Source organism: Chitinophaga sp. 01L420 (assembly GCF_056399985.1).
Genome location: NZ_JBFTSK010000023.1, coordinates 57,672 through 115,342 on the forward strand (window position 1 = coordinate 57,672; position 57,671 = coordinate 115,342).

A 57,671-nucleotide genomic window follows, 5' to 3' on the forward strand; every position below is an offset into this window, starting at 1 on the left:
TCAAAATTGGCAGGCTTGCTCATCCAGCCGTCCATCGTAACGCCATCAACGGTGGTGACACGGAAAAACTCCGGTTTGTTAGGCGCAGCAGCCGATTTGGTAATGGCATTCAGCACAGCATTGCTGCTGCTCTTATGTGCCGGTAGCTGCAAGTTTTCACTTACAGGATAAGTATAAGCGTTGCTGAAGTCATGAATTGCCCAGGCGCCGTAAGGAGAAATCTTATACTCATGGCTGCCCGGCTCATTGGCAGGTGTAATGCGCTCTGCCTYGCCACCGCTTAGCGCTACCTTATAAAGGTATTGCTGGGTAGGGTTTTCGGGAGAGGCTAAAAAATAGATTACGTTATTGGCTTCGTCAATTTTAGCAATGCTGATCACATCATAGTTGCCTGGGGTCAGCAAAGTAGCCTTGCCATCTTCTGTATTAATATTATACAAATGACGCCAGCCGTCCTGCTCACTTACCCAGATAAATGATTTGTTGCCACGGATAAAATCCCAACCGGCAATGTTATCATCATCCCAGCGTGATTTCACGTCTATCCAGGCGCTGTCTGTTTCTTCATACAGCGAGCGTACTTTACCGGTGGCGGCATCACACAGCATCACTTTGCTGTCGTTTTGCTTACGGTTCAGTTGCTGAATGATCAGGGTATTTTTACCCGGCACCCATTCCATGCGTGGAATATAGTGCTGCTGGTTATCGCCGGGTACCTGCATCCAGGTAGTTTTAGCAGTTTGGATGTCTGCCACACCTACGCGGCAGGCAGAAGGACTTTCTCCGGCTTTAGGATACTCTACCGGAACGGTGAAGGAATAAATGGAATCCGTGTTGTCGATCATGAGAAAATCGCGGATTTTGGTGGCGTCAATCTGCCAATAGGCAATGCTTTTGCCATCAGGGCTCCAGCGGAAACCATCGCGGCATCCGAATTCTTCTTCATAAGCCCAGTCGAAAGTTCCGTTGATGAAACGGCGGGTACCATCGGTAGTGATGGGGGTTACCGTGCCGCTCTGCAGGTCTTCCACAAAGATGTTATGCCCGCTTACATAAGCAACTTTGCTCCCATCCGGAGAAAGCTTGGCGAACATCAGGGAGGAAGCGGGCTGGCTTTTGCCCAGTTGTTGCAGTTTTCCGGTGGCTACATCCAACACCCAGTAATCACCGCGGGTTTCGTAGCGCCATACTTTTTTTGAATTGGTGTACAGCAGTAATTTTTTTTCATCTGCCGAAAAATAAAAATCCTTCAACGCAAGTCCCTTGTAAGTGGATGCGGGGATCTTAATGGTAGCTGGCTCACCGGTCAGCGGGTTAGATTCGATGCCTGCGGGTGTAGCCTTGTAGTAAGACTGTCCGTCACGGCTCCATCTCATGCCCTTTCCGGGCTGCGCCTGCATAGGGAGACAGTAGTGCGCAATTAAAACGAGAAGTAATGTAAGTTTCTTCATTATGTAAGAATAATGTGCAATGGTAGCCAAATTATAAAAGAAAAAAAATGAACAATATGGGAATGGTAGTGTTGATGTGCCGGGCGGTTAACTTTTGAAGATATCATATATTTTATTTTTTTTCTGGGTTTGTGGATAAAAATCACCCTTTAGTTGGAAATTATCAATTTCTTTTTTTCTATTTTTATGTCAGAATTAATAATTAAATAATGAAAACCAACCGGTTAGTGAGAGATAACCGGTGTATTTAAATCCTACAGAAAAACCATAAGTTATGATACAGATTACCTTATCTTATAAAAACCGCGAGTACCTGCAATTCGAAGACAGCTCTCTGGCGCAGATTGCAGAAACCACCCGCAAACTCCTTTGTGCATTACTGGAAGATATCTATGATCTTGTTACCAAAGAAACCGGACGTTTTCTCATTTACCTGGATCATCATCCTAAAATAGAAGTGGAAGGATTCAGCCGTGACCTGAGCGACCAGATCGAACGTACCTTACGTGGTGAATCGGCTTATGACTATTAAGTTCTAGCAGATTTTCATCCGGGTAATTTAAAGTATCCTTATCTTAGATTTTAAATCAAGACAAGGAGAATGCAGCTCACCTTTATTCAGGTATTAGAATTACTAGGCACTTTTGCATTTGCTGTTTCGGGCGCAACAGCAGCTATCAATAAATCGTACGATGTCATTGGCTTACTGGCGCTGGCTTTCATTACAGCGATTGGTGGCGGAACTATACGCGATCTGCTGATCGGTGCCACCCCTGTTGCCTGGATGACAGATGAATTAAGCAATACAGCAATTATAGCAGCAGCCATTATTGCTGCATTGTTTTTTTCCTACGTAAAAAAACTCAACCGGCTACTCAGCACTTTCGATGCGATTGGTTTGGGCCTGTTTACAATTACCGGCATCAACAAAGGCGTGGCGTTTGGCTTGCCTATGCCGGTATGTGTGGCGCTGGGCGTTATCACCGGCACATTCGGCGGCCTGCTGCGTGATGTGATCTGTGGTGAACAGCCTATTCTTTTTACCCGGGAAATATATGCAGCAGCTTCCATAGCCGGCGGCATCCTCTACCTGGTAGCTGGGCACTATACCGGGCTATCCGGCGATATTTCACAGAGTATAGCCATTGCCGTTATAGTCTCCATCCGGTTGGTGACGCTCAGAAATAACTGGCAGCTACCCCGCCTGCGGGCGTAAGGAGAGCGCTGTCTTTTATTTTGCCGGTAAATAAAATTTATTATATTGCTGATATGATGGCATTATTTGATAATTACATTGCGTTTGCTACAACGGTATTCATGGGGTTACTGGCAATAGTAAATCCTATTTCTGCCATCCCGGTGTTTATGGAGCTCACCTCCAATATGGATAAGAAAGCCAAACGCAATATTGCCACCAAATCTGTATTTATTGCCTTTTGTATTATTCTTGTTTTCAGCGTTGCCGGTAAACTGATCTTCCACGTATTTGGTATTACATTGGCCGCTTTACGTGTTACCGGTGGTATACTGGTATTTGTGATCGGGTATGAAATGGTGCGGGGAGAAAAAGAAAATAAATCTGAAAATCCCAAGCTGGGGTCTCAACCGGTAAAAGCAGATCAGGGCATCAGCGTAGCCATCACCCCGTTGGCCATGCCGCTACTGGCCGGACCTGGCGCTATTACCACCTCTATGAGTTATTCTGCCGCCAAAGACCTTACACACCTCGCCATTGTAATAGGCATTTATGCTTTTATATGTTATATTACCTATCTTCTCTTCATTGCAGGCGAACGCATTGTAAAGGTAATCGGTACCAATGTCATGATGGTGATCACCAAAATGATGGGGTTAATACTGGCGGTTATTGGCGTTCAGATGCTCGCACTGGGCCTTCGCGAGCTTTTTAATTTTTAGCCTGTTTTTTCAAAACAATTTTAAATCATTCCGTGTTATTATTCTGGAAGTATACCAGGAGAGTATTTACATAGAATAAACAAGTATAGCAATTAGCCATCATCCGCGTAGCGCTAGCCCGCTATGATAGTCGACAGCAACAACAGACAAAATCCAAAAACCATTTCAGCCTGTCAGGAATTGTGCACGTACTACGTGCTGCATTGCCATGCCCGCTTAAAATTTTTTTTAGTTGAACAACAGGTAAATCCGTTATTGATTACTAGGTGGATGTTATTTGTTCTCTTTTTTTAATAAGAACATAAAAAAATCAATATAGACGGAACAGTTAGCAGAAAAGCCGTCCCGATTCTTCGGGACGGCCGTTTTTTTTAACTTTTCTTTTTGCGCTTAGCGTCTGCGATATCTTTCTTATCATATTCATCTTCATCATACCCTTCCAGCACATTATTGCCATCATCATTCCTTTCCTTTTTTGCACCGCCCTTTGCCGGAGCTGTCTCTTCATTTTTACGCTTCGTCATCTTCAGATCGCGCTTTTCGGAGGTGGTTTTCTTTATCGTCATAAGTCATGGTTTAGCAGAAGGGTATCAAAAAAACTGCCGGAACTAAGGAATCCGCACACCGTCTTTTATTTCATCGGTTGCATTTACGATTACCTGGTCATCCGCCTGCAGGTGGCCAAATACTTCGGTAGAGTCGTTATGATGGTTACCTTCCTCTATATCAATCCATTTTGTATGGTGATCTTTCACGGCGACCACATACTTCTTCTCTGTAGACATCACAATAGCGCTGGCTGGTACCAGCATGGCCTGTGCGGAACCATTCAACGGCAGCAACACCTCCGTATACATCCCTGCTTTGAGTAAATGATGCGCGTTCTGTACATCTATTTCCACAGCCTCAGAACGAAACTTATCATTCAGGGTCCCGGCCTGTCTGGCAATTGTTCCCTCGAAATGTTGTCCAGGAATGGCGTTTACATCAAAAGTAACCACTGACTGTTGTGACAGTTGTGCACTATATACTTCCGGTATCTGCAATATCAATCTCAGTTTGTCTTCCTGCTCCAGCATCAGCATAGGCTTATCATCTACCTTGGTATCCGGTCCCACCAACGCACCGGGATGAATATTACGCTCGGTAATGACCCCATCAAAAGGTGCGGTCACCGTCAGGTAGCTGCGGTTCACTTCCTGGGCCCGGAAATTAGCCTGTTCACTGTTCATGAGCGCACTATCTGCCAGCATACGGGATTTGGACAGTTCCAGATCATGCGCAGAAATAGTACCCGGCTCCGCACTCACTGCCAGCGTACGTTCGTAATTGTCTTTGCTGGAGGCAAACATAGCCGCTGCCTGGATATACTTTGACTGTGCCGCATAATATTGCTGCGCCACTTCCGGCGCTTCCAGTACCAGCAACACCTGTCCTTTCTTTATTTTAGTACCTCTGTCTACCAGGATACTTTTTACAAACCCATTGATCCTGGGATAAATACTCACTTTCTGGAAAGCAGCCAGGGCTCCAGGCAAACGGATATTGCCAGCCAACGGGCGCTGCACCACCGGCGCTAATATATAATGATGATCTGTTGTTGCTGCTTTCTTCTCCGGCATGGCGGCAGAATTACAGGCTGCCAGTCCTGTGATCACGCTCAATGCCGATAAATAATATTTATAATGCTTCATAATTTATGTTTTATTTTAAATCATCGGATTCGGATGGCATCAATGAAGGAGACGCGTAGCCAGCTTTACGCTGCATCAACGCATACACCTGTGGTAATATGAGTAAGGCGGCCAATGTAGAGGCGATCAGCCCTCCTATTACGGCACGACCCAGCGGGGCAGTCTGATCTCCGGCTTCCCCCAAACCACTGGCCATCGGGATCATCCCCGCCACCATCGCCAGACTCGTCATCAGGATGGGACGCAAACGGATACCCGCACTTACGATGGCCGCTTTGCGTGCATCCCGGTACTCTCCTCTTAATTTTTCAGCATTCGTCACAATAAGGATGGCATTGGCCACCGACACGCCGGTAGACATGATCATGCCCATGTAAGACTGCAGATTGAGCGTGGCGCCCGTCAGCAATAATGCGATCAATGCACCGGCAATGACGGCTGGTATAGTAGTCAGCACCACCAACGACAATTTAAACGACTGATAGTTAGCTGCCAGCAATAAAAAAATCACCACCACGGCTATCATCAGCCCGTTCTGTAAACTGCCCAATGTTTCTACCAACAGGCTGGAAGCACCTTTTAACTCTGTAATCAATCCTTTTGGTGGTGTACCTGTTTCCCTGATCGCCTTTTGCACTGCCGCGGTAGCGGTACCCAGATCTTTACCGGAAATATTGGCACTAACGGTCACGAACCTACGAGGACCAGCACGGTCAAATTCTCCCGGCATTTCTGTGGTGGAAAAAGTAGCTACGTCTGCCAAAACCGGCCGGGGCTGGCCCTTTACCAGCGGTATTTCTTTCAGGTCGTTGATCGCTGTCATGTTGTATTCAGGCACCTGCACCTGTACCTGGTAAGTGTAGGCAACCTTTTCATCCAGCCACTGATTTTTTTCTGTAAAGCGGCTGGAAGAAGTAGATGCCGTAACAGAGCGTGCCACCTGGTAAATATTCAATCCCATTTGCGCCAGTTTTAGCCGGTCTATCTGAATGCTGATCACCGGGAAATGCAACGGCTGCGCTATCTGTACATCGCGCAGAAAAGGCACTTCTTTCAGGTGATTTACCAACTGTTCAGCATAGGTGGCGATCTGCTTCATATCCTTGCCTGCCACCCGCACTTCAATAGGCGTAGCAGCGCCCTGGCTCATAATTTTTTCCGTGAGATCTATGGGTTCAAAAGACAAGCGCATCTCCGGAATTTTTGCCTTTATATTCTCTCTGAGCTGATCTTTCAGCTTTTCAATATCTACTTTATAGTCTTCTTCCAGGTTTACCTGTAACACCGCTTCATGTGTACCACTGTTAAAAATATACAGGTTACTGGTACCATAGCTGCTCGGAATCAGGCCTACGTAAGCAGAGCTGATAGCCACGTGTCCGTTTACAGTGCTATCGACGATACTTAATACCTGGTGCAGTCCTTCTTCCGTGCGCTCTAAACGGGTACCATCCGGCATGCGCAGACGCAGCTGAAACTGGCCCGCATTCACGTGTGGCATCAGGTCCTTCCCTATCCATACATAGCAACCTCCTGCCAGCAGCAGGGAACCAACAATATAAACGGTAACGGCTAAACGGGATTTGTTCATCCCTTTTTCGAGGATCCCCATGAAGCCCAGTTTAAACCGCTCAAAGCCGGTGGCTTTCTCCGGATGTTGTTGTTCCTCATAAAGGTGATCATTGACTTCTTTCACTTCTTCTGCATCCAGTACCAGTCCTGCATGTGCATGCTGATATTTATCGGCTTTCAGCCACCAGTTGGCAATTACCGGCACCAGCGTTTGTGCTGCAAAGAAGGAGGCAATCATGGCGAAGCCGATAGATAATGACAATGGCAGGAACATCGCCCGGGGAACACCGGTCATAATAAAAGACGGTGCAAATACCGCCAGGATACACAACAGGATCAGCACCAGCGGGAACGCAATTTCCTCACAGGCATCATAAATAGCCTGTCGCTTGGATTTGCCCATTTCCAGGTGCTGGTGAATATTTTCGATGGTTACCGTGGCCTGATCCACGAGGATACCGATGGCCAGCGCCAATCCGCTCAGCGTCATAATATTGATGGTTTGCCCGGACAGCTTCAATCCCATCACCGCACACAACACCGCTACCGGAATGGTTACTACCACTACCAGGCAACTGCGCAGGTCACGCAGGAATAACAATACCATTAAGCCGGTAAGCAGCGCACCCAGCGCGCCTTCCGTAATAAGACTTTTCACGGCATTGATCACAAATACCGACTGATCAAATTCATACGACACCTTTACATCATCCGGCAGCAGGCTTTGCATTTCCGGTATTTTTGACTTCAGTGTTTTTACTACTTCCCAGGTAGAAGCATCGGCAGTTTTCACCACCGGAATATATACAGACCGTTTGCCGTTGACCAGCGCATAGTCTACCGTAACATCCGTGGCATCCGCCACCCTGGCTACATCGCGGATAAACACATTATTGTTGCCATTGGTAACGATGGGAATATCGCCAAAGTCGGCCACCTGTTTTTCCAGCGAATTGATCGTGGTTACAAACATGGTGTTATTGATGCGGATATTGCCCGAAGGCGTCATCACATTGTTTTTAGCAATGGCTTCCACCACTTCATCTGCACTTAAATTAAAGCTGCGCAGTTTCTGTGGATCCACATTCACCACTACAGAGCGGGAGTTGGCGCCGAAAGGTGGTGGCGCCGACAAACCTGGCACCGAAGCAAACATCGGCCTGATACGGGTGGCGGCCAGGTCGTAAATTTCCTTCAGCGATTTTGTAGGACTGCTGAACACCAGCTCCCCTACCGGCAATGAAGATGCATCGAAGCGCATTACCTGTGGCGGCAAAGCACCGGGAGGAAAAAACTTCATGGCCCGGTTCACCTGTAATGCCACCTGGGCCGAGGCTTCCGCCATATCTGTATTTTCATAAAAGCTGAGCTTTAGTAACGTTAACCCTTGTATGTTTTTAGTGGTGATATTCTTTACGCCGTTCACATACAGGAACTGGTCCTGCAACCTGGTGGCAAAAAAACCTTCCATCTGTTGGGGCGACATTCCCCCGTATGGCTCTATCACGTAGATAGTAGGCAGATTGAGTTTGGGAAATATGTCGATGGGAATACTCAATATAGACAGCAATGAAAAGAGCAACAACCCGCCGGTGATCACCACCACGGCGATGGGCTTTTTCAGTGCCGAAGAAACGAATGACATAGTAAATACGTTTAGTTCAGATCAGGTAAAAATTGTGAAATACTGTTGCCTGCATAGGCAGCGCGAAACAGTGCTTTCCACGCAGCATCGCGGGTTTGCACCAGGTCTGTTTCTGCACGGTTCAATACAAATAAGGCGGTGGTTACCTCGATAATATTGGTAAGTCCTCCTTTGTACAATGCCATTTTTTGTCTGGCTGCCGCCTGTGCTGCGGCCAGTTGCAAAGGCAGTTCCTGCAGTTTATCTCTCGATGTCTGAATATCTGATTGCGCCTGTTGTAATAAGCCATTCAGTGTGGTACGTGTGGTTTCCAGCTGTTGCTGCGCCACCTCTGACCGGTATTGCTGCACGGCTACTTTTTCGTGTGTACGTTTCAGGTCTGTAAGATTGTACGTGATACCCAGTCCCAGCAGGTAGTTGTACCTGCTGTATCCCAGGCCACTCCACAAATTTTTATCGTACACATCATTGAATGATCCGCTGGAACCCCGCATCCATCCGGCTGCCATCAGGTTTACCTTAGGCAGGCGTGATTTGCGGATCACCTGTTCTGCAACACGTTGCTGCCGGTAAATGGCATTGTAATATTCCAGCATCGGGTGGCTGCTGATACTGTCCGGAGCGGCCACGCCCAGTAAGGAAAGCAGCCGGGTGTTGTTCACCGTGTCGGGTTGTATCAGCGCAGTGTCGAGTCCCGTGAAAGTGGAGAGCTGAATGCGTACCTGGTTGTATTTATTTTTTATATCCAGCAGGTTTAATCTTGCTTTGGATAATTCTGCCGCAGCAACGGCACTGTCTACCCCGGGTTTAAGACCATGTAAAACAGTAGCTGTTACGGCCCTCAGGACTTCCGCATTGCGCTGGATATTATCAGAGGCAATTTTCTGTAACGCCTGCAGGCGCAAAAATTCCAGGTAGTTTTCTATGACGGCAACTGTTAGCTGGTTAGCCGTATTGCTTAAATCGGTTTGCTGCACTTTGAGTGATTGTGCAGCTTCCTTTTGCTCACTGTTGTACGCGCCAAAGTTGTATACCTCCCATGTCATGGCGGCCATGGCGATGTTGCCGCTCATAATGGCGTTATTGTTTTCTGCACGGATACCACCGGAGGTAGAAGGAATCATTCCCATCGTAAAATAGGATCCGTATATGCTGTTATCTGTGCCCGCGTCTAGTTGCTCATGCAGTTTTATAGCCGGGTACCAATTATGTTTAGTGTCTGTAAGACTTGCCTGGCCGGCGTTTACCTGGGCCTGCTTCGCCTTTAATGCCGGGTAATGCGAAAGTGTGAGCGCAATGGCCCGGTGCAGCGAAAAGCTATCCGCTGCAGATTGTGCGAACAAAGAAGTGAAGGGAAAAATACATAGCAACCACCAACACCACTTCTTCGCGATCATATGTAAGTTCATAAGTCGCTGAAAAAAGAATGAAATAAAAGAAAATGATAAAACGGGTTATCAGGCGGTGGGCGGGCCTCTCCAGCTTCTCAGCGGTATGGGGACGCTGAGGTAAGGGTTAAAATAAAATCCGCGCTGGATTTTATCTACATAAATAAATCGCGCGGTATCAGCTGATAAGAGCGGCGGACAAACTTTTTCATGTCCGTAGCTGTCGTTGATACCAACGGGCCGGCGTTTAAACCGGTTAATAGTGGTCCTGAAACCAGGCGCCTTCATGGCCACTTTAAAAGYGGTGGCCCGGACTTCATGAATACTATTAACGACAGATTTTTGTACAGGCACCCTGTGTCCCTGCACAACCGGCAGGATCATTACAGTGATCAGTACAAAAAATAATTGCCTTAATAATTTCATGTGGTATATCCTTACGAATTCACTAAGATATTGATTACCGGCTGGTATAGCAAGAATGAACCCGGTATTTTAACCAAATTTTAATGTGCTAGAAAAAACAAACGAGGCAAAGCTCTTCCATTTTCAGCAGTGCGTTGGCCAGTCGGAAATCCTGCATATCAAGGCAGGCGAAGGATTGATATTCATCGAGGCCGGGACCTACTGCTACTATTTTCAGGTCGTAGGCAACAATTTGTTCATTTACAAAATCCAGTACTTCTTTTGCAAAATCTTCTCCGGCAATGATCTCTTCATAAGTGGCGGGATCAGGTGCTTCCAGGACAATACCTGCCTGCAGCAGGGGGCCTAGTTCGTTGAGTGCGGGAATACCGGTAGTTGAAAATTCCTGCCATTCAAACTCCACTACATTGCCAGTAGCAGATAATGCGGCATGCAGTTCTTCCCAGATGGCTAATACATTGGGGGATACAATTTCCGGCAAACGGTTGATCAGCTCTTCTGCATCATCTTCTTTAAAAATATCGAGGTACAGCTGTTCCAGYAGTTCACGGACATTGGTCATGCCGTTTAGTTTTTCCAGTAACTTCAGTTCCTGTATCAGTGTGGTCCAGCGAAGCATCAGTTCTTCCTCGTCTTCCTCATTCATCTCGTCTGTAATCAGCACTGCCTTATCCTGCAGTTTGTAATTATCGAGGCGACTTTTCCGGATGTGCAATCCGGGAGCTTCAAAAGAAAGCTCATAGGAGGCGTAATTCAGGAAGGCGGTGCCGATGAGGACCTTATCCTTAAATATTTCATGTACCACACTTTCTTTGGTATCTATGTGCGAGTAACCACTATCTTTCCCATAGGTTTGTGTTAACCAGGTAAATTCTTCACGTGAAATATCAGGCATTTGAACTGGCATAAAATTTAATCCGATGAGCAACAAAAGTAGTTAAATTAGGAACGGGAAGTACCGGCGAAATGCTTCTATGAAAAAATATTATGAGGGCAAACAGGAATGAGGAGAATATGGGGGGCGATTGCGATGCCATTGCAACTTGAAGCGGGTGACAGTAGTGGTCTTCAGTTAAGCAACGGAATAACAGCTGCGGATTTTTCTCACTTCCATCATTGGGAGCAGGAAAAATCCGCAGCTGCACATTTTTATAGCCGGAATTTCAATCCTACATTCAGGCCAAGTCCACCTATATTAATATATGACTTCAGGTCATTGGAGGGCTTGTTATTATCTTTATAAATAACCTTGGTTCCCTGTTGATTGATGGGTGTATTAGAGTTCTTATCTAATGTAGTTTCATACACGGTGTTCTTTTCTGCCGTACTGAGATCATTGAGCGTGCGGGGAGGCCTGGCATCGCCCAGCACAGCACCGGTGGCACCATTGATAAATTGAGTGGTTTCATTATACTTTGTAATTTCCTTTTCCTTGCTCCTCACCGGTACATTCCTGTATTCTGCTTCCACAAAAACATCAAACCGGGAGGCTACCATGAAAGATACGCCCAGTGCGCCCTGGAAGCCGACCGTTACGTTAGGTTTTATTTCTTCTTTACGATTGATGGTAGTCAATATCTGTGTACCGGCAGGTACGGGTGCACCAGGAGGAACTGCCGATACCTGGGTAGCATCTGTTTCAATATACAGGCGGCCCCATAGTGGCACTACCACACCAAAACGCACATATGGATTTACTTTTTCCAGACCAGGACTCACGACCAGGCTGGGTGCAAAATCCACGGCATTGACATAACCATGTGATTCCACGCTGCCAAGTGATTTGCTGGTGCCAACTAAGGTAGTCTGCTGCCGGGTCATCAGATTTTTCTTGCTGTGAAAATAATTAAAGGTTCCTTCTACCGACAGGTATTTGTTGATATTGTAACCAACAGATAAACCGCCTCTGAAACCTTCTCCGTAAGAACCCGTTAGTACTTTACGGCTGATGGTATCCAAAGGATTTGCATTGGTGGGGTTAAACTCTGTGTGCAGATCCTGTGGTGGATAAGGGCCTACATTAGGAAACTGACCTGGGGATACACTGAAAAAATACCCACCGGCAATCTTAAGATACCATTTCGAATGTGAAGAAGTCTTGGTGTTGGAAATGTCCTGGGCCTGGGTAGTAACTGTCACAGCCATCAATAGCGCGGCTGCACCAAACAGGAGTGGTTTTTTCATATGCAATGGTTTTGGTGTGTTGTATTAATCTATTGAAAGTTAATAAATTATTAGCAAATAACCATCACCAAAACCATTTAGCTAGAACGCTTCTGCCAACGAAAGATATAACCCTTTTTGTCTGGATTCCCCATTACGCTTTTCACCAACGGCGTAGTCTATACGAATAGTGAGTTTCGCGTTTTCATCATAGAAATAACGGATCCCCGCACCATAGCTTGGCTTAAATCCATCAAAATGAAAATCACGGTTGGAGAACACAGTACCTGTACCAGCAAAGGCCGCCAATGCAAATTTGGGTTTAATATCTACAAACCAGATATGAATACGCATCTTGGGATCTACGAGATAACGATACTCTGCCTGACCCGCCAGGTAGTTCTGGTTACGATATCTACCGGTATAATATCCCCGCATAATATTGTCATTGCCCATTTCAGGTAATAAGTAAAATGGCAGGTCATTTCCCTGCAGGCTATTAAAAATACCATTAAAGCCCAGGGTACTTTTTCGGGAGAAGGCAATAAAATGAGTTCCCTGCGCTTCCACTTTAAAGAGCGGTTGTTTACTCAGGAAAGAAGGTGCGTAAGCCACATTGAGCTTTAGCCACCAACCATGACGGGTATAGTTTTCATTGTCACGGTTATCATAAATACCGGTCAGGCCGAGAAAGGTAACATAACCACCGTCTTTATCTGTGAGGGGCATAGTCGTATAAATACCTTTGTTGTCACTGCTGCTGTAAGTATCGTGCTGATACAATATAGACGCCCCGGCATAAAAATGACCGGTGATACGCCGCTCCCCTTCCAGTTGCACTTTATAGCGGATATTACTTACCAGCGAACGGGTATCATAATGGGTAGTATCGCCGATACCAAAAAAGTAAAGCGGATAATTATGATAACGGAGATTCCCTTTAAAATGCCAGAGATTCCCTCTTGTCCAGATATTTGTTTTGAGATCTATTTTAAACTGCTTTTCCGTGGTGACCGCGGGAATCAGGTTCAGGGTGGAGTTACGCGTACTTAAATCAGGGTTCCTGTTATCCGTATAAAAGGAATATAACATGGCCGCTCCTATTTCCAGTCCTTTTTCCTGCGAATAACCCAGCACCGGTAACGGAAAGAAACTGCGTTTACGGAAGGCTAAGCTATCGTGTATACCTTCCCGTGAGGGACCAGTATGAGTAACGCTATCCTGTTGAGCCTTTACACCTGTTGCTAATAAAATTAATAAAGCCGTGATATGGAGGTTTTTACACATAGGCTGCAAATGTAAAGAAATTAGCGAAGGGGATCGCCTTCGACGATTGTCTTTTTCGGGATTAAGACAGCCCTTCCCACCATTAAGGCTTATCGGAATGCCCCAGACTTTTTTCCGGGTTCACCTGGTCACGCACCAGCTGCTTCAGGAATTTGATTTCCGGAAAATGCCCGGCTTCTTTACGATCAAATAATACGGCGTCATTGAGCCGTATAATAAAGGTACCCCCTGTTTCACTGGGACGAAGGGTTACACCGCCCAGATCTTCTGTAAAAGTGGTTAATAATTCCTGGGCCATATAGGCTGATCTTAACAACCAACCACATTTAGGGCAGTATTCTATCGTAATAACAGGTTTCATTGGCATTATTATTTTACGCGTCAGACACGATAAATTAAAAAAAATAAAAATTTCCGGAAAGATACGACCCTATTTGGTTTATAGGGATATAACACTAAATACACTGACCATTAAAGCACTTTTTATCCCAACTTACTTTGAATCGTGGCACATTATCTTTAATTTTAACCTATATTAAAGTGGACCGTCCCCGAATCGCTCCACCCTTGTCACAGCCAACAATATACACTATGCTGCCGGCCAGTCCTTTGAATAAATGTATTTTAATCCCACTTTACTTCATGTTGCTGTCCCCTGCGGTAGCAGCGCAACAGGATATGAGTGATTCTTTACTGACATCCCTTCAATCCCATATAAAAAGAGATACTGCAAGAGTCAAGCTGCTGAACCAGATTGCCCGGATCTACTTCACCAAAAATGCTACATTAGCCGCCCGCTACGGAGAAGAAGCCCTGTTGATCAGCGACAGTCTTAAATACACCAACGGAAGAATATGGGCCCTGCGTAACCTCGCCCTCGTGGAAAATACAAAAGGTCACCTGGACCAGCAAATGCAGCTGACCCTCAACGCGCTTAAACTGGCAGAAACCATCGGCGAGCCTTACATGCTCGGCGTACTCAATAATGATGTAGGCAATATTTTCACAGAGCTGAATAGCCCCCGTGATGCCCTCACCTATCTGAAAATATCACTGGCAATCAAATTAAAACGAAACGAAAAAACAGAGATCGGGAAAACCCTCAACAATATCGGGTCTGCCTATATCGCACTGAAAATGCATGATTCTGCCATGTACTTTCTGCAGAAAGCGGAAAAGATTAAACTGGAACTCAACGACCAGCGCGGACTTGCCTATACCTATGAAAACATGGGTATCATTTCCATGGTGCAGCAAAACTATAATGATGCCTTGCGCTATCACCTGCTGTCTGCCGCCTATTATAAAGAAGCCGATAATTTACCGGGGGTAGTAAAATCCAGTCTGAACCTCGCCGAAGTACAAACAATGCTGGGTGACCTTAAGGGCGCAGACAAAAACCTGGACAATGCCAAAGCCCTGAATGATAAACTGGGGAACGTTAAAAACGAAATGATCTATTATAAAATCCGCTATGAACTGGATTCTGCCAGGAAAGATTATGTAGCGGCCTTTAATCATTTCAAGGAATACAGCAACCGGAACATCGACTACTTCAATGCAGAAAAGGGCCGGCAGATTTCCCGCTCCGAGGAAAGGTACGAATCGGAAAAGAAACAGCGCGAAAACATCGTACTGAAGAAAGAACAACATACACACCTGGCCACTATACAGCAACAACGTGTGCTGGTATTGTCCGCAGCCGCCCTGTTTCTCGCCCTGCTGCTCATCACAGTGATGGTATACCGCCTGTATAAAAGACAACAGGAACTATACCTGGAACTCAATAACAAGAACCGGGAAGTATCTATGCAGAACCGCATTATCCTGGAACAGAACGCCACGCTGGAAAACCTGAACCAGGTAAAGGATAAAATATTTTCCGTGATCTCCCACGATCTTCGCTCACCGCTGGCGATCCTGGAAGGACTGCTCTTTCTGCTGAAAGATGAAAAAATTGATGCCAACCAGTTCCGGATGTATACCGATGAACTATGGCGCGATGTAAAAAACACCGCCTACATGATGGATAATATGCTGCAGTGGGCGAGCAATCAAATGAAAGGTATTGGCGTAAAAGCCGATGACTTTGATGTAACGCTGCTGTTGAGCCGTGAATTTGATTTGCTGCAAACCCTTGCCAGGCAAAAGGAAGTGAAGCTGTCGCACGAACTGAATAAAAGCATGATGGTATATGCTGATCCCGACATGATCCGGCTTGTATTGCGCAACCTGATTAACAATGCCATTAAATTTACTCCCGCAGGCGGCGAGGTGATGATCACCGCGCAGTGCAACAAAGAAACAGCTGAAATCACCGTGAAAGACAATGGTACCGGTATTCCGCTGGAGAATCAGCACCGCATCTTCTCCAATATCTACTACTCTACTACCGGCACCCAAAATGAAAAAGGCTGCGGTTTAGGTCTGCACCTGTCCAAAGATTTTGTGGAACGGAACCATGGACAAATCTGGTTTAACAGTATGCCAGGCAGTGGCAGCAGCTTTTCCTTTACCCTTCCGGTATCAGAAGATCATGAAATAAATCCCCGTGCCTATACCGTAGTGGTACAGGACCATCCCCTGAATGGTGTAAGTGTACTAAGACGCTGATCAGCCCAGTCCAAAGGCCGTAGTGTGCTTGATTTCCGTCATCACGAAGGAACTGTGTACCTGTCCGATGTTTTCGATAGCTGCCAGCTTATTGGTTAAAAAGTGCTGATAGCTGCGCATATCATCCACCACTACTTTCAGCAGGTAATCGTAGGTGCCTGCCACATGATAGCATTCCATCACCTCTTCCATTTTTGCGATAGCCGTTTCAAATTTTTTAATCAGTGGCTGCGAATGCAGCTGCAGTGATACATTGCAGAAAGCCATCAGGGTTTTACCTACTTTGTCGCCATGTAGCAGCGTTACGTAACTTTTAATCACCCCGCTCTTTTCTATCTTCTTCAGCCGCTCATAAGTGGGCGTAACGGACAGCCCTATACGATGCGCGATCTCCTTGGTATTTAACCGGGCATCGTTTTGCAATACCTGTAATATCCTGCGGTCTGTTTTATCCAGTGTATCCATGGCAGTTATATTTATCTTTAAAAAGATATCTGGTCTTTTTAAAACAGTTTAATTCAACTATTAATCACACAATAATAGTATATATTTTCTATTCTAACCACAGGAATAGTTTAATTCAATGGGTATCTACTACATTCGCAGGATTATACACCTGTAATAAACGATTATGAAAGAGTACCGGTTAGCGGCGGCTGATAAAGCGGCGCTGGATGAACTGTTAGCGCAGGTACAATCCCGTACCAAAGATTTCCTGGGGTATCCTGTATCTAAAGATTTTGATTATAGTCCTTTACTGGCTTTTCTGCAATACCCGCTTAACAACCTGGGCGATCCCTTTGTACCTGCTACCTATGCAGTAGGTTCCAGGGAGATGGAAAAGCAGGTGGTATCATTTTTTGCGGACCTGTTCCGGGCTCCCGAAGATGACTGGTGGGGATATGTGACCAATGGCGGTTCTGAGGGCAATTTATACGGATTATATCTTGCGCGGGAGCTTTATCCAAAAGGGATGGTGTATTATTCCGAGGCAACTCATTACAGTGTGCAAAAGAACCTGCACCTGCTGAATATGCCCGGTATTATTATCCGCACGTTGCCTAACGGGGAAATTGATTACGATGACCTGGAAAATACGATGCGGATGAACAGGCATCTGCCGGTAATTATGCTGGCCAATGTTGGTACCACTATGACCGAAGCCAGGGATGATGTGAGGCGCATTAAAGGTATCCTTAAAAACCTGGCTATACGGCATCATTATATTCATGCTGATGGCGCTTTATCCGGCAGTTATAGTGCCTTCCTGGAACCCCGGCCTGCATTTGATTTTGCAGATGGGGCAGATAGCATTGCCATCAGCGGACATAAATTTATCGGCGCCCCCATTCCCTGCGGAGTGGTGATTGCCAGAAAATCCAATCGCGACAGAATAGCCCGGTCTGTAGCGTATATCGGTAGTATGGATACCACCATCACCGGTTCAAGAAACGGCCATAGTCCATTGTTCTTATGGTACGCAATCAAGAGCCTGGGACCTGCCGGATTAAAGGAAAGGGCCAGGCATAGCTTAGCTGTAGCCGCCTATGCGGTGGAACGTTTGAACGAAAACGGTATCCCTGCATGGCGTAACCCCAATGCTATTACGGTGGTGTTTCCGGATCCTCCCGGAAGCATTCGCCGTAAGTGGCAACTGGCTTCAGAAAATGGCTGCTCGCACATTATCTGTATGCCCAATGTAAGTAAGGAACAGGTAGATGAATTCATTGACACGCTCATAGCAGTCATGGTAGTTGCTTAAACAACTCCTTCTGCAATGGCCATGATTTCTGTGTTGAGGGCACGCCTGATCTGGCGCTCCGTTTCCTTGTTGGCCAGGGGCATCAGCAACTGCACTTTAAATTGTACAAAGTCTTTCTTGATTTCTATTGTTTTCAACGAAAAACTTTCAGGGGTAAAGCTGCGGGAATACTCTTCCACACAGTTTCTCAGCCGTTCTTCCAGCCCACGGATAGTAAAAGGATGTTTATGATCCAGTTCAAACTCTAATGTCAGTTTCCTGATATTTTGTTTGGACTGGTTTAATACAATAGATGTAAAGACCACCGAATTGGGAATAATCACGATATCATCATCCTCGTTCTGTAATACCACATTAATGAGCGTAATATCCATTACTCTTCCTTTGTAATCTCCTATCCGCACGTGATCTCCGAGTGACAACTGATCTGAAAACATGATGATCAGGCCATTGATCATATTGGTGATATAATCTTTTGTAAGCAGGGCAATCGCCGCCGCCACGATGGTGATGCTGGTAATGAACTGCAGTGGATTTACACCAAAGAAAAAGGTGATGGCCAGCAGCAGAAACAGGGTATTTAATACGGAAGATATCCTGTTGATGCCCAGGATAAAGTTGTCTTTTTCAATAGGCTTGCTGCGATTGCGGCGGGTGTACCATGATAAGATCAGCAGCCAGGCGAGAGAAATAACCAGGTTAGCGCCCAGGAAAAAAGAGAGCGCGTTGGTTAACTTAAACAACCAGACAAATTTGTTATAAACAGCAGGATGTTCAATATTGAAATATACAATGCCAAGGTATACCAGCAGTTTCACCAGGAATATGATCCGCTCCCTGCGATTGGTATTTTTATACGTTTTATCGGTTACCATCATAGCTATTCACGCTCGCTTTGATTGCGAAGGTACAACCGTGATTTGATTTGTGAAGCAACCGGGGGTTATTTCATTTTATCCAGGATATCTTCCCAGATGATACGGGCGATCTGTTCTGATTCCACGGTACGGAGGCTTCCTTCCAGGGTGTCTTTGTGATCGGTGGTAAAATGTTGGTTATGGGGTTCAAATTCTTCCAGTACATGTTCCCTTACATCAGGAATGACTTGAAATGCAGTTGCCAAAGCTCCCCCATCGATCGTGATGATCAATCCATAGGGTTTACCTTTTATGATCACCGTAATGCTGTGCTTTTCCATATATAAAAATGCCGCAAGTGATATACCACAAATAAAGACCGGTGCTGTGTGGTGACCGGTCTTTATGTATATATTGGAAAGGTGAAAACGACCCAAAAAACACGCTACTCAAGCCATAGCAGCTGACTTTTTACGGGCAGCTGACTTTCTCTTTGGTGCTGCTTTTTTAGCAGTGGCCTTTTTGGCAGTTGTCTTCTTAGCCGTTGTTTTCCTTCCTGCAGCTTTTTTGGCAGTAGCTCTTTTAGTCGTTGCTTTTTTGGCGGTTGCCTTCTTAGCAGTAGCTCTTTTTGTTGTTGCTTTCTTCGCTGTTGTTTTTTTTGCTGCCGCCTTTATAGCAGGTGCTTTTTTGGTGGTTGTTTTTTTAGCTGCCGCTTTCTTAGGTACTTTGGCGCCTTCTTCTCTCGCTTCAGACAAGCCTATTGCAATGGCTTGTTTAGGATTCGTAACTTTCTTATTGCTTCTTCCACTTTTTAATTTGCCTTCGTGCATTTCATGCATAGTCTTTTTGACTTTACGCTGCGATTCTTCTGAATACTTTGCCATGACAAAAAAATTTAGATGGGTTGAGAAAAAAGAAATAACGATGATATAAAAACAAAATATAAGCCACGGAAAATGAGGTATTTCGTGCGAATAAAATGGGGAAGAGGGTCGGAAAGTGTGTTAAAAATTCTATGGATTGTGGAATGTATTGCCCTATTTCCTTTTTAGCAATCGGCGAATACGGCCTCTAGTGGTGAAAACAGGTGGTGGCACATATCTTGATCCCCGGTAAAGGGAACATTTTAACTACTATCACTATTGTTAAACTACTATCACTATAAAAAACTTCAGGATTATGGAAGACATCAGATTTCAACATGCCACGCCAGTAACCCATTTACAGGAGAAAAATCCGGAACAAAAAAATAAGCATAGTAAACGCGGATTTGCTTCTATGGACCCTGAACAGCAACGTGCCATATCAAGAGAAGGTGGAAAAGCAGCACATCAGCAAGGTGTAGCCCATAAATTCACTTCCGAAGAAGCACGTGCAGCAGGTAAAAAAGGCGGTGAAGCCGTGAGCAAGAATCGTGAACACATGGCCGCTATTGGCCGTAAAGGTGGTACTAACCGCGGAAAAAAGAAAAATAACGTCGAAACCGATAACCAGCAATAACCCAATGGGGTTATTGCTTTTTTATCCCGGATGGCTGGTTCTTCTGCCATTCTTCCTTCCGGTGGCCCTACATATAGGAATATCTTTCTTATATTTATCGCTTTTTACATTCTATGGTAGCAAAAAGGCGCTGGATCTATCTCCTCCTCATTTTATTGAATATCCCTTTAGGACTTGCCACCAGGTGGGCTCCCCAATATTTTCCTGACATCATACGTATATATGGAGGCGATGTATTTTCCGCCACCTGTATCTTCTTTGGTATACGATTCCTCTACCCCGTTACCCCGCTGTGGAAAATCAGCATCAGCAATTTTATAATATGTATGCTTATTGAGATACAACAGCTGTACCAGGCCGAATGGGCGGTAAAATTCCGTAATACCCCTGCAGGCATTCTCCTCGGACATGGTTTCCTGTGGAGTGACTGTGTATGTTACGCAGTAGGTACACTACTCGCTTTCGCTTTTGCATGGCTACTTGAAAAGATAATTTGATTATATTTAGCTGGTATCATTTAACAATTCCATTATGCAGATAATCATTAAGATCGGGATCGCAGTGGTGATGCTGGAACACCTCTACATTTTGTGGTTCGAAATGTTTGCGTGGACAACAAGAGGCCCTAAAGTATTCAGACAGTTTCCGAAGGATCTCTTTCCGCCCACCAAATCACTAGCCGCTAACCAGGGATTGTACAATGGCTTCCTGGCTGCCGGACTGGCCTGGACTTTTTTTATTTCAGACCCGCTGTGGGCAGGAAGAGTAGCCATTTTCTTTTTAAGCTGCGTAATAGTAGCCGGTTTGTATGGAGCACTGACAGCAGACAAAAAGATTTTTTTCGTACAGGCATTACCTGCACTGATCACGCTATTACTGGTATTATTTTCTTAAGACCCTTTACATGATACAGGAGTCAGACATCAGGATAGGAAACTACGTATCCTACTTTGATTATAACATGGAAGAAACAGCCTTTGTGGTAGAAGGCATTTTGCAGGGATATGTCTATAATTCCGGGCTGCCGCTCAGTAAACTACGCTGTGAAAAGGTCAACCCGGTGATACTCGACATTTACCTGTTATCCAGGTTTGGCTTTATTAAAGGAGATCCTGACTATGGAGAAGATGAAAACGTATACTCCCTGAAATATAACCGGCTCCATAGTGTACATGTGCGGAGTGAAAATGATGTATTTCAGCCGCTTACTGATGCAGCAGAAGGTCTGGTAGCTTACGGCCGGCCGATAGTACATGTTCACCAGCTGCAAAATCTTTTTCAGGCCATCACCCGTGATGACCTGACATTATTTGAATAACTTATTTCCATTTTTCCGGTTTAAATACTACTGTTCCATCGCCCTTTAAAACCCAGGCGGTGACGGGATTTACGTGGTACCCTCCCATATCAGTACCCCTGGCTTGTATGAGCTGCTTCATAGTAGGCTGACGATAACCGGTATCATCTACGGCCAGGCTCATAATTTCTGTGGGCTTTCCATCCCAGTACCAGAGATAACGAAAATAAGTATGCGCTTTATCCAGCACAGGCTCCTGTAACGTGGCTTTCACCCAGTGTTTCCCCGCATCTGTACTGACTTCCACCCTATCAATTTTCCCCCGGCCACTCCAGGCAATGCCTCTTATTTCTATCCAGCCCTTCTCTACCTGCTGTGGAAAGGAGGGATAAGTGATGATAGACCTCGCATCCATATCAAAGCTAAATTGCCGGATCTTATGATCACGGATGGTTTCCGTGTATTTGGATGTCTCTTCCCGGGTCATAAAAGGCTGGTCAGATAACTCGATGCGCCGGATCCATTTTACATTGGTGTTCCCCTCCCATCCCGGCAAAAACAGGCGCGCAGGATAACCCTGCTCCGGACGGATAGCCTCTCCATTCTGACCATAAGCAATCATCGCATCTTTCCTCCCTTTCTGTACAGGAATACTGCGGCTCATCACCGCCGCATCGGAGCCTTCGGCCAGAAACCAGGTAGCTTTGGGGCTCACACCTACCTCGCGGAATAAGGTAGACAGCATCACACCTGTCCACTCACTCTGACTGGTCAACCCACATATTTCCTGCGCTGTCATGCTTTCTTTGCCTGATCTAAAGTTGCCCGAGCATTCTATAAAGGCAATACGGGAAACGGCCGGAAAACGCTTTAAATCGCGCAGGGTAAATATCATCGGGCGTTCCACCATACCATGAATGAGTAATTCATATTTATCCGGATGAATCAGTGGCACGCCGGCATGACTTCTTTCAAAATGGAGATCTGATGGCGTAATGATACCATACAAGTCCTGCAACGGTGTCCGGGATGAAATATCAGATGGCTTTTTTACGGGTTGCTCAAAAGGAGAACGGGTACCAAGTTTTCCGGGTAATGTGCCGGTAATTTTAGTAGGATCCACATAAGCACTATCCGCAGGATCTGGAATTTCTGTCTTGCTGGTAGTTGCTTGCGGGCCTGGTGCACGCTGTATGCCGGAGGCACCCATTAAAGCCGCAGCAGCGGAAACTGCGGCGGCTCTCAAGATCGTTCGTCTGGGTATCTTGTTGCCGTTGTTGTCTTCTTCCAATGTCATAGCTATTCATTTTACTTCATTACCTCCGCGGCGGTCATCATCCACGTAATATTTTTTCGCGGGCATCACTATTTGCGGCAGATTCCGGGCATTTAACTGCAGCGTGCTATCGATGACCTCATTGCGGTATAAGAGGAACGCCGTGAGGCTGTATACCTCTTCACTGGCGAGAGAGCCGGGCGCATTGAAAGGCATGGCACGGCGGATATAATCGAATACCGTTGTGGCATAAGGCCAGTAATTACCAATGGTTTTCACGCGGGTGGTATCACCCATGGGCGCCACGAGGCGATTGGGCGTTGGTTCTGCACCGGTTTCCCCATGACAGGCTGCACATTTTGCGATATAAATACGTTGCCCCGTCACCGCATCACCGCTGCCCGCAGGCAATCCTTTGCCATCCGGTGCGATGGAAATATTCAGGGAGTCTATCTGCGCGGCAGTGGCAGTATGACCAAATCCGAAATGCGATGGCCAGCCGGTATCCGGTGGCCGGGTGTTGGTATGGCAAGCGAGCATACCCAACACCACTACGGCTGCCACCCGGTAACAACAGGAGCGTTTAATGATCATATYTCTCCCTAATATTTTCCTGCATTCAATGTGCTGGGTGTTAACGCATATTTTTTATCTACGCGATCCAGCACTACATAAATATTGTTTTTGTTTTCATCTACACCCGTCAGTACCACATGCGCCCCGTTATCTGTTGCATACTTTACAATGAAACGTTTACGGTTTTCAGTGGCAGGAGCAGTTGCATAATCTTTTGCCCTCCGGGCAGATAATGCCAGCGGATCTATTTTCAACGCTTCATCACCAATATTTTTCAAGGCCTCTGCGGGTATCCAGCTATCTTTTACTTTAGCGCCCTGTTTACGGGCGGCCTTTTCTGCGGCTTCATCTACAGGTGCCCCACCATCTCCGCCAACACCGGCCGTGCGGTTACGCCTGTCGGGAATGGGTTTGTATTTGTCTTCCAGGTAAAGTACTTTATTGACTTCATCTGCATAATAGTGGAAAGCACGCTGCCCTCCTGCCAATCCGGTTATTTCAAAAGTCCGGTTCACATCCCGTTGCGGATCGCCCCCACCATTGGAAAGATCCAGTGGATGTGGTGTATTTACCCGGTACGTAAACGTGGACCAGTTCTCAAAAGTAGCTTCCTGCCAGCGGGTAGAATCCAGTGGTGAATAAGGAATCACCTGGTCATTTAACCGAAACTCCGTTACCTGGTAGCTGCCCCGCAATTGTTGTACACCCGCTACTGCCGGCTGTTTATAAGGATCATACAGGAAGTTGATAAGCTGCAGGTAAAACAATACGCCCAGGAAAAGGAAGATGGTAGCAGACTTCAGACTAACACGCGTATAGCGTAGCCACCTCTGTGAAAAGGAAGGGTAATAATTTACGGGTACAGTAAAACGTTCCTGTACCAGCAAACGATAAATTTTAGGTACATCATTAACCAGCAACAAAGCGGCCAGCAGTACAAAGTAACTGCTGTATACATGTACCCCGCCATCATAGGCAAAGTTGACATATACAATATCTCCCAAAGCGCCTAACAACAAAACAGCACCCAGCGTAGTTGTTTTCCGGAAGAATAATAAAGTACCTGCCGTTATTTCCACTACGCCGGCAAACACCTGGTACCAGGGGACTATTCCTACCGATAACCAGTATATTTTTTGTGCGGTAAGGTCACCGAAGTTGGTATTTAAAATACCGAGAGAAGGATAAGGCATCTGTACTGGTAATAGCTTGGTAAATCCAAAACCAATGATACCGATACCGGCTCTATACCTAACGACTACACGCAGCCAGTACCAGGCAGTGTAATATTCTTTCCGGGGCAACTTACGTGCCTTTACAATGCCGGTCCATATCAGCCCGCCGGCGGTGGCTATCAGTGCAGTGGTAATCCAGTTGGCATATCCTAACAACTGACTACCGAAAATAGTGCTGCCCAAAAAGTTAATACCAGAGCCAAACCGCGCAATATCATACAGATCGCGGTAATTCAGGTGAAGCCAATCAAGCTGCACCAGTTGTTTGTACCACTCTATGCTGTTCGGAATAGAGATAGCAATAAAAAATATAAATGCGATACGGAATAAAACCAATTGATATTCCTTCCAGGCCGGTAGTTGCGCCAAAGGCGCTTCAATGGCAGGCGGCACCTGGGAATCGCTTTCCCTGATCACGGTTTCATCTGCTAATGTTGGAGTGATATGAGACATGATCATCAGTTTAAAGTTTTAATTTTCTGTTTCTTCCACTTCCTTTCGCGGCTTCTTCCAGCAGGTAAGTCTTCTTCACTTTTTCCAGTACCACATAGATGGAATCCCTGCTGTAGGTGATTCCGCTGAGTATCACCCGGTCTTTATCCGGACGGCTGTAATGCAGCGACCATGTTTCCGCCGATAATTGTGGATGCCTGTTTTGTAACGTAAGCAGCTGCTGTACCGTATCTGCAATATAGCTGTAGTAATGCCGGCCACTGGTGCCTTCAATTTCGTATAACCGTTCCGCGTTATTACGTAATACCAGGTGCTGATTATTGGAATCTATTGGCGCCGGCTTGTTGGAGCGGATGCTGATGGTATTCCATTTTTCAAACACTACATTATTCCAGCGCAGGGAATCCGTTAAAGAGTAAGCCAGTGTATCACCATTCACTACAAAAGTAGCTACATTGTATAGACCACTGATAGCCGGTAACCCTTTACTGCCGGGATATTGATAAGGATCATTTTTGGCACCGGCGCCGGTTTTGATACCATATACCACAATGAAATACAAGAGGAATACGGTTTTCAACACCAGCCTGCCATATCTTTTTGCGCCATCAAATACCGGCCTGAAAGTAGCTGCGGCAGTAGGCTGTTGTAAAATAAGCAGCTTTATAATTCTTTGCAGATCGAAGCTCAGGATCGCCAGCGCATAGGTGATGAGCAACAGGCTGTATACCTGCTCCCCGCCATCATAGGCCAGGTTGGATACGAAAATGTTGCCGCAGAAAATGAGGAAAATGAAAGCACCGATAGATGCTGTCTTCCTGGAAAGTAATAACACGCCAATAATAACTTCTACCAGTCCGAGAAATAACTCATACGAAGGAACAATGCCCAGACTAAGCGAAAATAATTTCCAGCGGGTAAACGCTCCGTAAGGTGTATTCAGACTGCTGATAGACGGATAAGGTGCTTGCAGCGTAAAGATTTTAAGAAAGCCATACGCGATTACCGCCAATGCCAGCCGGTAACGCAATACTACCCGCAACCAATAAAAGGCCGCATCGTATGCGCGGGTGCGGTTACGATCTATATAGGTCCAGATACCTGCACCCACAATAGCAATGGCCAGTAAAACTATCCAGTCCTTATAGCTCGCAGGAGCCGCGCTAAACCGTGTTGTATAATTGGCCAGGTTAAAAATATCTTCATAATGAAGATGAAAAAGACGGGTAGAAAAAAGGTAGCTGTAAAATTTCCAGTCGAGCGGCAATGCCTGCAGCAGGAAATAAATAAAAAATATCCTGAACCCAATCTTCTCGTAGTCTTTCCAGGCGGGTGTTTCGCCAATAGTGACATTACTCATTTGTTGATTGTTATAAGGTGATAAGATCAGTAACCATCATTTTGTTTCAGATTGCCTTTCGATAATGCGATTTCATTAGCCGGTATCGGGAACAGATACAATTGTGTATTGGTAATATTCAACACGGTAGCAGCGCGACCGGTACGAGCCAGGTCGAACCAGCGGTGCGGTTCGAGGGCAAATTCTACTCTCCTTTCATTTTCAATGGCCAGCAGCAATCCTTCTTTACCTGCTGCGGTAGTGGGCAACAACCCCGCCCTGTCACGGATCAGATCCAGATCTGTTTTGGCAAGTGGTAGTTTTTCCTGCTGTGCCGCTGCTTCTGCGCGGATCAGGTATAACTCTGCAATCCGGATAATATAGGCCGGATCGGTAGCCGGGCTCCGGTAGTAAAGATTTCCATACCATAACCCGGCAGAAGTTTTTGCGATCAGTGCATTGCGGTTGCCACCAATAGCAGGATCATTCAACAGTGTCACCAAAGCATCTGATGGCGCCCACTGCCGGGTACCGCCGTTTGCCGGTGGCTGCCAGTTGGCGCGATGCCCGCTCAGATAAGTAGCGCTGTACGATAATTCAAATACAGACTCCCGTGTAGCAATAGCGCTGGCAGGGAAAAAGAAGGCGCTGTAAGGTTTTTGCAACGCGTAATTTTTTGTATTGCTGATTACTTTTGAAGCGTAAAATTCTGCCTGCGCCCAATTAGATTGGTACAGGTAATAACGTGCCTTCAACGCCCATACCGTTTCGCGGTTAGCGCGTACGGGATTGGGTTGTGCATTGTCCGGCGGCGGCAGCAACAGCGAGTCTGCCGCATTCAGATCACTCAGCACCTGCTGATATACCTGGGCAGTGGTGCTGCCTTTAAGACCAGCTTTATCGTCAGCACCCAGTGTAGGCGTTAACGTTATCTGCACATTTCCCCAGGTACGGGCCAGATCAAAATAATTCAGTGCACGGATAAAATATGCTTCGCCGATCACCTGGTTCCTGTCCGCTGTAGTAAAGGCGGCATCAGCCACCACCGGCACTTTCGCGATTACATTATTAGCACCGTTGATCGTGGCATAAATAGCAGACCATACACTTTGCAGGTTGCCGTTATCTGCGGATATTTTATGGGTAATGAATTGCTGAATAACAGACTGGGAGCCGGTCCACTGCACATTATCACCGGGCAGGTATCCAAAAGTCTGGAACAGTGAACCATAATAATTATCGGCGGCCAGCTTGCGGTATACACCACGCAATGCTGTACTGGCCGATGTTTTATCAATGATGGTCTGTTCATCAGACACGGAATCTCTTGGTTGTACGTCCAGGAATTTTTTGCAGGACATCGTCGCCAGCGAGAAAAAGAATACCGATATATAGTTCCGATATGTTTTCATAAAGGATGATTAAGAAAATTAAAGAGTTACGTTTAAGCCAAACTGTACGCTACGTGGTTGCGGTGGAGTGCCAAGATCCAGTCCCTGCACGGTTTGTATACCGGTTACATTCGATTCGGGATCCAGTCCGGTATATTTGGTAAGCAACCAGAGGTTACTACCGATGAAGTATACACGTAGTTGCTGAATACGCAATCTTTCGCTGATAGACTTTGGTACAGTGTAACCAAATGTGAGTGATTTAAGACGGAGGAAAGATCCATCTTCCAGGAAGCGGCTGTTCTGATCCACGGTGTAGTTCAAACCGTAAGCGGTGAGGCGGGGTACATCTGTTTTGTCACCCGGCTTTTGCCAGCGGTTCAGTTGATCTGCAAACAATACGCGGTTTGCATCTCTCGTACCACCACCCTCTCCGAAAAAGCGGTTCAGGTTATATACATCGTTGCCATATTGAAATGATAGCAGGATGCTCAGGTCAAAACCTTTATAGGTGAAGGTATTGCTGAAGCCACCGTAAAACTTAGGCATGGCGTTACCCATTACCTGCCGGGCAGATACTGGGAGTTTACCGTCTTTGGCACCTTCGAAAATAACGTTACCGGTTTGCGGATCTACGCCCAGCTGTTTATATAACCAGAAAGAATACATCGGTGATCCTTCTTTCATGATAATCCAGTCGCGGTTATACTGGTATACCGGTGTAGGCAGCTTTTCGATACGGTTGGTATTACCGGCAATATTAAAACTGCTGCTCCAGGTAAAGGAACGGGTGGTAATGTTGGTGGTATTCAATCCAATTTCATAGCCTTTATTACTGATTTCTCCTGCGTTACTATACACAGAGGAGAAGCCCGTTGCACCGGCTGATGGCAGCAACAGCAATACATCGCTGGTGTACTTGGAATACACATCTGCGGTCAGGTTAATGCGGCCGTTGAATAGTCCCAGGTCCACGCCAATGTTGGCCTGACTGGTTTTTTCCCAGCGCAGATCTTTGTTGGGCAACTGCAATGGCGCCGTGCCCGGCTGATCACCGCTGCTGTTATCCGGATATCCTGCACCACCGGACCATAGGCCTTTGGCAGCGAAATCGCTGATGCCGGATTGATTACCCGTAATACCGTAGCTGGCCCGAAGTTTCAGATCGCTGATGCTATTGACTGTTTTCAGGAAATTTTCTTCTTTCAACCGCCAGGAGGCGCTCACAGAAGGGAAATAGCCCCATTTATAGTTATCACCAAATTTAGAAGAACCATCAGCGCGGATGCTGGCTTCTACGTAATATTTGCCGGCATAGTTATAATCTATCCTGGAAAAGAAAGAGGTCAGGGTACTCCTGGTCCATGTTTGCGCGGCCGTGCGGGTAGCAGCAGCAGAAATATATTTATAGGAATTGTTCGGGAAACCGGAGCCCTGCGCAGAGGTCAGCGTTTCCGTATTGCTTTGCAGCGTGTTTCCTACGAGTACACCGAAGAAATGTTTTTCACCGGCATGCTTACGCCACGACAATGTTTGTTCATTGATCCAGGAAGTATTCTGCGTGATGGCGGAAGTAGCCAGGCCGTTAGTGGGGCTGGCGCCGAGTTGTGTGAGGTTGTTCCAGTATTCGGATTCGTTATAGTTGTTATAATCGATACTGAAATTACTGTGAAACTTCAGATCCGGCAGTAAAGTCGCATCCAGGTACAGGTTACCGATGTAGCGCAAACTTGTCGTATGTACGTCATAGTTATTAATCAGTACCTGTACGTTGTCGAAGCCGGCCCAGCGGGCGGGTGAACCATCGGGATTTGTTTCCGGAAGATAGGTAGGCGTATGTAATGCTGCCTGTAACAATCCTCCCTGCGGGCCATCACCTGCGCGGCCCTGGCTGCGGAAGCTACGGGAGAAGCTGTTGCTGGACCCGATGGTTACATGATCATTAATACGCTGATCTATGTTCAGTTTAAAACTGGCGCGTTCAAATGAAATAGGCTTCAGGATCGCTTCCTGTTTCGTATAGCCGCCACCGAAGTAATACTTCGTTTCCCGGTTGCCACCTGAAAGGGACAGGTTATAGTTCTGCAGCGGCGCTGTCTGAAAAATTTCGTCCAGGCGGTCGTATGTATGCTGATCCTGCGGCAAGCCTCTCGGAGCAGGTGTTTGAGTGGGATTGTCTGTTAATGCGCGGAAAGGCAGATAGCTGTACTTTTTGATGCCCGCCTGATCATTGGCGGCGGTGGCATCTGCCAGTGAATTTTTATAGAATTCGTTCACCAGTTCTGCATGTTGCGGGCCGGTGGTGAGGTCCCATAGTTTAGGGGCCCAGGCCGCACCGGTAGAAACGTCTGCTATTACTTTCGCCTTGCTATTATAGTTACCGCGGCGGGTGGTAACAATTACCACGCCGTTGGCGCCCCTGGAGCCATAAATGGCCGTGGCGCTGGCGTCTTTCAACACTTCTATATTTTCAATATCAGCAGGATTAATATCTGCCAGCGGAGAAGAAAGGCGGCCACCGGAATTCACCGTTTGCAGACTGGAGTTATTCATAAATACGCCGTCTATGATATAGAGCGGGTTATTATCTGCATTGATGGAAGTGGTACCGCGTACCCGGATAAATATCCCATCGCCGGGCACGCCGGTATTGGAATTGATTTGTACGCCGGATGCCCTGCCCTGCAACTGTGCATCAAAGCTTGCTACCGGCACCGTTACCACATCGCTGCCTTTTACGGAGGAAATGGCGCTGGTCAGATCCCTCCTTTTCTGGGTACCATAACCTACTATAACCACGTCATTCAGCTGGGTGCTGAGCTCTTCCAGCAGGATATTGCCGGCATTGGATTTCTCTGCGTATACCTCCTTTAGTTTATAGCCCAGGGAAGAAATCTGGTAGATGACCGGCACTTTCTGGCCGGTTAAAAACGAGAACTCTCCATTGGCGCTGCTCTGCACTTCGTGCGTGGTGCCTTTAATGTGCACCAGTGCCCCTCCTATGGGCAATTGCGATTTGGCATCAATAATTCTTCCGGAAAGAGAAATGTTGTTCTGAACAACGGCTTTGTGCACAGATTTTGTAGTGTCGGCACTATGAGAAGTCCGCTCCTGTGACCATGCGGTAGCCGCCAGCAGCAGCCCGCAGCTGCATGCAATAGCAATTTTCATTATCTTTACTTTGGTATGAAAAAATGAGGCCGGTGATAGTATGTAAATACAATCACTGAAAAATGTCTCCAACAGCCTTGATTACCAGCCGGAACTGCGCCAACAGTTCCGGCCTTTTTATTTTTATTGGTTGCACCCTAACATCGGGTGTCGATAAATTCCACGCAGCAAAATTTCCTCATTAAGTGTAATGATGTGTCCATGGTGAATATATTTTGAAAGATATACAGGGTATGTCAACAGGTGGATGAATGTCCCCTAAAGCGGACCCGGAAAGCCGTCAGAGTACAATAATACAATATTTTTCCAAAAGTCTATAATTTCAGTAGACTAATTAAAAAATATTATGGCAACCTTATGAGCATGATGTTTGTTGACCTATGTGTGATCTTTTTCACACCTAAAAAGGAGTCTCCATGAGTACCAACACTTCTCTCGTTCCAAATCCTGCCACACTGGATGAATTATGTATCAATACTATTCGTTTTCTTTCTGTGGATGCCGTACAGAAAGCAGATAGTGGTCACCCCGGGCTGCCCTTAGGAGCTGCGGCCATGGCTTATGTGCTGTGGACAAGATTTCTGCGTCACAATCCATCCGACCCCGAGTGGTTTAACCGGGATAGATTTGTATTATCTGCCGGTCATGGTTCCATGTTGTTGTACAGTTTGCTGCATCTGACCGGTTACGACTTATCCATGGAAGAGATTAAACAGTTTCGTCAGTGGGGAAGTAAAACACCAGGGCATCCGGAACGCGGCGTAGTACCGGGTGTAGAAGTAACCACTGGTCCACTGGGCCAGGGATTTGCCAACGGCGTTGGGATCGCCATGGCCGAAGCCTATCTTGCTGCGCGGTATAACCGTCCCGGCGATGCCGTGATAGATCATTATACCTATGCCCTTGTCAGTGATGGTGACCTGATGGAAGGTGTAGCTTCAGAAGCCGCTTCGCTGGCAGGACACCTCCGGTTAGGTAAACTGATTTATTTATACGATGACAACCGTATCACGCTAGCCTCAGCCACGCCCGTCACCTTCACAGAGGATCATGCGATGCGGTTCCAGTCGTACGGCTGGCATACCCAAAAAGTAGCTGACGGCAACGACCTCGAAGCCATAGATCAGGCCATACGGGCGGCGCAGGAAGTAACTGACCGTCCTTCTATCATACTCGTACGCACGCATATTGGTTATGGTTCTCCTAAACAGGACAGCACATCAGCACATGGTTCTCCGCTGGGCCCTGAGGATGTAAAGCTGACCAAAGAAAAGCTCGGCTGGCCGTTAACACCGGATTTTCTGGTGCCTTCAGAAGCCAGTGATCATTTCCGTAGAGCCGTTGACGTGGGCAAACAAGAGGCTGCCAAATGGGAAGAGCAAATGGTCATCTATGCACAAAAATATCCCGATCTGGCAAAGGAACTACGGTCATTGATACACGATATTTTGCCGGCAGACTGGGATAAAGATATCAAGCCGTTTCCTGCCGATGCCAAAGGGCTGGCTACCCGGGCAGCTTCCGGCAAAATCATACAGGCGTTCTTTCCGCACCTGCCAGGATTTATCGGCGGATCCGCCGATCTGAATACCTCTACCAACACCGAATTAAAAGATGCCGGGAACTTTGAAAGTCCGCTGATGAAAGAAGGAGATCTACAGGGCGCTGCCGGCGGTGTATGGGGATATGAAGGCAGGAATATACAATACGGCGTCCGCGAACATGCTATGGGCGCTATTTGCAACGGCATGGCGGCACACGGAGGCATCATCCCCTACTGTGCTACTTTCCTCACCTTTTCAGATTACATGCGTCCATCAATACGACTGGCAGCATTGTCTGAGCTGAAAGTGATTTATGTGTTTACGCACGACAGCATTGCCATGGGAGAAGATGGTCCTACGCATCAACCGGTAGAATTGCTGGCCGCCTTACGGGCCATCCCGGAACTGGTGGTGATCCGTCCGGGTGATGCCAACGAAACCATTACTGCATGGCAAATGGCGATACTGTTACCAGATAAACCCATAGCGCTGATTCTCTCCAGGCAAAACATGCCTACGCTGGATCGCAGTAAATACGCGTCAGCAGACGGCTTACGTTTTGGTGGGTACATTCTATCAGATGCTGCAAATGCAGCGCCGGAGCTGATCCTCATCGCTACCGGATCAGAAGTAGATCTCGCAATAGCGGCACAGGAAAAACTGAAATCCCGTATAGCCGTTCGCGTTGTATCCATGCCCAGCTGGGAATTATTCGAAGCGCAAACACCGGAGTACCGCGAACAGGTATTGCCTCCTGCCGTAAGCGCCAGAATATCTGTTGAAGCAGGAATTTCGCAGGGATGGCATCGTTATACCGGTGATAAAGGCATCAACATTGCGATAGACCGTTTCGGCGCATCTGCACCTGGTCCGGTGATGCTGCGTGAATTTGGTTTCACCGTTGACAACATCTGTGAGCAGGCATTGACATTGCTGAAAAAATAATTCCGCTTCATGAAAAAACTCGTGGTCTTTGACCTGGATGGTACCCTGGCCGAAAGTAAATCTGCCATAGATGATGAAATGAGTGCCTTACTTTCTGCGCTCCTGCAGGTGGCCAGGGTCGCCATTATTTCCGGCGGCGCCTGGCCCCAGTTTGAGAAACAGGTACTGGCCCATCTGCCCGCAGATGAACGCCTGCAACACTTATCTATTCTACCTACCTGCGGCACACAATTCTACAAATACACCAGTGAATGGAAGCAGTTGTATGCAGAGAATTTCACACCCGAAGAGAAAAAGAAAATTATTGACGCATTGAGTAGTGTAGTAGATAAACTAGGCTATACGCCACCGCAGGTTTGGGGTTCACAGATAGAAGACCGTGGCAGCCAGATTACTTTTTCCGCTTTGGGACAGGAAGCTCCTTTGGAAGAAAAGAAAAAGTGGGATCCTGATTTTGCCAAAAGACAACAGATGAAAGCCTTACTGGTTAACATCATTCCGGAGTTTGCAATCAACCTGGGCGGCACCACTTCTGTGGATATTACCAAACCCGGCATAGACAAGGCTTACGGCATCCATAAGCTGAGAGACATTTTGCATATTTCTATTGCAGAAATGCTTTTTGCCGGAGATGCTATTTTTCCCGGTGGCAACGACTATCCTGCTAAAACCGCCGGGGTAGATTGTATCAAGGTACGCGACCCGGATGAAACCAAGCGGGTAATAGAAACCATTGTTGCCTGTTATGCTGTTTTATGAGCCAGTAATTCGTTGAGTAACTCGGTTAAACTAACGCTGCCAGCCGCGATCACCTCGTCGCCGGCGCCATAGTAAATATACAGGGTATCGTCAAATACGGCGGTGCCTGTAGGAAAACAAACATTATCTACATCTCCCCTGATTTCCCATGCCCGCTCAGGTACCAGTATCGGATGCGGTAATCTGGCAATTTCTTTCATGGGATTATCCAGGTCCAGCAAAGCCGCACAACCTACGTACACATAACCATGCTTTGTTTCGTGCACACCATGATAGATCAGTAACCAACCATGCTCCGTTTCTATCGGCGGAGCCCCCGCTCCTACATAACTCACTTCATGTTCATACTTTGATGTGAGCAGGATATGATCTTTAAAATGCAGAAAATAATCTTCCCAGAAAGCAGGCGTTAGTTCCGACAGTTCATTGATCGCCACCAGCTGTACATCGGGTTTTATACGATGCAGGAAATACAGTTTGCCGTTAATTCTCCTGGGAAAGAAAAGCACATCCTTATCCCATAGTTTGGGATTGAAGTCGTTATAGAGCGTGTATTTATCACTGAGTGTGGTATTGGTAGACGCCAGTTTCTTAAACTCGGGGAAATCCATTTGGGCCACAATCAGTCCTTCTTTTTTAAAGTTGATACCGTCTGTAGAGGTGGCCAGTGCGCCACAGGCATTTGCCCCGTCAAAGGCGGTATAGGTAAGATAATACAGATCGTCTATTTTCACTACCCGTGGATCTTCCAGTCCTTTGGCCTCATAGTCATGTTCCGGAAAGAGAATAGGTTTATCCATGCGTTCTGACACGGTTAACGGGTCGCTGAGTTTACAAAAACCAATGCTGGAATGATTCCCCTGCTGGACTGCCCGGTAGTAGAAAAGCACCTGATCTCCGTCTCTGATGGTAGCTGGGTTTAACACACCTTCGTTTTCAAATTCCAGCGCTGTTTGTTTTAACAACACGCCGTCTTTTTTGATCCGTATCATAATTCCTGGTTTCCGGTTGGGTAAAATAATTATCGCCGGCTGAGTATGGATACTTTGCTCTGAGGATAATCTACTAACAACTTGTAAAAGATAGTATTTTTTGCTGAACCGGAAACCAATACGTGATAAACGCCTTTTTTGCGGGTGGCGGACCAGGTATAGTGGAGACTGTCGCCGGATGCCCTTAAATTCCGCTCCTCCTGCCGGATATAATCCTGGGAGGTGACCAAATCTGCGGCTCTTTCCGGTGTAGCAAATAAGGCATCTATCTCCCGGTTAAATTTTTCACGCCAGTCCTTCCCGTACTTCCCGATTATTTTCTTTTCGGCTACCTCATTTACCCGTTTGGCACTATCCATAAGCTGTTGTTCGATAACACAACCGCCTATATCATACAATTCAATGCCCCATTTAGCAGCCACCTGCTCCTCAAAGGGTATTCTCTCAAAATAAGGTAGCCCATAGGTTAGCAGACGGATCTTTTCTTTTTGTTTAGACTGCGCCAAAGCATTACTTGAAACCGCGCTCAACAGAATAATGACTAACAGTGTTTTCATATAAGAAATTCAATTTTGTTCATACTAGCCAGTAATTCAATATCTCTTTCCGCAGCTACAGCCTGGTACTGAAGCAGCATTGCTATGGCCAATTCTGACCTCCATCCTACTTCTTATTCGGTTGTACATCCGGAGGTCCCCCCGCATCAAGTCCACATCAAGTCCACCTCTGCTGCGGTGCTTCTATAGGTACATTGCCTGTCTCAAGCATAGGATCGACAAAGTCACCATAGTGAAGAGGTAATGTTGACTATAATGATGGGGGTTCTTAATGCAATAAAAAATTCCTTCTAAAATATCCGTGGTACCCGCTTTCGGGCAGCTGCCAGGCTTAGATCTGTAGGGTTCTTCCTTTATAGATTGACTACATTTTATGCTTAAAATTTACACTGTCCCCCAGGTTTTCAACCTGATCCTTAATTTCCATCTGCAAAGTATATTATAACTATAACACATACAAATTAATCAACCTGCTAGAAAAGGCCAGGAAGAGAGGAAACATGCGGGCATAAAAAAAGGACGAACCGATGTAACTCGCGTTCGTCCTTTAGTTGGTGACCTCATCTGGATTCAAACCAGAAACCTTTTGATTCGTAGTCAAATGCTCTATTCAGTTGAGCTATGAAGCCGTATTTCCCTTTCGGGATTGCAAATGTAGAACATTTTTTTATTCTAACAAATTATTTTTCAACTTTTTATACCTGATAGCTTTTCTTCAGATTTTTTATTTTTACAGAAAATGCTGCAAGTGTTGCAGCATTTTCTGTTTTTTTGTGACCTCATCTGGATTCAAACCAGAAACCTTTTGATTCGTAGTCAAATGCTCTATTCAGTTGAGCTATGAAGCCATTTCCCCGTTTGGGATTGCAAATGTAGGAATTGTTTTAAATTAAACAAAAAAAACTTAAAATATTTTTTGAAAGACTACCGTCAATGGATATACGCAACAGGCTAATGGGGCGTTGGTTGGGGAAAAGCGGGATATTTCGTGCAGCCGCTTCCGTTAGTACACCCCTATCGGATTAATGATAACAGGTACCCACGTCGCTTAAATTTTGATGATGATATTTCTCCGGTACATAATAGCCACCGGCACCAGGATTACCAGTACCAGCAGTATGGCAGCGCCTAAGGAAGCATGGTAAGGCGACAACCAGCTAACGAAAACGGTCTGATAGAACCATTCATGCAGATTGGTATCCTTTACGGGGATATAACCCAGGAGCTTGGGAACAAGGCCCGATAATACAAAAGCCGTGATCGCGTTACGGCCAAAAGCCACAAACGGTGTCAGATAGCGCTGATGTCCCTGTACATCAATCAGCCAATAACTCGCCGCCAGCGCCATGGTAGCCAATCCGCCGGTATACAGCACAAAAGAACCCGTCCACAGCGATTTATTAATAGGAAAAAAYGGATCCCATATCAGCGCCAGCACTACACTTCCAAAACCGTACACAAACATCCAGGACACCTTCACTGCATCGTCTTTGTCTTTCCTCCGCAACCAGGCCCCCACGAGCATACCGAATATACCGGTACCAATGGCAGGAATGGTACTTAAAATACCTTCCGGATCCCAGGTTTTAGAGCCTGACCACAGATGCGCCGGTGTAAAGACTAACCTGTCCAGCCAGGCGCCCAGATTGGTTTCCGGCTCCAGGTTCGGCGCTCCTATTCCCGGTACGGGGATACCCGTCATCATCACCCAATAGGCCAGCAATAATATGGCTGCGGTCCAGATCTGCGTACGCCGGCTTGTTTTAATAAACAAGATAGCGCAGATACTAAACACAACCCCTATACGTGGCAATACCCCCGGAAATCGCAGGTGTGCAAAGTTGAATTTGGGGAAGAGGTTCAGAAACCAGCCCAATGCAATGATGGTGGCCCCCCGTCGCAAGGCCTGCCATATGAGTGCCCGGTGTTGCCCGGGGTCCTCTTTGCGGCTCCCCAAAGCATAGGGAATGGCCACCCCTGCAATAAACAGGAAAAAAGGAAAAATCAGATCTGTAGGCGTACAGCCGTTCCATTTAGAATGTTCTAAAGGAGCATATACATAACTCCAGTTACCAGGATTATTCACCAGTATCATGGCGGCTACCGTGAGACCACGAAAAAAATCAAGTGATAATAATCTTTGTTTTACGGCTATCGTCTGCATCATTTATTTTTTACTTGCTGATTATTCAGCACAGCATATCTGCTCCTATAAATATAAAAAAAACGGGGGGCTTACAAAAGGAACTTATTCAGCACCGATACAACATGGAAAATATCTTCTTCCGTATGAATAAAAGAACAGGGAAGGCTTAAAGTATCCTGATGAATTTTTGCAGAAATGGGATAATCATATCCGGTTAAATGGCCTTTTAATGCCAGTTGATCTTGTGGGGCTACCGGGTAATGGATTTCTGTGATAATATCATTGTCTGATAAATACTGTTTTAATTTATCTCTTTCCGGATGCAGGATATTGTAAATATGATACACGTTGTAAAAAGCCGCATCCTCCCTGGGCTTTATGAAGGCATTATTTAAATGAGCTGTATAAATAGCGGCCAGCTTTCTTTTATGCTCATTAATTTCGTTAAGATGGGGAAGTTTCACTCTTAAAAAAGCTGCCTGCAGTTCATCCATTCTCGAATTATATCCGATCAGACTATTATAATATTTTTTTCCTGAACCGTAATTTCTCAATTGCCGGAGCCTCAGATAATCATTTTCTGATTTACAGAGGATGGCGCCCGCATCACCGAGCGCACCCAGATTTTTTGTGGGATAGAAGCTAAATGCGGCGAAGTCACCGAATGTTCCTGCCAGCTTATTCTTATATCTTGCACCGTGCGCCTGGGCACAATCTTCTATTACTTTAAGCTGATGATCACGGGCAATTGCCATGACAGGGCCCATTTCACAACATTGCCCGTATAGATGGACCACCATGATGGCCACCGTTTTTCTGGTAAGCGAATGCAGGATAGCCTGAGGATCTATATTATAGGTGCTGCTATCTGGTTCCACCAAAACCGGTACTAAACCACAATGTATGATCGAAAGAATTGTTGCGATATAGGTATTAGAAGGCACGATCACTTCGTCCCCGCTTTTAAAACCACAGCACTTCAGTGAAAGAATAAGTGCATCAAGGCCGTTAGCTACCCCTACTGCATATTTCTCCTGATGATAGTCTGCAAACTCCTGTTCAAATAAAGCCACCTCTTCTCCCAGAATATACCAGCCTTTATCGAGAAAAAGCGCAAATTTCTTTTTCAATTCTTCTTCAAAAGGTTGATTGAGTTTTTTCAGATTTTCATAAAGTATCATACGGCTCATATATATAATCGGTAGGATCAAATACGGTAGATGCAAGTACTAACAGAATCGCATCGGATGAGAAATTATGTATGACATGCCAATCCTCAGGCATTAACAATAAACATTTTTCAGGGCTGTCCAGATCAAACAGCTCTGTTATTTTATTGTTGTTGGTAGTTATTTTGCAGGAGCCTTTGATGCAGATGGCTGCCTGGTAGGTTTTATGGTGCCGGTGTCCTCCCCGATCTGAATTATCCACCGAATAGATATAAAACAATCTTTTGATTTCAAATGGGATGACATTATCCAACACAGTTAGAATACCTCTACTGTCTTTAAACGTTTTTATCTTAATCAGATTAGCCATTCGTTAACTGTTCGTCAATCATATCAAGAACCTTAGGACTATTCACCATGTCGAATTTTCTCGCAAAAAGCATATCGGATTTCATCATATTCCCGGCATCGCTTTCGTCTAATATTTTGGGTCGTGCCCCGCCAGCCGACCAATCTATATAGCGGTAATTATTATTAACGACTTTATCTTTATACGCTGAATTCAGTAGAATCGTCTGAAAAACAAACTCGTCACTTCCCCAGCAAAAAGAAAAAAACTGCAGTAGTGTAGGGTCATTACTGACTTTATTAACTACATATAAGGCAGCTTCCGGACTTAACATCCAATACATTGATTTACCATATGGATGCAGTCCGTAAGGCAACCGTCTTTTCGGGAGTATTTTATTGATCAGATATTCCAGTCTGTGTTTTCCGATGAAGTTGTATTCGCTGAGATAGTATTTCTCCATTCTGATAAGCCCCTCTTTCCAGTCTTTTTCTATATCACGATAGCTCAAAAATTCTTTCCCGATATTGTGAGTAAAGAAATCATTGATAAAGGTAGTTGATTTGATCGGATAATCTTGCCCACTTAAAAAGTTGATAAAATCATATTGAACTCCGCTGGCGACAATTTCTTTAATGCACTCAAAAGTTGCCAGTACAGTGCTGAATCCAGCCCATTGAACCTTCCTCCTGTTTTCGATGAAATAAACATTGGATAATGTTTTCAGGAATAAATACGGCTTGATGTCAAATTTCTTATCCACGCAAATATAAAAGTCGAAATTTTCGTGGGACAATCTTTTGATCATCCTTTCTGTTTGTCCGGGATCAGTGTATGTTAAGATGAGATGGGCAGTACGCATTTTTCTTACAGGGTTAAATAGTAAACTGATTACTTCGATTAACTAACATCTGTAAAATCCAACATACGATTGAATGGATGCTGAAAGGTAATGGGTAGCAGCTAATCTTAAACGAAAAGGAAAGAAATTAAAACTAGCATTTTCAACTGCTATTTAATTGCAACACGCCAGATCGTATTTGATGCATCATCTGCGACCAGCAGTGCCCCATCTTTAGCAACAGCCACACCAACCGGGCGACCATGTACCTTACTTTTGGGTTCATCGGCAATGAAACCTGTCAGAAAATCCTCCGCCTTCCCTGCGGGACGACCATCACGGAAAGGCACAAAGATCACCTTATAACCTGATAGATAAGTACGGTTCCAGGAGCCATGCTGACCTATAAACGCCCCATTTCTGTACTTTTCAGGAAATACGCTGCTCCTGTAAAAAACCAGGCCAAGAGAAGCTGTATGGGCCATTAACGCGAAATCAGGAACCACCGCCGTTTTCACCAGTTCTTTTGCCTGCCCCCTGAAGCCTGGATCTTCATGCTGACCAAAATAAGCGTACGGCCAACCATAAAAAGCGCCTTCTTTTACACTGGTAAAATAGTCCGGCACCAGGTCATCACCCAGCTGATCACGTTCATTTACTACCGTCCAGAGTGTATGCGTACCCGGAGCCCAGTCCATCCCCACCGGATTGCGTAATCCACTGGCATACACCTTTACATTTGTACCATCCGGATTTACCTCCAGAATATTGGCCCGGCCTTTCTCATTAGCCATACCGTGTTCAGCAGCATTAGTCCCGGAACCAACGGAAACATACAGCTTAGTCCCTTCTTCATTCCTGATCACATTCCTGGTCCAATGATTATTATAACCACCTGCAGGCAAAGGCAGGATTTTCTTTCCTTCAGATGTACAGCTTGTCATTCCTGCCTTATAAGGGTATAGCATCAGTCCATCTGTGTTGGCTACATAAAAGGCATCATTCAACACCAGCATGCCTAACGGCTGATTAAGTCTTTTCAGGAAGGTGTATCGTTCATCAGGATGTCCATCGTTGTTGGTATCGCGGAACATCGTAATCCGGTTAGCAGTGATGTTGTTATTTTCTGATTTAGCTTTACCGCTCACCGCATTGATCACTTCCTGCGTAAATCTTTTGATAGCATGCGCCTCGGCAACAAAAACATCGCCATTGGGCGCCACATAAATCCACCTGGGGTTCTCCAGGCCGTCTGCAAACTTGGTCACCTCAAAACCCTCCGGTGCAATAGGTTTGCTATCGTTTGGCCAGCCGATTACATTACTGAAATTAGTTACCGATTTGGTGGCACCTGGTGCAGGAAGCGTACCCGGAGGAGTATTGTTTTCCATGGCCACAGAATCCTCCGCCGGATGAGAAGATGTTGTTTGGGCGCCATGACACCCACCCGAAATAACCGTTACCAAGGCAAGTCTTGCGAACAGAAAGGACCTTTCCATAAATTATCAATTATACAGGGCAAATAATTACCATAGCACTAATGCTACTCAGTCATAAGAACAATTCCTACATTAAATAATTCCCCTCTGAATTTAAACCAATTATCCATCAATACCAAGTATCATCCGCTATTTCAACAAAGCCCGGGATCAATTTCCCCCACGCCATGACCAATTAAAATAACCTTTCTCCGATTTGGCGTTTGCCTTCATTTAAGTGCATAAAAAAAGGTCTCAGCAAATGCTGAAACCCTGGTGTGGTGACTCCGTCTGGATTCAAACCAGAAACCTTTTGATTCGTAGTCAAATGCTCTATTCAGTTGAGCTACGGAGCCATTTCCCTGTTTGGGAGTGCAAATATGAAGTAACTTTTTATTTAAACCAAAAAAAATTTACGCCCTACCATCCCCTACGTATATACGCAACATCAATTTTACTGTGGCATCGGGGTTGCGGCGTAAACCCGTCAAGCATCATTTGGATCCCACGGAGGTGAGTTTAATGGTATTATTAACAAGACGCTCCAATAAACTGGTATTCCTGGTAATCACAATCGCCTGTGCCCTTAGTCCCGTCTTGTAAATTACAGGCTTGTTGTTGTTAGTTACAAGTCCCCTGTCTAATCTCAGCGTAGCCGTAAAACCGCTATCAGATACTACTTTTGAGACATAATTGATGGTTCCCTGTACAAAGCCCATTTCCTGGTATGGATAAGCTTCGAACCTCAGCTGCACCTGCAGCCCTGTATCTACTTTTCCCAGATTAGCCTGAGGCAGGTTCAACTCTGCAAAGTAGTGGCTGTCGCCCGGATCAATATATCCTATTGCTTTCCCTTGCAGGAAATACTGATTTTCCTGCAAAGGAACGTTCAATACAACTTCTCCTTCAACAGGTGCTATGATGACATATTTTCTTTTCCACTCGTCCACAGCAAACTTCAAAGCATGCAGCGATTGCTGGAACAAGGTTTCCTGTTGTGCAAGATCATGCTCCAACTGAGATATATCATTTAATCTGTCTCTTTTTTGAGTGGTGTTGGCAAGCAATGAAGCTTCCAGTTGTGGGATTGTCATTTTCTTACTGAAAAACTTGCTTTTCTCATTCCTGAACTCTTCTTTAGCGATCACTTTTCCTTCAAGCAATTCCCGGCTCATGTTATAACTTTCCTCAGCAAGTTTCAAATCCTGTTCTGTCAGTTGCAATTGCTGTTGAATTGTTCCCCTGGTCATATCCAGCGTGACAAGATCTTCTTTTAACCTTCCGGCTTTTCTGGTATAAAAGCCATTCACTATATAATCATCGAACTGCTGCATAGCAATGATGAACTCCTTGTAAGAAGGCTGAAGTTCTCCCAGGTTATCATAGTGCCCCGAAAAACAGCGAACTACCTTTTTATATTGCCCCTTATTGAGCAACGCAATACTACTATCCACCTGCGATGACAACAACAAAATATCCTTAGGATTAGCATTGCTTTCGATGAATCCAAGCACCTCATTTTGGGCTACCTTTTTCCAGTTACTGGTCGTCAGCTTTATCAACCGTCCTTCCTGTTTAACAATTATTTCCTTAGGCGTGTTTGTAGCAGTTAATATCGCATGGGCTTCAATAATATCCGGATATTTTATAAACCAGGCAAGAGAGAATAAAATAACCAGGATGATCAAAAATACATATAAGGCGCCCCTTTCCAGGAACCCCTGTTTCTGGCTGATAACCTCCTGCGCCATTTCAGAACGCTGGTATACCATTTCAGTTTCGGGGAGAAATGATACTTCCTGATGGTTGTTCACGATTTCGTTTGCCATAGTTAATCTTTTAATTACATCCCAAATTCCAATTGATTCTTGACCAGTTCATAATATTTACCTTTCTTTTCGCTTAAAGAAGCATGGGTCCCCTCTTCTACTATCCTGCCATTATCCAGCACTACAATTTTATGCGCATTTTTAACAGTGCTCAGGCGATGCGCTACTACAATCACTGTCCTTTTGTAGAAAAAATGCTGTAAATTTTCGACGATACACTTTTCATTGCTGGCATCCAGCGCGTTGGTAGCTTCGTCAAAGAAGAGGTATTGAGGGTTTTTATATACTGCGCGTGCAATCTGCAAACGCTGGCGCTGCCCCTGGCTGATACCGATTCCCTCTGCCCCCAGAATTGTATTGAACCCATTGGGAAGTGTTTCTATAAACGAAAGGATATTTGCAGTCTTACAACTGGTTATTAATTTTTGGTGATCAACATACTCATCGCCCACAGCGATATTACCTGCAATGGTGTCATTAAAAATATAGCCATCCTGTAAAACTGCACCACATTGCTTCCGCCAGAAGGAAGGACTGATATATTTGAAATTATTTTCCCCAACCTTTATTTCTCCCTGATATTGCTCATATATCTTCAACAGCAACTTGATCAGTGTTGTTTTGCCACTACCGCTGGCACCCACAACTGCGGTCACTTTGCCTTCCGGAATTGTCAGATTTATTTCCTTCAGCACCGGGTCGCTTCCAGCAGAGGGATAGGTAAAAGATAAATTACTGATGGTTATATCATGATTTTCCGGCAGGCCCGAGATAAACGTTTTAGTAACCGGTTCTTCATCTTCCATGTTATGTACTTCATTAAGTCTTTCCATACTTATTTTGGYATCCTGAATGCTCTGAGATAGTCCGATAAATTGCAGCACGGGCCCACTTAACTGGCCTATGATATACTGAATAGCGATCATGGCACCGAAGGTCAGCTGCCCCTGTACCACCAACTGGGCCACCATAAAGCTTATTATTATATCCTTCCCCTGATTGATAAATAGTGCACCGGTAGATTGCCATTGTCCGTAGTTAAGATTTCTGAAATTAAGCTTAAAAATTCTCGCCTGTATATCTTCCCATTCCCATCTTTTACGTTGTTCCGCATTATTCAATCTTATTTCCTGCATTCCCTGAACGAGCTGCAGCGTAGCATTATTCTCTTTGGCAGAAATATGAAAAGACTCATAGTTTATTTTTCTGCGAATTCTCATAAACAAACGGATCCAAAAAAAATACAAGATGTTACCTACAGAAAAAATCAGGAAAAGAGGTAGGCTGTAAAGCATGAGGATAACTGCGTAGATAAAAAAATTAACAATGGAAAAAATGGTTCCCAGGGCCTGTCCTGTTAAAAAAGACTGAATTTGCTTATTGTCGCCGATACGCTGAATTGTATCACCGGTGTGGTGAGCATCAAAATAAGCTAATGGTAGCCGGGTTAACTTTATCCAGAAATCGGAGAGAATAGAAATATTAACGGTATTGGAGATTCTTAACTGTAACCTGCTTCTGATAAATTCCACTACCGTACTGCTGAAAGTCAGCGTAAGTTGCGCGATAAGCACTATAGTGATATACTGCATATTACGGGCGCTTATCCCCGTATCTACCATGCTTTGCGTGAGGAAAGGAAGGATTAATTGCAATAATGACCCAACAAGCAGAGATATAAATACCTGTACAATTGACCCCTTACTATGCCGCAGGTAACGGGTTATCATACTCCAGTCCAGCTTACTTTCCTTTTCACCGGATTCTTCATAAAATGAAGCAGATGGCTCCAATAACAAAACGGTACCGGCATTTTCTGTCGCATTCTTTTTATTAGACACCCAATGGGATATAAATTCTTTAGATGAATAAATAATAATGCCCTTTGCCGGATCTGCAATTTTCACTCTTTTTTTATTCATCGACACCAACACTACGAAATGGTTCTGGTCCCAATGCAGTATAGAAGGCTGTGCAGTGGTAAGCAGTTTGTCGTGAGTAATTTGAACCCCTCTTGTTCTAAATCCCATTTTCTCTGCTGTTTCACTAATTCCCAACAAAGAAACACCCTGCCTGCTAAAGCCTGTCTTTTGGCGAATCGTGTCGACATTGTAATGCCGGCCATAATGTCTCGCTACCATTCTCAAACACGTAGGCCCACAGTCCATCGCATTTAGCTGTTTATAAAAGAGGAAACTCATTCTTCTGTTGAATTATAGATAAAAAATTACAGCAAACACGCTTTTAGCACATCTTTGTCATTAACGGCCATCCAGATCATGTTTAAGGGGTTTAGATCGGTCAGCAACCTTTTCTTTTGTTGTCGTATAAACCTGATCCTTCTAGCATATTCGTTATTCTGGATCATTTCTATGAGTAAACTGGCCGCCTCCATAGGCTCTTTCACATTCACCCTCACAAATGCCCTTTCATCTATGAATCGCTCCAGATCTTTACATCCATCATAGAAGCACAACGTCTCGGCCACTAAAGGGTCCACAATTTTCTCGGTGAAATATCCATTTTCAAAAGAGTTTTCGCTAATGAAATGATACTTATAATCCAAAAGTCCATCATACTTCTGTACTATCTCCCCTCTGTATTTTGCCAGTCTATCAAAGAAATGACTGCCATATCGCCTTCCCCATATATCCAGGCCGTCATCAATGAGTTGGTCAAGGATATCTACCATCCTGAGTCTGTAAAAATGGCCTTCCATAAAATTCAGATCGCTGGTTATACATGAAAGCAGTTTTGTTTTCCTGACAGGAGTTCCATCTCCCCCATTCTTAACAGCACCCGGTATCTTCGCAGGCCAGAAAGGCAGCGGAAGATACATGGCTTCTGTTCGTACATATGGGTTATCCTGCCTGTTTGATGAAGCCGGTGGCTCCGTCAGGAATATGATTGCTTTGCTATTTTCATATGCTGGATGGTCCTTATAAGGCCTGGTCAGAATAATCAGTTTGTCATAGCTTTCGTCCGCAACAAATTCTATATTCTTCCACTGTAGCCTTCCCCTTCCATACAATTTTATGGTATCCAGGTACTTTTCATCGCTCTCCCAAAAGCAGGTAACCCGAACTTTTATTTTCATATATCGAATTCAGTTTTGTGCCTATGAATTACATCGGGACGTCATGCTGATCAAATACCTTTCCTACAAATTCGTCACGCAGGCGCGAACCAGGAAAATCAATCCCATCTCCAAAAAGATTATAGCTGTCATGTATCATTGCAAACTTGCTGACCTGAGGGTAAATCACCCTGGCCAAAAAAAGCTGATCAGTACCCTTCGTGTTTTTATGAGGAAACAGGTCTATCAACGCTCTCATGCCAGCCATATTTCTGCATCCCCACATTCCCCCCATAATTAGCGCATGGTGTTGGGGATGATCCCTCATGATGTGAAAATTATGATCAGTATCCAACCAGCGGTTAACCGCTTCTACTTCCCGTTCAGACAGTCTTGAATCGGTATCGCGGCAAATCATCACATCCGCATCGTCTGCTGCATAAAACCGCCAGAACAAACCGGCAAAGGTTTCAACAGGATCCACCAGGATCATTTCACAATCAGCATCGCTGATAGTCCTGATCAACTCAGGTGGAGAAGAACGATCAACATAAAAACGGCAGGTCCATCCGGGGTAAAGCACTTTTGCCAGATCAATATTTCTTATTGCACCCACCCAATACATGGGTTTGTTGCCCCATAAAGAGAATGAAATAATCTTTTTCATACCAGTTTCTTTAACTAAAAGAAAATACTTATTTGCCCAGATAACGATGATATATCTCTTTATACTTTCCCAATCGCTCAGATGTATCCCTGAAATATTCATTAATCAACCCTCTTTCATTATTATTTCTTATGGTGACATCTGAGTATCCAAAATCTATCTGAACGGAAACAAACGGATACATTACCATCTTATGACTTGTTATCTCAGAAAGCATACTGTCTGCGGTATCAGTACTTTGAAATACCGTCCCCAGTATTTTTGAGAATATTGGCTTATAGAGAACCAGAAATTGATTGCACCAATAGGAGTCCACCCAATACCTGTTCTCACTAAGAGGTACTGCATGATTAAATCCCCCGATTCCGCCACTCAGCAATTCCGCTCCCTGCAGGCTGGCCTCCAGTATATTCCTGAATAAGAAATCCCAGTTGTAAAAGGATGTGAAAGTATGATCATCCTCACATAAGAGAACCACGTCATCTTCCTCCTGTACGGCCCGTTCGATCACACCGCGTATACTATTCCAAAGGCCCACATTGCCGCATTCCCCCTTACAGGCTTCGATAATACGTAGGTCAAACTCGTTTCTTCCCGAAAACTGTTCCTGAATATGCCGATACCTTTCTGTCCTTTCCTTCAGATTGATAACATAAGCCGGCAGTACAACATCGTTAAACTCCATACTTTACAGGATCTTTTCGCGATGAATAATAAGTTTTTACACGCCGCAGCAATTCAAGCTGATCAGCGGGATCTGCGTAGAAAATATTTTCTTCCGACAAGGCACATGGTCTGGCTACTTTTGCTGTTACCCCCGAAATAAAAGGATACATCAGGAATTTATTGGCTGTGGCTGAAGACAACAAGTACTCAGGCTCTAACCCTATTCCTTCATTATCTATCCCCACCAGCGTATCGTAAAATTTCCTGAATAAAATTATAAACTGAATACCGCTGAATTTATCCAACCAAAAAATATGATGATCTATTTGTATAGCTGACTCAAACCAGTTAACGGCGCCCAATAGCACATCTGCTCCTTTCTTTTCTGCCTCAGCAATACACATCCTTAGATAATCTGCTGTATAGTTATTGGAAAAACGGTGATCAGTACTACATAAAATCATCAGGTCATTATTTTCCTTCTTTGCCTTTAAGGTCAGCATGCGCAATACCGGCCAGCTAAGATGGCATACGTCCGGGTAGCTATTATTTAATAGAAACTCGTTCTTTCTATCAAATTGCGTATTCACCTCAATTTCATCTCCGCTCAAAAGAGTGGAAGAAGAAATCAATGTTACACGCCACCTTTTATCCATTAAATGTTTATCAGGGTATTTAGCTGCTGACTCCATAGCGTTTCAATTTTTATTTTTCGTGTCACATTATGTCTGCGCATCTTATCTGAAATACCTTTCAGGTCTGCCGACCGGATCTGCTCTTCCAGTTCGGAAAATGATTTGAAATAAGTTATATGTGGCATCCATTCACTGTCGTACCAGTCACTATAGTTTATCCACTGCTCCATAACGCTCATATTCCCATAATCATTGGGATCGTTTTGACCTGCATACAATACTGACCCTCCGTTGACACCATGCACCTGTAGCCAGGAAAGTTCTGAAAGCACCCCCTCACCGGAAAAGTTGCTATACAGCTCCATACAGAATTCTTTCGATGGAAAAAACAAGGGTATAGCCGCCTGGTAATACTCAAATACCGACATCACCGAAACATTATAAGGGATCACGATAATCCCCGCATATTTAATCAGATCAGACCAGCTAAAGCGGCCTAGGGATTTTTTAAAAACGAGATTAACACTCTTCAAGCGTGCAGGGAAAACTTTACTGTCAACCAAAAAACGATCAGTGACCGGATTCCATTTCTCGCCAAAGTAGTAACAGAGGCTGGGTATATGCCCCCAGGAGAGTCCTGTAAACAACTCACAATATTGTTGATCATATTTATTATTGGCAACCCTGCAAATAAGCTTACGCTCACTTAACTCCCGCAGACTGCTGTTCAGCCACTCCCAATTCCGCTTACTCAAAGAAAACGGAGCTTCATATCTCGTGGAAGCCACCACTATCACAGGCTTGTTAAACCTTAGATACAGCAATGCAAAGGCAGGTGTATGTGTTACAATAAATCCGTCATATTCGGAGAGCAGCTCCCTGTAACGCTGATAAAATCGCTCGCACATATGCTCATTCAGATGCCTCCATGTATATTGATTTACAACTTCCACGTCCCTGGTCTTTTCACCATGCACCCATGCATGAGAAGATATAGACCAATGACTAACGTTATGACCAATTCTTTCAAAGATATCCGTCAGGTCTTTTATTACCGATGCATGTAAATCCAGGTTAAAAAATCTCATATAAAATCTTATCCTCCATTATATGTTTAAAACAAGGACACGTAATTCCCACAGGGACCTGACAAACGCGGCACAGTCTTCCGGATCATATTCTTCACCTATATTGATGGCTATTTCCCGCACACAGCTACAGCCATTGCATTGAAAAATTATTTTCATCTCATCATCACCAACTACGGCCAATACTTTATTGGTGTTGACATTTCGTAGCCAATAAAACAGACCAGAAGATTCCTCTCTTTTATCAACGTAAATTGACCGGGATACTACTGGTTTAAGTTGCAGGAATAACACTTCATCATCTATATATCCCCCCAACAAATCCTTTTCAGCAAGCAGTTGCCGAATTAAAGTAAAAACAGTATCCCTGCAATAATTTTCCAGTCTTCTTCTGTTATCTGCAGAAATGTTCAGGAGATATTTCATTTCAGCGGTATCCATTATTTCAAGTGCATAAATGATTTCCTGGACAAGGCAAGCCGTCGAAATTCTGTCACCTGGATTTCCTCCCGGTCTACCAAGAAAATGAGACGAAATAAATGAAGGCAGATTATCTTCTGTAATCAACCCGCCAAAGCCATAGTTACCAGCTGCAATCACAGGTATACCAGATAACAATGCCTTTACAGCAGTTCTTCCGGAAGCAATCCATAACCGGCATTCGGATAAATGCGGCAAATAGTTGTCGGTATGCCTGACGAAAGCAATATGCTCATTCGCAACAGATTTAAGTTTAGCTATTGCAGCCTCCGGAACAACAAAACAAAATCTGAGATGCAACAGGCAATTAAATGCCTTTAGCACCGATAAAGTAATTTTGAGATGAGGATCATCCGTAACATTCTCCAGGACATAAAATATCTTTTGGGCCTGCTGCGTCTCCGGTTTAATATTCATCCCATCACATTCTTCTGAAAAAGGATAGCCTGTGATCATTTCCGTAGGAACTCCCCAATCAGTTAATCTAATGTTATTGCCCAAAACAATGAAATGCATTGGATAATTAAGATCAATATTACATGTCAGTAAATCCACATCATAAATCAAACAAACACATGTACCACGGCGACTGCTGTCCCGATAAACCAATAAATATCCATCCTGACAAACGACGTTGCAACTAAGTTGCTGGATGTCGGCAGTCAGCCGGAGGATCCCGGTATTCGTTACTCCGCTGTTCATAACGTTAGTTAATTATCTGTTGCTGCTCATACCGGTCTCTGATAACCGACAATCTCTGCTCAGCCTCCTGGTTACCTCTCGAAACAAAGGGGTAGAGTATCATTTTACTACTGCACATCGACAATATGTTATCTCCGGCATCAATAATAATATCATCTTCAACTTCTAAGATTTTCAAACAAGCCGATCTGAACATAATCATAAAATGAGGCGTTTTAACGGTGCCCACCCAGCACCTGTTTTGGGAAACCGGTACTACCAGTCCAACATCCTGTGCGCCACCGAAAAGTATCTCAGCACGTTGCTCAAATGCCTCCATGATATTCCGGATCAGGTAATGAGTGGAAAAAGAAGGAGCAAACTGATGAAATTCATTGCAAACAATTACTACGTCTTCATCATTTGCGATTGCCTTTGCCGCTACTTCCTTTAACAGCGTGACAGATAGCAGATCGTTCCCCTGTTGTCTGTTATCAGTATACAGCATAACGGGAATTAGTTCCGGCTTGTTAGCAAAATTTGTTTTGATATATTCTTCCATACTGCTGCTATCTGTTCCAATAATGTAGGTGCTGATGCAGACCGTGGCTATAACATCCTCCGATACCGGTTGCTTTTCTATCCTTGAGTAGAATGCAGCAACAGCGCTTAGATTGGAGATATTTGCCTCGCTTTTCTTAAACAATTCGTCTACCTTTCCCCAGCCATTATTTTTAAAAGTAACATCCGAATAGCCAAACTCTTTTTGATTAGAAATAAATGGGTAGATAAAATATTTATTCGTGGTCACAGCGCATATTCTGAAATCGGCTACATCTGTTTCTGAAAAGTGGGCATTTAGTATTTTGGAATAAGCCTTTTTAAAGATAACGGTAAACTGCAGGCCGGAAAATTTGTCTGTCCAGTAAATATTTGGACTTACCCGTACTGCGCTGTTAAGCCAGCTAACTCCGCCACTTAGCACATCTGCGCCATTCTGTATTGCCTCCGCGATAATTTCGGGAAACAACTCCCCATCATAGTGACTTGTGAACCGGTGGTCATCTTCGCAAACGATAATATACTCCTCCTCTGCAGTATATTCTTTGATGATATATTGTAAAGTTTGCCAAAGTCCCTTTGCCCCGCGGGTATCAGTAATAGCATTTACTATTATCGTTTCAAATTCTGTACGTCCTTCAAATTCTTTGATAATATRCTCCCTGCGGTCTGTCCGGTGTTTTAAATTGACGATGATGGTTTTAACAGGTTTAAAGTTGGTCATAAAACAGGGATATATTATTAATGGGACTGTACCTTGCTATTTCGTAAGATGTTCTCTATTTCTGTTATAGAAATGTCTTTCGCGACAATATTCCTGGTACTATCCAGTAAGATATTACTCGGGATTGCCGTAATCAGGTAGTTTTTCTCCGCCCAATCTTCATGGGGTGTTACCAGGTTTGTCCACTGCATTTGTTCCTGTTGCAATGCTGATTTCCAGTCGCTGATATTCCTGTCGATCGAAATACTGACAACCGTTAATCCATCCGTTTTGCGATTTGTGTATAGCTGTTTCAATGCGGGGATTTGTTTTCTGCAAGGGCCACACCAACTTGCCCAGAAATCTATCAGCAACCATTTACCTGGAAAGGAAGACAGCGAATAAGCGCGACCCAGAGAGTCCGATAGGGTAAAATCCCGGAAAGCATGACCAATAGACACATCAGGTTTCAGATCAATAATTGCTATCAGCTTTTTATAAGAAGGACCCGACTTTAGGTTACTAAACAAAGGACTGAGCGTTTTCAGTTCATCTGTTGCAAATATGGAAACATTTTGCAGGATAGTATGCAGCGCGGCATAGCTGCCGGCATTCTCCTTTACAGCTCTCCGAATGTTTTCGTTGTGTGCATTTTCCAGCATTTTTAATGTAAGCTGCCAGCTATCTACTGAATCCATGGGTATCGGTTGATTGTGTACCTCTGCCCTGTAAAACAGGTTCCTGAGTTCAATATAGCGTGCCGGATAGCCTGTTGCGGCATCTATTTTTTTCCGTATTTCGTTTTCCAAAGCTCCGGTAAGCCGGATATTTGCACGTTGCCTGATATCTCCGCTGAGTGTAATTCTCCTGTTTTCCAAATAGAAAGAATTGCATAAGGGCTCATTCTTCCCCGCAAGATTCGTGAAAAACAGGTTGATACTGCAGGGTTCGTCAATACTGCCGGTTAGTTCAAAGCTTTCGTTTTCTATTAACGAAGAGTCTATCCAGCTCATACCACTGTCTGTGCGTGTCTGAATATAAATTTTCGAGCCTTTCAATCCGGTAATCCGGCCTGACACATTGTACTGATTTACATGCGCCCCGGGGCCACAGGACGAACAGATAAACAAGTACAGGAAGCATAGCAATTGCGGGTATCTCATTTCGAAGCTTGTATATTTACAATTCATATTTTAAGGGGGAAGGACCTTGAAATATCAAGGCCCCTCCCATAAATTGATGTGAAGGACTAGAGATTACAAACGCTCCAACTGCTTGGATTAGTCTGATACTGTCCGTTAACACAGGAGCAACGTATTGTACCACCTTCGTGGAAATCCTTGCAGGATCCGTCAACTTCTATTCCCAAATCCGGCACATAAAGTCTGCAGGTTCCTGTTTTACAATGTCCATCGTTGAAAGTACTTCCATCTCCACCCAGGACATTCTTTAACTGATCTCTGGTAAGCACTTCAGTGGCACCCAGTTCCAATACTTTTAATTTTAATTTTTTCATTTAATACCTTTTTTGTTTGAAAAATGGATACGCTTTGCTTTTCAAATGATAGCCTGAAAAGCCGGGCTTTCCCCAGGCGGTTGCATTGTACACTGTAACCGGCATGAGCAATAACAGGGTCTGTAACCGCTTTATCGCAGCAACAGCAGGCGTCCCTGGATCTTCCCACAGTTGCCTACACTGCAAGAAAATATCTTAAATCAGCTACCGTATAGATATCCGGCATCTGATAGCCATTGATAAAAAAGGTGGGCGTAAAACCAATACCTGCTCCTTCGCACCATTGTGACATGGCATCAATCTTCCCGTCCTGATATTTAAGTGCTCCATTCATTGGATACTTTGCCGCAAACCGCCCGTAATCCTTCTCCTTTGCGAGGTACCAATCATCCAATGCCTGCTTTATAATAAGGTCGTTATCCTTATGCTGATCTGCTATGGCCAGCAGATGCTTTGCAGGAGCAGCAGCCCTATCTTCTTCGCTATTGCTGGCAGTAAAAATTATTTGTACCTGGATATCTGGATTATTTTCAAGCAGCGCTTCCATTGGTGCATGTGCCTTAGCACAGGGCCCACAGTACGGGCTGCACACCTTAATAATTTTATGAATTGCAGCAGGATTACCAAGCGTGATACCCATGCCTGGTTCGGGAACGGAAACTCTTTTTTGTTTGGCAAGCAATGCCTCAAATATTTGAGGAYTATGCTTTATCTGCTGCAGGCGAATCATATTTTCACGGCCTTCCTTAGCCTTTTTAAAGACAGGCAACAGCACTGCCGACAGCGTAATTGGCAGCAGATAGGCTGTTATGATTGACGGCAGCCACGCTGCATCAACAGCAGCAGAAGCCAGCAGGTTTATTCGCCCTGTGATCAAAAGCGTTGCAAACTGCAACACCAGTATTGCCTGCACAAAAAGACAAAGAACACACCACTGACGGGCTACACGCATTTGGTAATAGATGGAGAAAATAGTGTATGGAAGCGCCAGCAAACTAAGTAAGCTCAGCGTAAATAATACCAGCGGACTGTTAAACCCGGCAAACTGCATCAGCAACAGGCTCCCCGTAAAATAGGTAAAGCCGATAGCGCTCCAACTGACGCCAACTACCTTTGCTGCACCGGATTGAAGAATAGCACCACAGTTCGTTTTTTCACCGGCACTACATATTTGCTGCAACGCAGGATTGTGTTGGTCAATTTCGTACCAAAGCAATAGCAAACCAACCACAGCGCCGGAAAGACATAATAAGGCATACAACAGCGAAGGAAGTATAGCAGTTCCATATTGTTTCCAACCTGTAATAGCGGTCAACAATAATAGCATGGGAAAAATCATTATCCCCAACAGTGTCAGCGTTCTTTTCTTTTTTTCTTTTCCTGATTTTATATTGAAGTCCTTCTCCCCTGCATGATCTCCGACTTCTGCCAAAAGGGCTACTCCTTTATGCCGCTTCAAAAAATCATCTTTACTGCTGTATGTCCATTTAAGGCTTATCGGATCATAATAATGTATCCGCTCTTCTTCAATTCCCTTCACGATTGAAAAATAGTCGAATGGCTTGTTCAGCCCTCTCAGTTGAGTGATAAACGGTGTAGGTAAAGCAAACAACTTATCACCTTCAAACCGGGCGGTCAGATTATCAACACCGAACTGGTTCAGCACATCACTGATGCTTAACAAACTGTTATAATTCGGATGTGTTTCAAGCTCCCGGGTAAGCGTTCCAAGGGTTACCGGGACTTCTAATTCATCGAGCAATAGCTTTGTGATCTGCGGACCATTACTTTTAGATTCAAACAGTTCCCTGAAAAATGAGGTCATCTTAAATGCATTTTTTTCCTTAAAAAGTGACTATATAACAATAGGCAGGGGCGCCACTACAAAACATGCTGTTCCCATCTTCCGCTGGAAAAATACAACCATGAAAATACCGTTGTCAGTAACAGAAATGATTGTTATCTGAATTAAATATTTTTCTCATCAACTTACATGTGCTAATCAGTCAGTACCCAGCTCAATGCAATGAACTGTTATCCTGTACAACATCAATAGTGGTATTCATAACGCTAAGAAAAAAGGGTTGTTACCTGGGTTTATTAATAGTATTTTGATAAAAGCTGCATCAATACTAATTCACGGGGTGTCTGGGTGACAATATTGTCTTAAACAAGTTGTGCTAACAATATATTGGTGCAGCTCTTGTGTAAAAATAGATCATGGATTGGCAGAATGCTACCAATAAGTTTGCACATTTCGATGTTTTCTTGCTTCTCACGGGCATACGTGCGAAGCCAACAGGATACAAGAAAAGAATAACGGCATGGTCTATACGAATACATACCGGAAAGTCAGTTTTAAGCGGGAATCGGGAGCTTCTTCACACAAACCTGGCGGCTTGCTTTATTTCACTTCGGGATGGACAAAAAAAGGACAAGGAGAAAAAATCTGCCTTGTCCTTTTGTGACCCCGTCAGGATTCAAACCTGAAACCTTCTGATCCGTAGTCAGATGCTCTATTCAATTGAGCTACGGAGCCAATAAAATATCATTGTATTCCAAAGTTATACGTTTTTTCGAAAATGCCAAATACTTACTAAAAAAAACGCTGCAATCTTCTGATTTACACTTACTTTTACAACAATTGATTAATTATTACAAGAAGTGAAAATTCAACTCTGGAGCATAGGAAAGGAACATGATCCCTACATCAGGGATGGCATTGCGGTTTTTCAAAAAAGACTGCAGCATTACGTGGATTTTGAGGTAAAACTGATTCCTACTGTGAAACAGGCCGCCAGTTTATCTGTACCTGAACTGAAAAAGCAGGAGGCCAAAATCATCATGGATATGTTGCAGCCCACCGACTTTTTGCTGGCGCTGGATGAAAAAGGAAAGATGATGACCACGGTGCAATTCGCCGATTTTTTACAGCAGCGCAACAATGCGGGCACGAGGCAGCTGATTATATTGATAGGTGGTGCTTTTGGCATTGATGCCACCTTGCTGCAAAGGGCGCAGTTACAAATGTCTTTGTCTCCCCTTACCTTTCCCCATCAGCTGGTACGGCTTATTTTCACGGAACAATTGTATCGTGCCTATACCGTTTTAAACAGGGAGAAATATCACCATCAATAACTACATTTATTATTCAAATAACAACCCGCTTATATGACATTCTCTATTAGCCTAGTTATCATCATTATTACCTGCCTTATTTCCTACACGGCCCTACAGAACTACGATCAGTTGAATAAACTAAGTCTGCAACCATATATGGTAAAGCGGTACAAACAGTATTACCGCTTTGTCACTTCTGGCTTCGTGCATGCCGATTTTCAGCACCTGCTGTTCAACATGCTGACCCTATGGTTTTTTGGCAGATTTATAGAAGATGTTTTTACGAGTTTATTTCATAACAAACTCGTGTATGTATTGTATTATATCCTGGGAATTGTAGTCGCCAATATACCTTCTTATATCAAGAATCGCAACAATTCGGATTACTCTTCGCTGGGGGCTTCCGGGGCTATTTCTGCGATCGTATTTACTGCGATTATTGTTAATCCGTGGGCTTCTATTTATTTATTCTTCGCGCTTAAAATGCCTGCAGTTGTTTATGGTATTTTATTTCTGGGTATATCCGCTTATATGTCCCGGAAAGGAGGAGGAAATATCAACCACGATGCGCATCTGTGGGGCGCCTTGTTCGGTGTTGTATTCCCACTGTTGTTTCATCCTGAATTAGGTACTGATTTTATTTATATGCTGATGCATCGTTCCCAGTTTGTAAGATAATATGTTGATGGATTTAGTTACGGAAGAAGTAACTAAATCCATCTTCCTTATTTAACAAATTCTACGCTCAATACTTCTTTTGTTTTAGGGGTTATTTTCACCCGGTCGTCTACCCTCATTCCTACTACCCACACAATACGTTTGTTAGATTCCAGCACCCATACATTTTCTTTCTGTG

Annotated in this window: 53 protein-coding genes and 4 tRNA genes (2 of these 57 cut by a window edge); 13 read left to right on the forward strand and 44 right to left on the reverse strand. The window is 44.7% G+C overall.

Translation table 11 applies throughout. The annotated features are described in order from the left end of the window. Positions 1–1,451, reverse strand: the 5' portion of a protein-coding gene (locus AC1DP6_RS21090; RefSeq protein WP_477056578.1) for a S9 family peptidase. The gene continues 712 nt to the left of window position 1, outside the view; 1,451 of the gene's 2,163 nt are visible here — the first part of the coding sequence; it begins with the start codon at positions 1,449–1,451; its stop codon lies off the left edge, out of view. Positions 1,452–1,725: 274 nt separating this feature from the next. On the opposite strand from AC1DP6_RS21090, the gene AC1DP6_RS21095 reads away from it, so the two are divergent. The 3 genes from AC1DP6_RS21095 (at position 1,726) to AC1DP6_RS21105 (ending at position 3,368) form a co-directional block, all read left to right on the forward strand. Further along, the gene (locus tag AC1DP6_RS21095; protein ID WP_477024505.1) at positions 1,726–1,983 is read left to right on the forward strand and encodes a hypothetical protein; all 258 of its coding nucleotides are present in this window, start codon (positions 1,726–1,728) and stop codon (positions 1,981–1,983) included. Between the two features lie 69 nt (positions 1,984–2,052). Further along, positions 2,053–2,667 (forward strand): trimeric intracellular cation channel family protein, encoded by a 615-nt coding sequence (locus AC1DP6_RS21100; RefSeq protein ID WP_441578455.1) that lies wholly within the window; start codon positions 2,053–2,055, stop codon positions 2,665–2,667. Positions 2,668–2,720: 53 nt separating this feature from the next. Continuing rightward, on the forward strand, positions 2,721–3,368 hold the full coding sequence (locus AC1DP6_RS21105) for a MarC family protein (RefSeq protein ID WP_441578454.1): 648 nt from the start codon (positions 2,721–2,723) through the stop codon (positions 3,366–3,368). A 371-nt stretch (positions 3,369–3,739) separates the two neighbouring features. Here the strand turns inward: AC1DP6_RS21105 and AC1DP6_RS21110 are convergent, their stop codons facing one another. The 9 genes from AC1DP6_RS21110 to AC1DP6_RS21150 all read right to left on the reverse strand — a co-directional run bounded on the left by AC1DP6_RS21110 (position 3,740) and on the right by AC1DP6_RS21150 (position 13,904). After that, positions 3,740–3,934 (reverse strand): hypothetical protein, encoded by a 195-nt coding sequence (locus AC1DP6_RS21110; RefSeq protein WP_477056579.1) that lies wholly within the window; start codon positions 3,932–3,934, stop codon positions 3,740–3,742. A 42-nt stretch (positions 3,935–3,976) separates the two neighbouring features. Next, positions 3,977–5,062 (reverse strand): efflux RND transporter periplasmic adaptor subunit, encoded by a 1,086-nt coding sequence (locus AC1DP6_RS21115; protein ID WP_477056580.1) that lies wholly within the window; start codon positions 5,060–5,062, stop codon positions 3,977–3,979. A 10-nt stretch (positions 5,063–5,072) separates the two neighbouring features. Continuing rightward, positions 5,073–8,279, reverse strand: a complete 3,207-nt coding sequence (locus AC1DP6_RS21120) for an efflux RND transporter permease subunit (RefSeq protein ID WP_477056581.1) — start codon at positions 8,277–8,279, stop codon at positions 5,073–5,075. A gap of 11 nt (positions 8,280–8,290) precedes the next feature. Continuing rightward, complete coding sequence (locus AC1DP6_RS21125; protein WP_477056582.1) at positions 8,291–9,688, reverse strand: TolC family protein; 1,398 nt, start codon at positions 9,686–9,688, stop codon at positions 8,291–8,293. Positions 9,689–9,736: 48 nt separating this feature from the next. Further along, a complete protein-coding gene (locus tag AC1DP6_RS21130; RefSeq protein WP_477056583.1) occupies positions 9,737–10,093 on the reverse strand; it encodes a hypothetical protein in 357 nt (118 codons plus the stop codon). Positions 10,094–10,181: 88 nt separating this feature from the next. Then, a complete protein-coding gene (locus tag AC1DP6_RS21135) occupies positions 10,182–10,988 on the reverse strand; it encodes a DUF6630 family protein (RefSeq protein WP_477056584.1) in 807 nt (268 codons plus the stop codon). Between the two features lie 254 nt (positions 10,989–11,242). After that, the gene (locus AC1DP6_RS21140; RefSeq protein WP_477056585.1) at positions 11,243–12,277 is read right to left on the reverse strand and encodes an outer membrane beta-barrel protein; all 1,035 of its coding nucleotides are present in this window, start codon (positions 12,275–12,277) and stop codon (positions 11,243–11,245) included. 81 nt (positions 12,278–12,358) lie between these two features. Next, complete coding sequence (locus AC1DP6_RS21145) at positions 12,359–13,543, reverse strand: BamA/TamA family outer membrane protein (protein WP_477056586.1); 1,185 nt, start codon at positions 13,541–13,543, stop codon at positions 12,359–12,361. Between the two features lie 82 nt (positions 13,544–13,625). Continuing rightward, the gene (locus AC1DP6_RS21150; protein ID WP_477056587.1) at positions 13,626–13,904 is read right to left on the reverse strand and encodes an Rdx family protein; all 279 of its coding nucleotides are present in this window, start codon (positions 13,902–13,904) and stop codon (positions 13,626–13,628) included. 281 nt (positions 13,905–14,185) lie between these two features. On the opposite strand from AC1DP6_RS21150, the gene AC1DP6_RS21155 reads away from it, so the two are divergent. Further along, on the forward strand, positions 14,186–16,156 hold the full coding sequence (locus AC1DP6_RS21155) for a tetratricopeptide repeat-containing sensor histidine kinase (protein ID WP_477056588.1): 1,971 nt from the start codon (positions 14,186–14,188) through the stop codon (positions 16,154–16,156). On the opposite strand, the gene AC1DP6_RS21160 is transcribed toward AC1DP6_RS21155, so the two are convergent. Next, positions 16,157–16,621 carry an Lrp/AsnC family transcriptional regulator gene (locus AC1DP6_RS21160; RefSeq protein ID WP_133809790.1) on the reverse strand — a complete coding sequence of 155 codons (465 nt, stop codon included), beginning with the start codon at positions 16,619–16,621 and terminating at the stop codon, positions 16,157–16,159. Positions 16,622–16,787: 166 nt separating this feature from the next. Here AC1DP6_RS21160 and AC1DP6_RS21165 point away from each other — a divergent pair, with 166 nt between their 5' ends. Next, on the forward strand, positions 16,788–17,918 hold the full coding sequence (locus tag AC1DP6_RS21165; protein WP_477056589.1) for a histidine decarboxylase: 1,131 nt from the start codon (positions 16,788–16,790) through the stop codon (positions 17,916–17,918). Here AC1DP6_RS21165 and AC1DP6_RS21170 read toward each other — a convergent pair. From AC1DP6_RS21170 to AC1DP6_RS21180, 3 genes are all read right to left on the reverse strand, one after another. Beyond that, positions 17,915–18,796, reverse strand: a complete 882-nt coding sequence (locus AC1DP6_RS21170; RefSeq protein ID WP_477056590.1) for a mechanosensitive ion channel family protein — start codon at positions 18,794–18,796, stop codon at positions 17,915–17,917. The genes AC1DP6_RS21165 and AC1DP6_RS21170 overlap by 4 nt on opposite strands. A gap of 65 nt (positions 18,797–18,861) precedes the next feature. After that, entirely contained in the window at positions 18,862–19,116 is a 255-nt protein-coding gene (locus AC1DP6_RS21175; protein ID WP_477056591.1) for a hypothetical protein, read from the reverse strand. Positions 19,117–19,224: 108 nt separating this feature from the next. Next, on the reverse strand, positions 19,225–19,659 hold the full coding sequence (locus AC1DP6_RS21180) for a DUF6496 domain-containing protein (protein ID WP_477056592.1): 435 nt from the start codon (positions 19,657–19,659) through the stop codon (positions 19,225–19,227). A gap of 295 nt (positions 19,660–19,954) precedes the next feature. Here AC1DP6_RS21180 and AC1DP6_RS21185 point away from each other — a divergent pair, with 295 nt between their 5' ends. From AC1DP6_RS21185 to AC1DP6_RS21200, 4 genes are all read left to right on the forward strand, one after another. Beyond that, positions 19,955–20,275 (forward strand): KGG domain-containing protein, encoded by a 321-nt coding sequence (locus tag AC1DP6_RS21185; protein ID WP_477056593.1) that lies wholly within the window; start codon positions 19,955–19,957, stop codon positions 20,273–20,275. Between the two features lie 113 nt (positions 20,276–20,388). After that, on the forward strand, positions 20,389–20,772 hold the full coding sequence (locus AC1DP6_RS21190; protein WP_477056594.1) for a ribosomal maturation YjgA family protein: 384 nt from the start codon (positions 20,389–20,391) through the stop codon (positions 20,770–20,772). Positions 20,773–20,806: 34 nt separating this feature from the next. After that, positions 20,807–21,169, forward strand: coding sequence for a DUF1304 domain-containing protein (locus tag AC1DP6_RS21195; protein WP_477056595.1), 363 nt, complete (start codon positions 20,807–20,809; stop codon positions 21,167–21,169). Between the two features lie 10 nt (positions 21,170–21,179). Beyond that, entirely contained in the window at positions 21,180–21,593 is a 414-nt protein-coding gene (locus tag AC1DP6_RS21200; RefSeq protein ID WP_441578436.1) for a hypothetical protein, read from the forward strand. Position 21,594: 1 nt separating this feature from the next. Here the strand turns inward: AC1DP6_RS21200 and soxC are convergent, their stop codons facing one another. Genes soxC through AC1DP6_RS21230 form a run of 6 tightly spaced genes read right to left on the reverse strand, consistent with a single transcriptional unit; the run spans position 21,595 to position 31,013 of the window. Further along, positions 21,595–22,869, reverse strand: coding sequence for a sulfite dehydrogenase (soxC, locus tag AC1DP6_RS21205; RefSeq protein ID WP_477056596.1), 1,275 nt, complete (start codon positions 22,867–22,869; stop codon positions 21,595–21,597). A 6-nt stretch (positions 22,870–22,875) separates the two neighbouring features. Then, on the reverse strand, positions 22,876–23,442 hold the full coding sequence (locus AC1DP6_RS21210) for a c-type cytochrome (RefSeq protein ID WP_477056597.1): 567 nt from the start codon (positions 23,440–23,442) through the stop codon (positions 22,876–22,878). Between the two features lie 8 nt (positions 23,443–23,450). Then, positions 23,451–25,112, reverse strand: coding sequence for a hypothetical protein (locus AC1DP6_RS21215; RefSeq protein ID WP_477056598.1), 1,662 nt, complete (start codon positions 25,110–25,112; stop codon positions 23,451–23,453). A 10-nt stretch (positions 25,113–25,122) separates the two neighbouring features. Next, positions 25,123–26,472, reverse strand: coding sequence for a DoxX family protein (locus AC1DP6_RS21220; protein WP_477056599.1), 1,350 nt, complete (start codon positions 26,470–26,472; stop codon positions 25,123–25,125). 26 nt (positions 26,473–26,498) lie between these two features. Then, positions 26,499–27,863, reverse strand: a complete 1,365-nt coding sequence (locus AC1DP6_RS21225; protein WP_477056600.1) for a RagB/SusD family nutrient uptake outer membrane protein — start codon at positions 27,861–27,863, stop codon at positions 26,499–26,501. A gap of 18 nt (positions 27,864–27,881) precedes the next feature. Then, positions 27,882–31,013, reverse strand: a complete 3,132-nt coding sequence (locus tag AC1DP6_RS21230; protein ID WP_477056601.1) for a SusC/RagA family TonB-linked outer membrane protein — start codon at positions 31,011–31,013, stop codon at positions 27,882–27,884. 416 nt (positions 31,014–31,429) lie between these two features. On the opposite strand from AC1DP6_RS21230, the gene tkt reads away from it, so the two are divergent. Together tkt and AC1DP6_RS21240 are read left to right on the forward strand one after the other, a co-directional pair. Continuing rightward, entirely contained in the window at positions 31,430–33,502 is a 2,073-nt protein-coding gene (gene tkt / locus AC1DP6_RS21235) for a transketolase (RefSeq protein WP_477056602.1), read from the forward strand. A 9-nt stretch (positions 33,503–33,511) separates the two neighbouring features. After that, on the forward strand, positions 33,512–34,261 hold the full coding sequence (locus tag AC1DP6_RS21240; RefSeq protein WP_477056603.1) for an HAD-IIB family hydrolase: 750 nt from the start codon (positions 33,512–33,514) through the stop codon (positions 34,259–34,261). Here the strand turns inward: AC1DP6_RS21240 and AC1DP6_RS21245 are convergent. The 23 genes from AC1DP6_RS21245 to AC1DP6_RS21355 all read right to left on the reverse strand — a co-directional run bounded on the left by AC1DP6_RS21245 (position 34,246) and on the right by AC1DP6_RS21355 (position 56,234). After that, complete coding sequence (locus tag AC1DP6_RS21245; RefSeq protein ID WP_477056604.1) at positions 34,246–35,253, reverse strand: glycoside hydrolase family 130 protein; 1,008 nt, start codon at positions 35,251–35,253, stop codon at positions 34,246–34,248. The genes AC1DP6_RS21240 and AC1DP6_RS21245 overlap by 16 nt on opposite strands. Before the next feature lie 29 nt (positions 35,254–35,282). Then, on the reverse strand, positions 35,283–35,810 hold the full coding sequence (locus AC1DP6_RS21250) for an FEKKY domain-containing protein (RefSeq protein WP_477056605.1): 528 nt from the start codon (positions 35,808–35,810) through the stop codon (positions 35,283–35,285). A 552-nt stretch (positions 35,811–36,362) separates the two neighbouring features. After that, positions 36,363–36,439 (reverse strand) — tRNA-Arg (locus AC1DP6_RS21255). Positions 36,440–36,584: 145 nt separating this feature from the next. After that, positions 36,585–36,658, reverse strand: a tRNA-Arg gene (locus AC1DP6_RS21260). Between the two features lie 200 nt (positions 36,659–36,858). Continuing rightward, the gene (locus tag AC1DP6_RS21265) at positions 36,859–37,977 is read right to left on the reverse strand and encodes an acyltransferase family protein (RefSeq protein WP_477056606.1); all 1,119 of its coding nucleotides are present in this window, start codon (positions 37,975–37,977) and stop codon (positions 36,859–36,861) included. A 68-nt stretch (positions 37,978–38,045) separates the two neighbouring features. Further along, positions 38,046–39,137, reverse strand: coding sequence for a DegT/DnrJ/EryC1/StrS family aminotransferase (locus AC1DP6_RS21270; protein WP_477056607.1), 1,092 nt, complete (start codon positions 39,135–39,137; stop codon positions 38,046–38,048). Next, positions 39,124–39,495: a sugar 3,4-ketoisomerase gene (locus tag AC1DP6_RS21275; protein WP_477056608.1), complete on the reverse strand. Its 372-nt coding sequence runs from the start codon at positions 39,493–39,495 to the stop codon at positions 39,124–39,126. The genes AC1DP6_RS21270 and AC1DP6_RS21275 overlap by 14 nt, the downstream gene beginning before the upstream one ends. Further along, complete coding sequence (locus AC1DP6_RS21280; RefSeq protein WP_477056609.1) at positions 39,488–40,336, reverse strand: beta-1,6-N-acetylglucosaminyltransferase; 849 nt, start codon at positions 40,334–40,336, stop codon at positions 39,488–39,490. The genes AC1DP6_RS21275 and AC1DP6_RS21280 overlap by 8 nt, the downstream gene beginning before the upstream one ends. 149 nt (positions 40,337–40,485) lie before the next feature. Further along, the gene (locus AC1DP6_RS21285; protein WP_477056610.1) at positions 40,486–41,814 is read right to left on the reverse strand and encodes a PQQ-dependent sugar dehydrogenase; all 1,329 of its coding nucleotides are present in this window, start codon (positions 41,812–41,814) and stop codon (positions 40,486–40,488) included. A gap of 258 nt (positions 41,815–42,072) precedes the next feature. Further along, positions 42,073–42,149 (reverse strand) — tRNA-Arg (locus AC1DP6_RS21290). Between the two features lie 138 nt (positions 42,150–42,287). Next, entirely contained in the window at positions 42,288–43,622 is a 1,335-nt protein-coding gene (locus tag AC1DP6_RS21295) for an HlyD family secretion protein (protein ID WP_477056611.1), read from the reverse strand. 14 nt (positions 43,623–43,636) lie between these two features. Then, positions 43,637–45,823 carry a peptidase domain-containing ABC transporter gene (locus AC1DP6_RS21300; protein WP_477056612.1) on the reverse strand — a complete coding sequence of 729 codons (2,187 nt, stop codon included), beginning with the start codon at positions 45,821–45,823 and terminating at the stop codon, positions 43,637–43,639. A gap of 26 nt (positions 45,824–45,849) precedes the next feature. Next, positions 45,850–46,719: a glycosyltransferase family 10 domain-containing protein gene (locus tag AC1DP6_RS21305; RefSeq protein WP_477056613.1), complete on the reverse strand. Its 870-nt coding sequence runs from the start codon at positions 46,717–46,719 to the stop codon at positions 45,850–45,852. Between the two features lie 28 nt (positions 46,720–46,747). Then, positions 46,748–47,365, reverse strand: coding sequence for a hypothetical protein (locus AC1DP6_RS21310; protein WP_477056614.1), 618 nt, complete (start codon positions 47,363–47,365; stop codon positions 46,748–46,750). A 28-nt stretch (positions 47,366–47,393) separates the two neighbouring features. After that, positions 47,394–48,050: a glycosyltransferase family 25 protein gene (locus AC1DP6_RS21315; protein WP_477056615.1), complete on the reverse strand. Its 657-nt coding sequence runs from the start codon at positions 48,048–48,050 to the stop codon at positions 47,394–47,396. Continuing rightward, positions 48,040–48,723 carry a hypothetical protein gene (locus tag AC1DP6_RS21320; RefSeq protein WP_477056616.1) on the reverse strand — a complete coding sequence of 228 codons (684 nt, stop codon included), beginning with the start codon at positions 48,721–48,723 and terminating at the stop codon, positions 48,040–48,042. The genes AC1DP6_RS21315 and AC1DP6_RS21320 overlap by 11 nt, the downstream gene beginning before the upstream one ends. Next, the gene (locus AC1DP6_RS21325) at positions 48,687–49,754 is read right to left on the reverse strand and encodes a hypothetical protein (protein WP_477056617.1); all 1,068 of its coding nucleotides are present in this window, start codon (positions 49,752–49,754) and stop codon (positions 48,687–48,689) included. The genes AC1DP6_RS21320 and AC1DP6_RS21325 overlap by 37 nt, the downstream gene beginning before the upstream one ends. Positions 49,755–49,772: 18 nt before the next feature. Continuing rightward, positions 49,773–50,936 (reverse strand): hypothetical protein, encoded by a 1,164-nt coding sequence (locus tag AC1DP6_RS21330; protein ID WP_477056618.1) that lies wholly within the window; start codon positions 50,934–50,936, stop codon positions 49,773–49,775. Positions 50,937–50,940: 4 nt separating this feature from the next. Continuing rightward, on the reverse strand, positions 50,941–52,200 hold the full coding sequence (locus AC1DP6_RS21335) for a hypothetical protein (RefSeq protein WP_477056619.1): 1,260 nt from the start codon (positions 52,198–52,200) through the stop codon (positions 50,941–50,943). A 17-nt stretch (positions 52,201–52,217) separates the two neighbouring features. Continuing rightward, a complete protein-coding gene (locus AC1DP6_RS21340; RefSeq protein WP_477056620.1) occupies positions 52,218–53,258 on the reverse strand; it encodes a redoxin domain-containing protein in 1,041 nt (346 codons plus the stop codon). Positions 53,259–53,428: 170 nt separating this feature from the next. Next, positions 53,429–53,695: a hypothetical protein gene (locus AC1DP6_RS21345; RefSeq protein WP_477056621.1), complete on the reverse strand. Its 267-nt coding sequence runs from the start codon at positions 53,693–53,695 to the stop codon at positions 53,429–53,431. A 175-nt stretch (positions 53,696–53,870) separates the two neighbouring features. Beyond that, on the reverse strand, positions 53,871–55,520 hold the full coding sequence (locus AC1DP6_RS21350; RefSeq protein ID WP_477056622.1) for a vitamin K epoxide reductase family protein: 1,650 nt from the start codon (positions 55,518–55,520) through the stop codon (positions 53,871–53,873). 640 nt (positions 55,521–56,160) lie between these two features. After that, positions 56,161–56,234: transfer RNA gene (locus AC1DP6_RS21355), tRNA-Arg, on the reverse strand. Positions 56,235–56,359: 125 nt separating this feature from the next. Here AC1DP6_RS21355 and AC1DP6_RS21360 point away from each other — a divergent pair. Then, positions 56,360–56,833: a 23S rRNA (pseudouridine(1915)-N(3))-methyltransferase RlmH gene (locus AC1DP6_RS21360; protein ID WP_441578420.1), complete on the forward strand. Its 474-nt coding sequence runs from the start codon at positions 56,360–56,362 to the stop codon at positions 56,831–56,833. 33 nt (positions 56,834–56,866) lie between these two features. Next, positions 56,867–57,493 carry a rhomboid family intramembrane serine protease gene (locus AC1DP6_RS21365; protein ID WP_477027590.1) on the forward strand — a complete coding sequence of 209 codons (627 nt, stop codon included), beginning with the start codon at positions 56,867–56,869 and terminating at the stop codon, positions 57,491–57,493. Positions 57,494–57,540: 47 nt separating this feature from the next. Here the strand turns inward: AC1DP6_RS21365 and tilS are convergent, their stop codons facing one another. Then, positions 57,541–57,671, reverse strand: the 3' end of a protein-coding gene (gene tilS, locus AC1DP6_RS21370) for a tRNA lysidine(34) synthetase TilS (RefSeq protein WP_477056623.1). 1,207 nt of this gene lie beyond the right edge of the window; only the last 131 of its 1,338 coding nucleotides appear in the window; its start codon lies off the right edge, out of view; its stop codon occupies positions 57,541–57,543.

Excerpts from the sequence above, each read along its gene's own strand:
- AC1DP6_RS21095 (WP_477024505.1), top strand. The coding sequence starts at position 1,726 with ATGATACAGATTACCTTATCTTATAAAAACCGCGAGTACCTGCAATTC.
- AC1DP6_RS21100 (WP_441578455.1), top strand. The coding sequence starts at position 2,053 with ATGCAGCTCACCTTTATTCAGGTATTAGAATTACTAGGCACTTTTGCA.
- AC1DP6_RS21105 (WP_441578454.1), top strand. The coding sequence starts at position 2,721 with ATGATGGCATTATTTGATAATTACATTGCGTTTGCTACAACGGTATTC.
- AC1DP6_RS21110 (WP_477056579.1), bottom strand. The coding sequence starts at position 3,934 with ATGACGATAAAGAAAACCACCTCCGAAAAGCGCGATCTGAAGATGACG.
- AC1DP6_RS21115 (WP_477056580.1), bottom strand. The coding sequence starts at position 5,062 with ATGAAGCATTATAAATATTATTTATCGGCATTGAGCGTGATCACAGGA.
- AC1DP6_RS21120 (WP_477056581.1), bottom strand. The coding sequence starts at position 8,279 with ATGTCATTCGTTTCTTCGGCACTGAAAAAGCCCATCGCCGTGGTGGTG.
- AC1DP6_RS21125 (WP_477056582.1), bottom strand. The coding sequence starts at position 9,688 with ATGAACTTACATATGATCGCGAAGAAGTGGTGTTGGTGGTTGCTATGT.
- AC1DP6_RS21140 (WP_477056585.1), bottom strand. The coding sequence starts at position 12,277 with ATGAAAAAACCACTCCTGTTTGGTGCAGCCGCGCTATTGATGGCTGTG.
- AC1DP6_RS21145 (WP_477056586.1), bottom strand. The coding sequence starts at position 13,543 with ATGTGTAAAAACCTCCATATCACGGCTTTATTAATTTTATTAGCAACA.
- AC1DP6_RS21150 (WP_477056587.1), bottom strand. The coding sequence starts at position 13,904 with ATGAAACCTGTTATTACGATAGAATACTGCCCTAAATGTGGTTGGTTG.
- AC1DP6_RS21155 (WP_477056588.1), top strand. The coding sequence starts at position 14,186 with ATGTTGCTGTCCCCTGCGGTAGCAGCGCAACAGGATATGAGTGATTCT.
- AC1DP6_RS21160 (WP_133809790.1), bottom strand. The coding sequence starts at position 16,621 with ATGGATACACTGGATAAAACAGACCGCAGGATATTACAGGTATTGCAA.
- AC1DP6_RS21165 (WP_477056589.1), top strand. The coding sequence starts at position 16,788 with ATGAAAGAGTACCGGTTAGCGGCGGCTGATAAAGCGGCGCTGGATGAA.
- AC1DP6_RS21170 (WP_477056590.1), bottom strand. The coding sequence starts at position 18,796 with ATGATGGTAACCGATAAAACGTATAAAAATACCAATCGCAGGGAGCGG.
- AC1DP6_RS21175 (WP_477056591.1), bottom strand. The coding sequence starts at position 19,116 with ATGGAAAAGCACAGCATTACGGTGATCATAAAAGGTAAACCCTATGGA.
- AC1DP6_RS21180 (WP_477056592.1), bottom strand. The coding sequence starts at position 19,659 with ATGGCAAAGTATTCAGAAGAATCGCAGCGTAAAGTCAAAAAGACTATG.
- AC1DP6_RS21185 (WP_477056593.1), top strand. The coding sequence starts at position 19,955 with ATGGAAGACATCAGATTTCAACATGCCACGCCAGTAACCCATTTACAG.
- AC1DP6_RS21190 (WP_477056594.1), top strand. The coding sequence starts at position 20,389 with ATGGTAGCAAAAAGGCGCTGGATCTATCTCCTCCTCATTTTATTGAAT.
- AC1DP6_RS21195 (WP_477056595.1), top strand. The coding sequence starts at position 20,807 with ATGCAGATAATCATTAAGATCGGGATCGCAGTGGTGATGCTGGAACAC.
- AC1DP6_RS21200 (WP_441578436.1), top strand. The coding sequence starts at position 21,180 with ATGATACAGGAGTCAGACATCAGGATAGGAAACTACGTATCCTACTTT.
- soxC (WP_477056596.1), bottom strand. The coding sequence starts at position 22,869 with ATGACATTGGAAGAAGACAACAACGGCAACAAGATACCCAGACGAACG.
- AC1DP6_RS21210 (WP_477056597.1), bottom strand. The coding sequence starts at position 23,442 with ATGATCATTAAACGCTCCTGTTGTTACCGGGTGGCAGCCGTAGTGGTG.
- AC1DP6_RS21215 (WP_477056598.1), bottom strand. The coding sequence starts at position 25,112 with ATGTCTCATATCACTCCAACATTAGCAGATGAAACCGTGATCAGGGAA.
- AC1DP6_RS21220 (WP_477056599.1), bottom strand. The coding sequence starts at position 26,472 with ATGAGTAATGTCACTATTGGCGAAACACCCGCCTGGAAAGACTACGAG.
- AC1DP6_RS21225 (WP_477056600.1), bottom strand. The coding sequence starts at position 27,863 with ATGAAAACATATCGGAACTATATATCGGTATTCTTTTTCTCGCTGGCG.
- AC1DP6_RS21230 (WP_477056601.1), bottom strand. The coding sequence starts at position 31,013 with ATGAAAATTGCTATTGCATGCAGCTGCGGGCTGCTGCTGGCGGCTACC.
- tkt (WP_477056602.1), top strand. The coding sequence starts at position 31,430 with ATGAGTACCAACACTTCTCTCGTTCCAAATCCTGCCACACTGGATGAA.
- AC1DP6_RS21240 (WP_477056603.1), top strand. The coding sequence starts at position 33,512 with ATGAAAAAACTCGTGGTCTTTGACCTGGATGGTACCCTGGCCGAAAGT.
- AC1DP6_RS21245 (WP_477056604.1), bottom strand. The coding sequence starts at position 35,253 with ATGATACGGATCAAAAAAGACGGCGTGTTGTTAAAACAAACAGCGCTG.
- AC1DP6_RS21250 (WP_477056605.1), bottom strand. The coding sequence starts at position 35,810 with ATGAAAACACTGTTAGTCATTATTCTGTTGAGCGCGGTTTCAAGTAAT.
- AC1DP6_RS21270 (WP_477056607.1), bottom strand. The coding sequence starts at position 39,137 with ATGATACTTTATGAAAATCTGAAAAAACTCAATCAACCTTTTGAAGAA.
- AC1DP6_RS21275 (WP_477056608.1), bottom strand. The coding sequence starts at position 39,495 with ATGGCTAATCTGATTAAGATAAAAACGTTTAAAGACAGTAGAGGTATT.
- AC1DP6_RS21280 (WP_477056609.1), bottom strand. The coding sequence starts at position 40,336 with ATGCGTACTGCCCATCTCATCTTAACATACACTGATCCCGGACAAACA.
- AC1DP6_RS21285 (WP_477056610.1), bottom strand. The coding sequence starts at position 41,814 with ATGGAAAGGTCCTTTCTGTTCGCAAGACTTGCCTTGGTAACGGTTATT.
- AC1DP6_RS21295 (WP_477056611.1), bottom strand. The coding sequence starts at position 43,622 with ATGGCAAACGAAATCGTGAACAACCATCAGGAAGTATCATTTCTCCCC.
- AC1DP6_RS21305 (WP_477056613.1), bottom strand. The coding sequence starts at position 46,719 with ATGAAAATAAAAGTTCGGGTTACCTGCTTTTGGGAGAGCGATGAAAAG.
- AC1DP6_RS21310 (WP_477056614.1), bottom strand. The coding sequence starts at position 47,365 with ATGAAAAAGATTATTTCATTCTCTTTATGGGGCAACAAACCCATGTAT.
- AC1DP6_RS21315 (WP_477056615.1), bottom strand. The coding sequence starts at position 48,050 with ATGGAGTTTAACGATGTTGTACTGCCGGCTTATGTTATCAATCTGAAG.
- AC1DP6_RS21320 (WP_477056616.1), bottom strand. The coding sequence starts at position 48,723 with ATGGAGTCAGCAGCTAAATACCCTGATAAACATTTAATGGATAAAAGG.
- AC1DP6_RS21325 (WP_477056617.1), bottom strand. The coding sequence starts at position 49,754 with ATGAGATTTTTTAACCTGGATTTACATGCATCGGTAATAAAAGACCTG.
- AC1DP6_RS21330 (WP_477056618.1), bottom strand. The coding sequence starts at position 50,936 with ATGAACAGCGGAGTAACGAATACCGGGATCCTCCGGCTGACTGCCGAC.
- AC1DP6_RS21345 (WP_477056621.1), bottom strand. The coding sequence starts at position 53,695 with ATGAAAAAATTAAAATTAAAAGTATTGGAACTGGGTGCCACTGAAGTG.
- AC1DP6_RS21365 (WP_477027590.1), top strand. The coding sequence starts at position 56,867 with ATGACATTCTCTATTAGCCTAGTTATCATCATTATTACCTGCCTTATT.